The following is a 54,538-nucleotide window of genomic DNA, read 5'->3' as shown; positions in this document are numbered from 1 at the left end:
GTCGGACAGCGACGAGTGCTGGTGCAGGAAGTTGAGATTGAGCTGGTTCGGCCACCAATCCTTGTTGGTGGTACCACCGCCGGCGGCGTGATTGAACGGGCACTTGGATTCGGTCGACATCTTCTTGGCTACCTCAGGGTCTTGTTCATCCGGTGGTCGGCCGCGACGACATCACGGCCTGCAGAAGTCATGGTGACGGCGCCGTCGGCCTAGCGGCTCGACGCACGCAGCGGCCGGGTTCGAGCCGGCGCCAGGGAAAGCCCCACCACGGGCGAAGCGGACGTTTCGTTCATTGTTATCCCCTCATCAGATGGGTACGCCGACGAAGCGGCGCAAGAACCATACTAGACGGCTTCTCGGGCGGGCGTGATAGAAGGTTTTATGCCCGTCGATAGACTGACTCTGGGACATGACCTCTGGGTGACAGCATTGCTGGCAACCTTTTCAGCGCACGCAACGTCTGCCAGCGAATGCTTCATAGGGGCCTCGGTGGCGTCCCCTGAGCGCTAGCCTCGGAAAGATCGATCCGGATACCAGCGACCGGCGCCTTTGGCCGCAGACAGGAACAACCACGCCGCAGATGGAAAGCTTCCTTTACAAGCCTATCCAGGTGTCCATAATGGAAAGCATCCTTTACCTGGAGCGTCCTCGGATGAAGCGCTATACCCTGGAATTCACCGCGACCATGCTGCTCTATCTGCTGATCCTGGCCACGTCCCTGCTCTTGCTGCACCGGTTCGACGAGAGTCCGATGGTGATTCGCGCCCTGATCAGCCTGGCTCCCGTGCTGCCCTGCGGCCTGCTCTGCTGGGTGGTGCTGCGCGAACTGCGGCGACTGGACGAGCTGCAGCTGCGTATCCAGTTCGAAGCCCTGGCCTTCGCCTTTGCGGCCACGGCGCTGACCACCTTCAGCTACGGCTTCCTGCAGAATGTAGGTGCCCCGCCGCTGTCGTGGCTGATGGTGTGGCCACTGATGGGCCTGACCTGGATTATCGGGCTGGGTATGGCCCGCCGGCGCTACCGGTGAAGAACCGGCTCAAGGCGCTGCGTGGCGAGCGCCAATGGTCCCAGCAGGACCTCGCCGAACGCCTGGGTGTATCGCGCCAGACGGTGAATGCCATCGAAAATGGCCGCTACGACCCAAGCCTGCCGCTGGCTTTCCAGATCGCGCGACTGTTCGCCCAGCCCATCGAGGCGATCTTCGACGACGAGGCCGCCCTGCCCTAGTCAACGCTCCGGCGGCCCCTCGTCAAGCTTCAACCCGGCGCGAACAGCAGGTTGGGCGCGTGGCGCTGGTAGCCCTCTTCCGCCAGGCGCACATCCAGCGCCAGGCTGGCGAGATCGGCGGACAGGGGTTCGCTGCGGGCATCGTAGTCGCGGTAGAGGTGCTTGAGGTAGGTCTTGCAATGGGCACAGGTCTCGGCGCGCAGGGGCGCCTTCTGCGCATTGGCGTCGTCGGTGCCCAGGGAGTAGTAGCCCAGGCCCTTGCCGGTCTCGCAGTGACTGCACTTGACCCGCACGAAGTGCCACTCGCAGGCGCACAGCGAACAGGTGAGGTACCTCAGGCCATTGGCCTTGCCCAGGTGATGGATGACCCCGGCCATGGGCGGCGCACCACAGCAGGGACAGGACGTCTGGCTACCCTGCTCGCGCAGGGCGCTGAAGTCGCTGCGTTGCAGCCAGTGGGTCCAGGCCAGTTGCAGGGCGGCGCCAAGGAAGGGCACCACGGCGGCCGGTACCAGTTCGTAGCTGCCGGCCAGGAGGGCGATGGCCCAGGCCTTGCGCTGACCGGCATCGGCGTGGCGCAACTCGTCGAGGGCGGCCTGCACGGGCGACTGCTCGATCTCGATGGCCTCCAGCAGGGCGTCCAGCGCCGGTAGCCAGTCGCCTTCGCGGACCAGGGTGTCATAGCTCAGCGGCGGCAGGCCATGCTGCAGGCTCTGGGCGCTGCGCGCCTCGTCCAGCGGCAGGGGGCCGAGGCTATCGAAGACCCGCTGCTGGGCCTCGCACAGCTCGGCCATCAGCAGCAGGTAGTCGCCGAGGGCATTGCCGGCGGCCAGCAGGCGCAAGCGGTCGGCACGGTAGCCGAACAGCTCGCCACCGGGCAGCAAGAGGAAATCGGGATTGACGGCCGCGGCTTCGATTTCGCCGGGCTCGAGGATCTGGCCCGCCATGGCAGGGCTCCTTAGCAAAACGGTGGAAAGAGAGAGGATTCAGGATAGCGGGGGCTGGGGTGTCGGGCTCCGCTGCCCTCACCCCAACCCTCTCCCGGAGGGAAAGGGGGCAAAATGCCGCGTACCTCATCCGGTAGGTTGGGTTGAGCGCAGCGAAGCCCAACAAAAAGACTCACTTCTTCTCGCGGGTGACCTTGTCGTACCACAGCGAGTGGTGCTTCTTGGCCCAGGCGCGGCTCACCCAGCCGGTCAGCATGGCGCTCACCGAACCCTTGATCCAGATCCCGGCATAGATGTGCACGATGATCGACAGTACCAGCACGAAGGCCGCGAAGGCATGGGCCAGGGCGCCCAGGCGGATCACCGGGATGGGGAACAGGTGGGCGAAGTACTGCCGCCATATGATCACGCCGCTGACCAGCAGGATCAGCATGCAGGCCAAGAGCACCCAGAACAGGATCTTCTGCCCGGGGTTGTACTTGTCGATCGGCGGCAGCTTCTCCTCGCGGTTGTTCAGCACGTCGTTGATCTGCTTGAGCCACTGGGCGTCTTCGCGACCGATCTTGTTGTGCCGCCAGAAGCGGATCACCAAGAAGGCGAAGAACACGAACATCGCCACACCCATGAAGGGATGCAGGATGCGCGTCCAGGTGCCGCCGCCGAACAGATTGGACAGCCAGAACAGCGCGGGGTGGAACAGCGCCAGCCCCGACAGCCCGGCCATGAAGAACAGGATCGCCACGATCCAGTGGTTGGTCCGCTCGTTGGCGTTGTAACGCTGGATTTCAGGTTTCATCTGAAGTCTCCCAAGACGCCCCCGGCCGTACCGGGGGCCTCCGGCTCTAGGGCTGCTTGTCGTGCGGATCGAAGATCTGCACGGACGGACTCAGCTGCTTGACCTCACCCTTGGGCGCATCGCCCGGGGTGGAGGGCGGCGCCTCGACCACCTCGTCGTCGTCATCGGTCCGGTTGGGGCCGACACGCACGTAGTGGAAGAAGCCGGCCAGCACCGCCGCACCCATGGCGAACAACGCCAGGGGCTTGGTGAAGCCCTTCCACAGGCCCACGCTGGGGCTGATGGTCGGATCCTTCGGCAGGTGGTTGTACAGCTGCGGCTGGTCGGCATGGTGCAGCACGTACATGACGTGGGTACCCCCTACCCCGGCCGGGTCGTACAGACCGGCGTTCTCGTAGCCGCGACTCTTCAAGTCGACGATGCGCTCGGCGGCGTGCTCCTTCATGGCGTCCTTGGTGCCGAAGGTGATGGCGCCGGTCGGGCAGGTCTTCACGCAGGCCGGTTCCAGCCCCACGCCAACCCGATCCGAACACAGCGAGCACTTGTAGGCCTTGTTGTCCTTCTTCGAGATCCGCGGGATATCGAAGGGGCAACCGGCGATGCAGTAGCCGCAGCCGATGCAGTGGTCCTGGTTGAAGTCGACGATGCCGTTGGCGTACTTGACGATGGCCCCCGGACTCGGACAGGCCTTCAGGCACCCCGGCTCGGCGCAGTGCATGCAGCCGTCCTTGCGGATCAGCCACTCCAGCTTGCCGGCCTCGTCCTCGTACTCGGTGAAGCGCATGAGCGTCCAGGAGTCCGCGGTGAGGTCCGCCGGGTTGTCGTAGGTGCCGTGGTTGTGGCCCACCTCGTCGCGCAGCTCGTTCCATTCCGAGCAGGCAACCTGGCAGGCCTTGCAGCCGATGCACTTGGACACGTCGATCAGCTTGGCCACTTCCGCCTGGGTGCGCACGGACGTATAGGCCGTGGTGGTCGCGGAGCGGGCATAGATATCTTGGCTTGCCATCACGCTTTCTCCACGTTGACGAGGAACGACTTGAACTCGGGCGTCTGGGTGTTCCCGTCACCCACGAAGGGGGTCAGGGTGTTGGCCAGATAGCCCATGCGCGCCACGCCGGAGAAGCCCCAGTGGATGGGGATGCCGACGTGGTGCACTGTCTCGCCGTTGACCTGCAGCGGTCGAATGCGCTTGGTCACCACTGCCTTGCAGACGATGTGGCCGCGCTTGGAGGTGACCCGTACCAGATCGCCGGCGGCGATGCCCTTCTGCTTGGCCAGCACCTCGCCGATCTCGACGAACTGCTCGGGCTGGACGATGGCGTTGAGCCGGCAGTGCTTGCTCCAGTAGTGGAAGTGCTCGGTCAGGCGGTAGGTGGTGGCCGCATAGGGGAAATCCTTGCGATCACCGAAGTCCGCCCAGTCATCCTTGAGCACCCGCGCCGCCGGGCTGTTCAGGGCCTTGCGGTTGTTGGGGTGCAGCGGGTTGACGCCGATGGGGGTCTCGAATGGCTCGTAGTGCTCCGGGAAGGGGCCCTCGGCCATTTTGTCCAGGGCGAAAAAGCGCGCCACCCCTTCGGGGTTCATGATGAAGGGACTCATGCCGTCGGCAGGCTTGGCGTCGATCTTGTAGTCCGGCACGTCGGTGCCGCCCCACTTCTGCGCCTTGTCGTTCCACCACACCAGCTTCTTGCTCGGGTCCCATGGCTTGCCGCTGAGATCCGAGGAGGCACGGTTGTAGAGGATGCGTCTGTTGTTCGGCCACGACCAGGCCCAGCCCAGGGTCTGCCCCATGTGGAACGGGTCGCTGTTGTCGCGCCGCGCCATCTGGTTGCCCTGTTCGGTCCAGGCACCGCAGAAGATCCAGCACCCCGAGGCGGTACTGCCGTCGTCCATCAGCTGGCCGAAGCCGGCGAGTTGCTGGCCGGCCTTGGCCGAGACCGCGCCCTTGGCATCCAGCACATCGGTGACGGCGTAGCCGTTGAACTCCTTGGCGAGTTCTTCCGGTGACGGCTCCTCGGGCTTGGCATAGGGCCAGGACAGCCCCAGGATCGGGTCGGGGAAGGCCCCGCCGTCCTTGGCATAGGCCTCGCGCAGCTTGAGGAACAGCTCGGACATGATGGCGATGTCGCTGCGCCCTTCCCCGGGTGCCTCGGCGCCCTTGAAGTGCCACTGCAGCCAGCGGCTGGAGTTGACCAGGGAACCGTCTTCCTCGGCGAAGCAGGTGGTGGGCAGGCGGAACACCTCGGTCTGGATGTCCGCGGTCTTCACGTCGTGGTGATCGCCGTGGTTACGCCAGAATTCCGAGGTCTCGGTGGCCAGCGGGTCCATGATCACCAGCCACTTGAGCTTGGACAGGCCGCGCAGGGTCTTGCCCTTGTTGGGGAAGGCGGCGATGGGGTTGAAGCCCTGGCAGACGTAGCCGTTGACCTGGCCCTTGCCCATCATGTCGAAGTAACGCAGCACGTCGTAGCCGGCGCCGGTGACATCGACCTTGGGCAACCAGTGGTAGCACCAGTCGTTGTCCTTGGTGGCCTTGTCGCCGTACCAGGCCTTCATCAGGCTGACGTGGAACTTGCCGTAGTTCTGCCAGTAGCTCAGCTGACCCGGGCGCAGCGGCTTGCTGGCGCGCTTGGTGATGAAGGCGTTGTAGTCCTGCTCGCCGTCGCCGCCGATGGTCAGGTAGCCGGGCAGCTGGATCGACAGCAGGCCCAGGTCGGTCAGGCCCTGGATGTTGGAGTGACCGCGCAGGGCGTTCATGCCGCCACCGGGCATGCCGATGTTGCCCAGCAGTAGCTGCACCATGGCGCCGCAGCGGATGATCTGCGCACCGATGGAGTGCTGGGTCCAGCCCAGGGCATAGAGGATGGTCATGACGCGACCGGGCGCCGAGGTCTCGGCGATCTCCGCCCAGACCTTCTGGATCGCCTCGGGCGGCGTGCCACAGGTCTGGCTTGCCACTTCCAGGGTGTAGCGGCTGTAGTGCTGCTTCATCATCTGGAAGACGCAGCGCGGATCCTGCAGGGTCGGGTCGACCTTGACGAAGCCGTCGTCGCCGATCTGGTAGCCCCAGTTCACCTTGTCGGTGTAGGTGCGCTTCTCCGCGTCGTAGCCGTTGTACAGGCCGTCCTCGAAGGTGAAGCCTTCCTTCACCAGGAAGCTGGCGTCGGTGTAGTTGCGGACGTACTCCTGCTGGATCTTGTCATGGGTGATCAGGTAGTTGATCAGCCCGCCCAGGAAGGCGATGTCGCTGCCGGTCCGGATCGGCGCGTAGTAGTCGGCGACCGAGGCGGAACGGGTATAGCGCGGATCGACCACGATCAGCCGGGCGTTGTTGTGCGCCTTGGCCTCGGTGACCCACTTGAAGCCGCACGGATGCGCTTCGGCGGCATTGCCGCCCATGATGAGGACGAGATTGGCGTTCTTGATGTCACTCCAATGGTTCGTCATGGCACCACGGCCAAACGTCGGGGCAAGACCTGCCACCGTCGGGCCGTGTCAGACGCGCGCCTGGTTGTCGAAGGCCAGCAGGCCCAGACTCCGTGCGATCTTGTGCGTCAGATAACCGGTTTCATTGGAGGACGCCGAGGCGGCCAGAAAGCCCGTGGTCAACCAGCGATTGACCGTCTGGCCCTTGTCGTTGGTGGCGATGAAGTTGGCGTCGCGGTCTTCCTTCATCAGGGTGGCGATGCGCCCAAGCGCCTCGTCCCAGCTGATGCGGGTCCACTCGTTGCTGCCGGGCTTGCGGACTTCGGGGTACTTGAGGCGATTGGGGCTGTGGATGAAATCCAGCAGGCCGGCGCCTTTCGGGCAGAGGGTGCCGCGGTTGACCGGATGGTCGGCGTCGCCCTCGATGTGAATGATGTTCTGGGCCACGTTCTTGGCCCGGTCGCCCATGCTGTACATGATCAGGCCGCAGCCGACCGAGCAGTAGGGACAGGTGTTACGGGTTTCCACGGTGTGCGCCAGTTTGAAATGGCGCACCTGGTCGGCAAAGGCGGCTGTGGGAGCCATGCCTAACGCCGCCAGGCTGGATCCCGCAAGGCCGACTCCAGCGACCTTGAAGAATTGCCGACGGTTCATATCCACGGTTCTTATCCTCGTTTCAGGCTGGGCCCGATACATAGCCGGGCCCTGGGGCAAGAGTACCTCAATCGTTTCGCTTATCGAGCGCTTCGCCTTTGTCGCCGATCAATGGAAGTCGCCCTTTGGTCCGCTCGATCAGGACCAAAGCGGCTTTCCCGCGAAAAGCGCGGCGCCTCCCTGGCTCCGGCGGACCTTGCCAGGCGCGCTGCACCTGCCCCTCGTCCCGGCGATTCGGCAGGGCGGGAAAGTCATGCTAAGCTCGCTAACCTTCCTAGCGATGATCCGGACCCTTTCGCCATGTCCAGTCGCCTGCTGACGCCGCCATAGCCGATCGCCCTCCTCCAGCGCCGGGTAATCACCCTCGCCAGGGCTGATCGGCGCTCGCCCCCATCGCCCAACCCCGTATCGCGACCGCGCCCTGATGCGCCATCGCCCGTTTCGGATACGCCATGAAAAGTGCTTCTCCCCGCGCCGACATCCTGGCCGGCCTCACCACGTCCTTCGCCCTGGTGCCCGAGTGCATCGCCTTCGCCCTGGTCGCCCACCTCAATCCGTTGATGGGGCTCTATGGCGCCTTCTTCATCTGTACCCTCACCGCCCTCTTCGGTGGCCGCCCGGGCATGATCTCCGGCGCCGCCGGCTCCATGGCGGTGGTCATCGTCGCCCTGGTGGTGCAGCACGGCGTGCAGTACCTGCTGGCCACCGTGGTGCTCGGCGGGCTGCTGATGATCGCCTTCGGCCTGCTGCGCCTGGGCAAGCTGATCCGCATGGTGCCGCACCCGGTGATGCTGGGTTTCGTCAACGGTCTGGCCATCGTCATCGCCCTGGCGCAGCTGGAACATTTCAAGCAGGGGGGCGCCTGGCTCAGCGGCGCGCCCCTGTACCTGATGCTCGGCCTCACCGCGGCGACCATGGCCATCATCTGGCTGCTGCCACGGCTGACCCGCGCCGTGCCGCCGGCCCTGGCCGCCATCCTCGGCGTGGGCCTGGCGGTCTACTGCCTCCACCTGCCGACCCGCACCCTGGGCGACATGGCGCATATCGCCGGCGGCCTGCCGCAGCTGGCGTTGCCGGACATCCCCTGGAACCTGGAAACGCTGCGGATCATCCTGCCCTATGCGGTGCTGATGGCCCTGGTTGGCCTGCTGGAAACCCTGCTGACGCTGAATCTCACCGACGAGATCACCGAGAGCCGCGGCTATCCCAACCGCGAGTGCGTGGCCCTCGGCGCGGCCAACCTGGCCTCGGGGCTGTTCGGCGGCATGGGCGGTTGCGCCATGATCGGCCAGACCATGATCAACCTGAGTTCCGGTGGCCGTGGCCGGTTGTCCGGGCTGGCCGCCGGGGTGCTGATGCTGCTCTTCGTGCTGTTCCTCTCGCCCTTGATCGAGCGCATCCCATTGGCTGCGCTGGTCGGCACCATGTTCGTGGTCGCCCAGCAGACCTTCGCCTGGGCCTCGCTGCGGGTGCTGCACCGGGTACCGCGCAGCGACATGCTGATGATCGTGGCGGTCACCGTCATCACCGTGTTCGCCGACCTCGCCACCGCGGTGCTCTGCGGTATCGTTCTGGCCGCGCTCAACTTCGCCTGGCAGCACGCCCGCCGGCTGTATGCCGACAGCCACCTGGACGCCGATGGCAGCAAGAGGTACCAGGTGCACGGCACCCTGTTCTTCGCCTCCACCGCCACCTTCCTCAACCAGTTCGACCCGGCCGGCGATCCGCCGAAGGTAGTGGTGGACTGCAGCCACCTGAGCTTCGTCGACTACTCCGCCGTGGCCGCGCTGCGCACCCTGCACGAGCGCTACGCCAAGGCCGGCAAGCGGGTACGGGTGCTGCACCTGTCGGCGCGCTGCAAGCAGCTGCTGCGCCGCGGCGGCGTGAGCGACGACCTCGCCCTCGGCGATTGAACCCCAGGCGCCGCTGCCGGGTCTTTCCCAGCAATGTCCTACGCCTGGAGACCCGCGGCCATGTCCAAGATCCTCGCCTGCCTCGACGGCTCGGCCGTCAGCGCCGCCGTCTGCGACTTCGCCGCCTGGGCCGGTACCACCCTGGACGCCCCGCTGACCCTCCTGCACGTCCTGGATCAGCGGCGCTTTCCCAAGCCCGGCAACGGCACCCCACCGCCGCTGCTGGTCAACCGCGAACACCTGCTGACCGAGCTGGCCGCCCTGGACGCCCGACGGGGCAGCCTGGCAGAAGACCAGGGCCGCCTGCTGTTGGATGCGGCCCAGCTACGGGTGGAAGAACAGCAGGCTCGCTGCGCCGGAGCAGTACTGCAACACGGTGACCTGATGGGGTCCCTGGAAAGCCTGCAGGAAGACTTCGATCTCATCGTGCTGGGCCGCCAGGGCGAGGACAGTCCGCCCAAGCGGCTGATCGGTCGCCACCTGGAAAGTGCCATCCGCCTGTTGCATCGCCCCTTGCTGGTGGCGGGTCATCTGTTCGTCAGGCCCTCGGGCGTGCTGCTTGCCTATGACGACAGCAGCAGCGCGCGCAAGGCCGTGACCTGGGTAGCCAACTGCCGCCTATTCGACGACCTGGCCTGCCACGTGGTGACGGTCGGTCGCGAACGCGAGGAACGCCGCGCCGCCCTCGCCCGCGCTGCCGACGAACTGAGAGCCGGAGGCCGCCAGGTCACCACCGCCATCACCGATGGCGACGTCGAACTGGGCCTGGAACGCTATCGCAAGCAGCACGGCCTGGAGCTGGTGGTCATGGGCGCCTACGGGCATTCGCGGCTGCGTCACTTCTTCATGGGCAGCAATACCCGCAACATGCTGGAAACCGCCGGCAGCGCCCTGATCGTGGTGCGCTAGCGGTAGTGGACGTGTTGCCTTAGAAATCCACCCGCCCACGGCTGGCCTTGAGGCCGCTGCGACGGGACTTGCCCTCCAGGCGGCGCTGCTTGGAGCCGTAGGTCGGCTTGGTGGGCCGCCGGGGCTTTTCCGGGACGTTGGCGGCGGCGATCAGCGTGGCCAGGCGTTCCAGGGCGTCGGCGCGATTCTGTTCCTGGGTGCGGTACTGCTGCGCCTTGATCACCACCACGCCCTCGCGACTGATGCGCTGGTCGCGCAGGGCCAGCAGGCGCTCCTTCAGGGCCTCCGGTAGCGAGGAAGCCTGGATATCGAATCTCAGGTGGACGGCACTGGAGACCTTGTTGACGTTCTGGCCACCGGCGCCCTGGGCGCGTACCGCGGTGAGCTGGATCTCCTGCTCGGGCAGCGTCAGGCGCTCGTCGATGAACAGACTCACGCCGGCTGCGCGCCGCGGGTCAGCCAGGCGTCGAGCAGCGGCTCCAGCTCGCCCAGCGGCTGGTAGCCGTTGGTGATCAGGGCCAACTGGCCGTCGCGTTCGGCCAGCAGGGTCGGGAAGCCGGCGATGCCCAGGTTCAGCGCCCAGTCGAAGTCGGCCTGGGTGGCCTGGTGCGCGGATTCGCCATCGAACAGTGGGGCGAATTCGATGCGCGGCAGGCCGCTGGCCTCGGCCAGTTCCACCAGCAGCGCCGGCTGGGTGACGTCGCGGGCCTCGACATAGAAGGCCTGCTGGATCCGCTTGGCCAGGCCCCAGACGGCCTCTTCGTCGAGCTGACGCGCAGCGACCAGGGCGCGACAGGCCGGCTCGGTGTCGTACACCAGGCCTTCCGGCGGCCCCTGGTCGAGGGCGAAGGGTTGGCCAGTGGTTTCCTGCACCGCCTGCCAGTAGGCCAGGGTGCGCACGCGGCTGGCGGTGTCCTGGGCCACCCGCTCGCGGCGCAGGCCGCCGACCACCAGGCGCAGGGGAATGCCCCGGGCGGCCGCCCGCTCGGCCAGGCGATCCACCACCGGGGCGAAGCCCCAGCACCAGGAGCACATGGGGTCCATCACATAGAGCAGGCGACCGGGCATCCTAGACCTCCTCGGGGTGGGGTGTAGCGTTCAGCCGCGGATCGCGGCCGATGGGATGGGGCTCATTGCGCAGCCGCGCGAGCTCGATCTGCTTCTGTCGCTCGCGCGCCCCGGCGCGGGTCTTTTCCGACAGCAAATCCCAGCAGTGCGGGCAGCTGATGCCGGGGCTGTAGTGCGGCGATTGCATGTCCTGCGGCGACACCGGATTGCGGCAGGCATGGCACTGATCGTAGACACCCTCGGCCAGCTCATGGGTGACGGTCACCCGGTTGTCGAAGACGAAGCACTCGCCTTCCCAACGCGACTCGGCCGCCGGCACCTCTTCGAGGTACTTGAGGATGCCACCCTTGAGGTGGAACACCTCGGGGAAGCCCTCCTGCAGCATGAAGCTGGAGGCCTTCTCGCAGCGGATGCCGCCGGTGCAGAACATGGCGACCTTCTTGTGCCGGGCCGGATCGAAGTGCTCGCGGATGTAGGCCGGGAAATCCCGGAAGCTCTTGGTCTTGGGGTCGATGGCGCCCTTGAAGCTGCCGATCCCCACCTCATAGTCGTTGCGGGTATCGATCACCAGCACCTCGGGGTCGTCCACCAGGGCATTCCAGTCCTGCGGCTCGACGTAGGTGCCCACGCGCTGGTTGGGATCGACGCCGGGCACACCCAGGGTGACGATCTCCTTCTTCAGCTTGACCTTGGTGCGGTAGAACGGCTGCTCGGCGCAGTAGGACTCCTTGTGGTCGATATCGACCAGGCGCGGATCGGCGCGCAGCCAGGCGAGCACGGCATCGATGCCTGCACGGCTGCCGGAGACGGTGCCGTTGATACCTTCCTCGGCCAGCAGCAGGGTGCCCTTGACGTCGTTCGCCAGCAGGGTCTGCAACAGGGGTTCACGTAATTGGACGTAGTCGTCCAGGGTGACGAACTTGTACAAGGCCGCCACGACGATATTGTCGGTCATCTTCGATTTTCCAGGGGTCACCCGCGCAAAGGGCGGACCGGTTAGACGAAAACGCCGGCAAGAGTCTGTTCAAAGGCTCGCGAGCTAGAGACAAACAAGGCCTTGGCGGCCCCGCGAAAAGGGCGGAGGAAGCGCAGTTTACCCAGCGTAAATGAGCATCCCGACGCCTTTTTCAACGCCGTTTGGCCGACGCACAGCAGACTTTGGACGGCCTCTTGGAGCCGACGCCGGTCAAATTTTAACCAATTAGCGAGGCGCCGAACAATGGCGTCTTGAGATCAGCCCGCCAGGTCGTGCTTGCTGCCACCCCGGCAGGTCGGCGAATCCGGCGCCTGGCCCTGGCTCGCCCACTCCTCCGGGGTATAGGTGTGCAGCGCCAGCGCATGGAACTGGCCCATGAGTTCACCCAGGGTGCCGTAGACCTTCTGGTGGCGCTTCACCGCATTGAGCCCGGCGAAGTGTTCGCTGACCACCACCGCCTTGTAGTGGGTCTCCTGGCCACGGCTGTGCATGTGGCTTTCGTCCAGCACCTCCAGGTGCTCGGGTTGCAACAGGCCCAGGCTGGACTGGATACGTTCGCGCATGCTCATGGGGATACCTCGACTGTGAGAGCCGTCATTCTAGCGAGGGCGGCCACCGGCCGGAATCGCCTCTGTCGGCCCGGAAACGACGAAGCCCGGAACGAGTCCGGGCTTCGGCTGCGGCGTGGGCTCAGCGCTTGGCGGGCGGCGTGGCGTTGCCGGCGCCGGCCGGCGGCTTGACGCCCAGCTCCTTGTCCATCTCGGCGAGGATGCCGTTGACCTTGGGTACCGCCAGCTCGAGCTTGGCCTGGGTCAGCTCGGCGGACTGCGCCGACAGCCGCGGCAGGGTCGCCAGCATCTTCTTGCCGAGGTCCGACTGGTAGAACTTGATCAGGCCTTCCAGCTCGTCTTCGGTGAAGGTATCGGTATAGAGCTTGACCAGGTCCGGCTTGACCTTTTCCCAGCCGATGGTGCTGTCCAGCGCCTGGTTGGCACGGGCGGTGTAGCTCTCCAGCACGGCTTTCTTAGCCGGCGCCTTGGCCTGCTCGAAGTGCTGGGCGAAGAGTTGCTGCACCTGGGCATAGACCGGGGTGGTCAGCTTGTCGGCGTTGGCCAGCTTGAGAAAGCGCTCTGCGTCGGCTGCGTGGCTTTTGGCGTCGGCCAGGGCCAGGCCACTCGCACTGGACAGCAGGACGAGGGCACCGAGCGTACGAAGAGTCTTTTTCATGGGCGTCCTTGGGGATGCGAAAAATGGACGGGAAGTCTGGCAGAGACGGGCTGAATGCCAGCTGAACTGCCTTCGACCGCCACCAGGCAAGTGAGAACACTTCCCATTTGGGAACCCTGGCGCTAACCTGCTGCCCAACCTAGCTGGACCCTTACCCTACGAGCGGAGACCGCCATGAGCCGTACCGAAACCGATAGCATCGGCCCCATCGAAGTGGCCGACGATGTCTACTGGGGCGCCCAGACCCAGAGGTCGCTGGAAAACTTCGCCATCGGCAACCAGCAGATGCCGCTGGCGGTGGTGCATGCCCTGGCCACGGTGAAGAAGGCGGCCGCCCGGGTCAATCTGCGCCTCGGCGAATTGCCGGAAGACGTCGCCACCCTGATCGAGAAGGCCAGCAGCGAGATCCTCGACGGCTTCCACGACGACCAGTTTCCCCTGGTGGTCTGGCAGACCGGCAGCGGTACCCAGAGCAACATGAACGTCAACGAGGTCATCGCCGGACGCAGCAACGAGCTGGCCGGCAACGGCATGGGCGGCAAGAAGCCGGTCCACCCCAACGACCACGTCAACCGCGGCCAGAGCTCCAACGACTGCTTCCCCACCGCCATGCACATCGCCACCGCCCTGGCGGTGCAGAACGACCTGCTGCCGGCCATCGCCGAGCTGTCCGGCGGCTTGGCGCTGCAATCGGCGCGCTATCAGCACCTGGTCAAGACCGGTCGCACCCACATGATGGATGCCACCCCGGTGACCTTCGGCCAGGAGCTGTCGGCCTTCGTCGCCCAGCTCGACCTCGCCGAACGCGCCATCCGCAATGCCCTGCCGGCCGTCCTGGAACTGGCCCAGGGCGGTACCGCGGTGGGCACCGGCCTCAATGCGCCCAAGGGCTTCGACGAAGCCATCGCCAAGGAGATCGCCGAACTCACCGGCCTGCCCTTCGTCACCGCGCCGAACAAGTTCGCCGCCCTCGCCGGCCATGAGCCGCTGGTAGCCCTGCACGGCGGTCTCAAGACCCTGGCCGTGGCGCTGATGAAGATCGCCAATGACCTGCGCCTGCTGGGCTCCGGTCCGCGCGCGGGCTTCGCCGAGGTCAAGCTGCCGGCCAACGAACCGGGCAGCTCCATCATGCCGGGCAAGGTCAACCCGACCCAGTGCGAGGCCCTGTCCATGCTAGCCTGCCAGGTGATCGGCAACGACGTCACCGTGGGTTTCGCCGCGAGCCAGGGCCATCTGCAGCTCAACGTCTACAAGCCGGTGATCGCCCACAACGTGCTGGAATCCATTCGCCTGCTGGCCGATGGCTGCCGCAACTTCAACACCCATTGCGTCACCGGCATGGAACCGGACGAGCACAAGATGGCCGAGCACCTGGAACAGGGGCTGATGCTGGTGACGGCGCTCAATCCGCACATCGGCTACGACAAGGCCGCCGAGATCGCCAAGAAGGCCTATGCCGAGAACAAGACCCTGCGCGCCGCCGCGCTGGAGCTCGGCTACCTGACCGATGCGCAGTTCGACGAATGGGTACGTCCGGAAACCATGCTGGAAGCCGGTGGCCGTGGCTGAGGCACGCGGCGCCACGCCGCTGGAAGGGGATGGCCGGCGCCTGCTGGTCATCCAGGGCAATCCCAAGCGGACCAGCTTCTGCCAGTCGCTGGCCGACGCCTATGTCCAGGGCGCCCAGGCCAGTGGCCAGGTGGTGCGCCAGCTCAAGCTGGCCGACGCCCAGTTCGATCCGGTGCTGCGCGAGGGCTATGACCTCTCGCAGACGCTGGAGCCGGATCTGCTGGAAGCCCAGCGGCAGATCCACTGGGCCGAGCATCTGGTGTTCATCTACCCGGTGTGGTGGAACGGCCTGCCGGCGGTGCTGGCGGGCTTTCTCGAGCGCGTGCTGCAACCGGGCTTCGCCTTCGCCCAGCGCGACCAGACCTGGGGCGGCGAGCCGCTGCTGACCGGCCGCAGCGCCGAGCTGCTGGTCACCTCCGACACCCCGCCCTCCCCCTGGCAGCGCCTGCGTAACCAGGCGCCCCATCGCCAGGGCATCCAGGAAGGCCTCGAGGCCTGTGGCATCCAGGTGCTGCAGGTGCACGAGTATTCGCCGGTGCGGGCGGCGGACGAGGAGCAGCGGCTGCGCTGGCTGCAGGAAGTGGAGCGGTTGGGGCGGAACGAGTAGTTGGGTTTTTTGATCGCGGCCATGGCGGTCCGCCGACGCGGCCGCTCCTACACAAGACAGATATTTCCGTAGGAGCGGTCGCATCGGCGAACCGCCACGATCGCGATTCCGCCACTGCATACCAAGGCGTAAGGCATAACCAAAGCGCCTTTTATTCTTTCTCCTGCGGATCGACCGTCGGCACTATCGATACTCCCCTTCCCCGCGGAGCACCGCCATGACCCGCTATCTCATCCTTCCCGGTTGGCAAGGCTCCGGCCCCGAGCATTGGCAGACCCACTGGCAACGCCGCCTGCCGGATGCCCGTCGGGTCGAACAGGACGACTGGCAGCGTCCCGATCCGCAGCGCTGGGTCGCCGCCCTCGACGCGGCCATCGCCCAGGCCAATGCGCCGGTGGTGCTGATCGCCCATAGCCTGGGGTGCGTGACCGTCGCCCGCTGGGCGGCCAGCGCCCCGGTGGCCCGCCGGCAGCGGGTGCTGGCGGCCTTGCTGGTGGCGCCGGCCGATGTCGAACGTCCGGGTTGCCCCGTGGAGCTGGTGGGTTTCGCCCCCTTGCCACGCCAGCCGTTACCCTTCCCCTCGCGGGTGGTGACCTCGGACAACGACCATGCCATCAGCCTGCCGCGGGCCGAAGCCCTGGCGCAGGCCTGGGGCAGCGAACTGGATGTCCTGCCCGGTGCCGGCCATATCAACACCCGCTCCGGGCATCGGCAGTGGGAGGAAGGCTTGCTCCACCTGGCGAAGCTGGGGTCGAGCCAGGGCCTGCGCGTCGCCTGATCCCTGCCCTTCCAGATTCAGAAGCGCCCCATCACCTGGCTCTGCCCGGGCCTGAGCCAGCCGATGTTCTGCAGCACCGACGCCATGTCGCTGCCGGGCTGCGCCGTGCCCTGCACCTGCCCGCGCCAGTTCGCCAGGCTCAGGCGCAGTTCCAGGCGATGCTGGCCGGTGCGCTCGAAGACGCCCTGCAGCCAGGGCGCCGTCTGGCAATCCACCTGCAACCGGGACTCGCCCAGGGCGAGACGCCGGGGCGCCAGGAGCTGCAGGCCATCGCCCTGCCATCCGCCACCCGCCGCCTGGCAACGTCGCCAGCTGCCTGCCAGGCGTACCTCGCCCACCAGCCGACCGGCGAGCAGCGCGCTGCCCGGCGCCTGCAGCCAGCGCAGGTCACCTCCGGCGAGATCGGCCTGCCACCGCCAGGGCCAGCCGCTGAGGACCATGCCCCAGGGCGCAGCCTCGGGCTCGCCGATCCTGACCTGCAACCGGCCCGGCCAGCGCAGCTGCCATTGCCAGGGGCCGGCACCGCCGCCCGGCCAGTCGAGGCGCTGCATGCCGCCGCCCAGCAGGGAACCCTGCAGCCCCACCGGGGTGACCTGGGGCGGTAGCAGCCTCGGCAGCCAGTCCGCCGCGGGCCAATAGAGCAGGCAGCCCAGGGCGAAGATCAGCAGGACGAACAGGGTAACGACCAGGCGCGCGAGCCAGCGCATCATGGCGTCCGCCCCACCAGCACCGCCAGGACATCCAGTTCGAAGGCCACGCCCCCTGACTGGCTGCGAATCCTGAGGGTCTGCGGCAACCAGCCGCGTGCCCGCGCCCAGGCCTGCAGCCGTTCCACCGCAAGGATATCGGCCGCCTCGCCACGCAGGTGCCAGACCGGCTCGGCCAGGGTCAGGGCGCTGAAGGTCACCCCGCCTACCGCAGCGCGCCAGTCCGTCTCCTGCAGCGGCTGGGCGACCGGCAGTGCCCGGGCCTCTGCGGCGAGGCGGACCCAGTCCACCGAGACCGGTCGGCCCCCTGGAGTGGGGCGCAGCCAGAGGATGGCGGCCAGCAACAGAATGACCAGGCCGCCAAGGGCCAGTCGCTGGCGTTCAGTGGGCAGCCGCTGCCAGCGCTGCAAAAGGGTGCTCATGGTCGCTTCTCCGTCGGGACCGCCAGGCGCAGGGTCAGGCGTCCGGCCTGCCGTTGCCACTGCAGGGTAGCGAATTCCTCGCCGAGTCGGCTGCGCAAGGTCTTGTCCAGACTGGCGGGGCCTTCCAGCACCAGCTGGATGCCCTGCTCATCGAGCGACCATTCCACCAGACGCAGCCCTGGTGCGCTGGTCAGGGCGGCGCCAAGGGGCTCCCTGAGGCGCTGCCAGAGGCGCCACTGGCCCTCCAGCTGCCGCCGGGTGCGACTGGCCAGCTGGAGTTCGCGTTCGGCGCGGCCGGTCTCGAGGCGGTCGCTGGCCAGACCCAGCCGTTGGGCGACATAGGCCCGGTCGAGCTGGGCCAGTCGCCACTGCTGGACCTGTTGCAGGCCCAGGTGCAGGATCGCCAGCACCGCGGCTGCGGCCATGCCCAGCACCAGCGGACGCGGCAGGCCCAGCGCGGGCCGACTGCGACGCTGGCCCTGGCGCGGCCAGAGATCCAGGGGCGCGAGTCCGGCGGCGGGCTGGGGCCAGAGCGGATCGCGGGTGGCCTCGGGCCCGGCTTCGAGCAGCGCGGCCAGGGCAGGCGGCAGACTGGCTTCGAGGGTAGGCGGCCAGGTCAGCCAGACCTCGTGGCCTTCGATCCGGGTCTTGAATCTCAGGCCTTCGCCCAGGCGCATTCCGATCCCGCTCTCGGCGGTGGGCTCGGGCAGCAGCTGGAAGTCGACCCAGCAGGCCGCCACCGTCCAGCCGCAGGCGGCGCAGTGCTCACGCCAGGCCTCCAGCAGCGCCCGATCCAGCGCCAGCAGGCGCAGCCGACCCGGGGTGCGCCCCAGACAGACCAAGTGCTGGTCACTGGCGTCCGCCAGCAGCTGGTCCTCCAGCAGCAGGCCCCATTCGTGCGGACGCAGCCCCTTGGGCGCGGCGACATCGAACAGGCTGCAGTCTTCGCCATGCAGCAGCAGGGTCACCGGCTGGGCGGACGCGGGCAGCGCTGCCGCGGCTTGCAGCTGGCCGTCCTGAAGGCGCGCGGCCACCAGCGGATTGTCCGGACCCGGCGGACCGGGTCGCCGCGTACGCAGGAGCAGCCGCGTGGAGCTGTGGGCGGGGCTGAGGTCGCGGCGCAGCAGGGGCAGCAGGCGCCCGAGCGGGAGGGAGGCGAACATGGGGTCAACCTGTCTGAGGCAGGGCGAAGGTACAGACATAGCCGGCACCCTGCAGGGTAAAGGTCAGCCGTACCCCGTTGGCGGGTTCGGCCGGGGGCGGATAGGCGAGCCAACGACCGCCGCCGTGGAATTCCAGTTGCAGGCGCTCGATGCCGGGCTGATCGAACACCGGTTGCCAGACCGGGGCCTCCACCGCATCCAGCTCGGCACTGCGCCAGAGTCGCAGCCGTTCCTGGGCGGCATCCCATTCCAGGCGCTGGCGGCGCAGGCGACCGGCGCCCTGCCCCGCACTCAGCGGCAAGCCGTCCAGGGCGACCCAGTCCAGGCGGTTCTCGGCGGGACGCCAGTCCAGCAGGGCGTTGTGCAGCGGCAACCGGCGCTCCTGCAGCGGGCGCAGGACCAGACCACCCAGGCGCCGCTCCAGCAGGCCGCAGAGGTCCAGCACCCGGGCGTTGGTCGATTCCCGCGCGGCCAGGCGACCGCGGGCGTCGAGCCAGAGATTGACCAGACTGCCGAGCAAGACGGCGAGCAGCGCCGTGAGGGCGATGGCCAGCAGCACCTCGATCAGGGTCATGCCCGCCTGGTTTCTCATGGCTGGACTCCGGCCTGGATCGGCCAGTCGCCCAGGCTTCGACTGAGCGCGGCATCGGCATAGAGCGTCAGCCGCCCGCCGAGGGGGCCGCTTGCGCCCTCCAGGCGCCAGTAGCAGCGTTCGCCACCCTGGTTCAACTCGCCCTGGCCGGTGGCCAGGCCCTCCACCTGCGCCCGGGCAGTGAGTTCACGTGCGCACAGCTGGGCCAGCTCGCGGGACTGGGCGACCCCGGCGATGTCCAGTCGCTGGCCGATCACCTGGCTGACGCCCACCGCCATGAAGGCGACGATGGCCAGGGCCACCAGCACCTCCAGCAGGGTGAAACCGGTCTGCTTCATGGCCGTTCCACCGAGGCGCGGCCGCGCCCGTCGACCACCAGCAGCCACTGCCGCTCGTCTTCGGCGAAGGCCAGGCGCTGGCCCTGGGTATCGCCATTCGGCCACCAGATCAGCCGCGGCTGGGCACTCACCGGCTCGGCCAGTTGCAGACCACTCGGCCAGCGCCCGTCCGGCAGATCGGCACTGGCCAGGGGTTGCCAGCGTGGCCCGCGGGTGTCGGCCACCAGTTGCAGATAGCGAAAGCCGGTGGCGTCGGCCTGCCAGCCGAGGATGCGGCCGCTGCGGCGGGCGGTGTCCCGCGCCAGCTGGAAGTCGCCCGCCAGACTTTCCAGGCGCCACTGCCCGGCCGGACTGCCGCCGCTCAGGCGCGCCACGCCTACCGCGGTGAGCAGGCCGACGATCAGCAGCACCACCATCAGCTCCAGCAGGGTGAAACCGCCCTGGCGCCTTGGCATGGTGACTCAGAGGGTCCAGTTGCCGATATCGGCGTCGCTGCCCTCGCCGCCTTCGCGGCCGTCGGCGCCGAGGCTGTAGAGATCCACCCGGCCATGTTCGCCAGGGATGCGATAGCGATAGGCGGCGCCCCAGGGGTCTTCCGGCAGGCGGCGGATATAGCCGTCGGCGCGGTAGTTGCGCGGCTCGGGGGCCTGGGTTGGCTTGCTCACCAGGGCGGCCAGGCCCTGCTCGGCGGTGGGATAGCGCAGGTTGTCCAGGCGGTACATGTCCAGCGCCTGCTCCAGGCTGGCGAGATCGGCGCGGGCCTTCTGCTGCATGGCCTTGTCCTGGTTGTCCAGCACATTGGGCGCGACGATGGCCACCAGCAGGCCGATGATGAAGATCACCACCATGATCTCGATGAGGGTGAAGCCGGCCTGGCGGGCGGGTACGGCATGAGAGCGCATCGCGAAAGTCTCCTTGGGGTGCATCAGAGGTTGAGCGCCTGGTTGAGCTGCATGATGGGCAGCAGGATGGCGAGGACGATGGCCAGCACCACGCCGCCGAGGATGAGGATCAGCACCGGTTCGAACAGCGCCAGGGCCAGGTCCACCTGCTGGTTGAAATCCCGCTCCTGAGCATCCGCAACCCGCTCCAGCATGGCGTCGAGGGTGCCGCTGGCCTCGCCGCTGGCGACCATGTTCACCAGCAGCGGCGGAAACACCGCGGTGCGATCCAGCGCCCGGCCGAGGCCGGTACCGGCGGTGACCTGCTCGATGGCGGCGTCCAGGGCGTCACCCAGGACCTGGTTGCTCAGGGTGGCACGACTGACCTGCAGGCCTTCGAGCACCGGGATGCCGCTGCCGACCAGGATCGCCAGGCTGCGGGTCAGGCGGGCGCTGTCGAGGGTGCGCAGCAACTCGCCCAGGCGCGGCAGGCGCAACAGCTGGCGATGCCAGCGTCGCCGCCACAGGACCTGGCGCAGCAGGCGCTGCAGACCGACACCGGCCAGCACCAGCAGACCCAGCAACCAGGGCCCAAAGACCAGCAGGCCATCGCTGACGGCCACCAGGGCGCGGGTGATCCAGGGCAATTGCAGGCCACTGTGGATGAATTGCTCGGTGAGCTTGGGCACCACGAAGGTCATCAGGCCGGCCACCACGGCGATGGAGACCAGGGCCAGCGCCAGGGGATAGATGAGCGCGGTACGCGCCTTGTGGCGCTGGCGCTGCACCCGTTCGAGATAGTCGGCCAGGCGTTCCAGCACCGGGCCCAGGCGCCCGGCCCGCTCCCCGGCGGCCACCAGGGTCAGGTACAGCGGATCGAAGGTGCCGGGATGGCGACCCAGGCTGTCGGCCAGGGTGTAGCCCTCGCGCACCTGGCCCAGCAGATCCAGCAGCAAGGCCTTGAGCGCCGCCTGGCGACTCTGGCGCTCGAGCATCTGCAGGGCCTCGGCCAGGGGAATGGCGGCGCCCACCAGGGTCGCCAGCTGGCGGGTGAAATCGGTGCGACTGTTGGCGTCCAGCCGTCCGCCGCGACCGCGCGCGCCGCGCACCGGACCGCTCGCCTGCACCTCGCGGGGAAAGAGGCCGCGCTCGCGCAGCAGCTGGCGGGCGTGGCGCTCGCTTTCGGCCTGGATGACATCGCGCTGGCGACGCCCGTCGCCGTCCAGCGCCAGGTAGCGGTAGGCCGGCATCAGCGCAGCGCTCCGCCGAGGGCGTTACTGGTGCACCGCACGCAGCACCTCCGCCAGGCTGGTCTCGCCCGCCGCCAGGCGCGCCAGGGCGCCCTCGGCCAGGGTCGCGCGGCGGCCTTCCAGCAGTCGCGCCATCTCGCCTTCACCGGCGCCGCGATAGATGAGCTCGGCCAGTTCGGCGTCCAGGGCGACGAATTCATAGAGCCCCAGGCGACCGCGATAGCCACTGCCGTTGCACGCCGCGCAGCCCTGGGGCTCGCGCAGCCGTTCGAGGCCGGCCAGCCCCGGCAGGAGCGCCTGCTCGGCCGGGCGCAGCGGACGCCAGGCAGCGCAGCCACAGAGCCGCCGTACCAGCCGCTGGGCCAGCACCCCCTTGAGGCTGGAGGCCAGCAGGAAGGGCTCCACGCCCATGTCGCGCAGCCGGGTAATGGCGCCCAGGGCGCTGTTGGTGTGCAGGGTGGAGAGCACCAGGTGACCGGTAAGACTGGCCTGCACGGCGATGCCGGCAGTCTCCACGTCGCGGATCTCGCCGATCATGATGACGTCCGGATCCTGGCGCAGGATGGCCCTCAGGCCGCTGGCGAAGGTCAGGCCGGCACGGGGGTTGACCGGGGTCTGGCCGATGCCGGGCAAGGCGTATTCCACCGGGTCTTCCACGGTGAGGATGCTGCGGCTGCCCTCGTTGAGCAGGCCCAGGCTGGCATAGAGGGTGGTGGTCTTGCCCGAGCCGGTCGGCCCGGTCACCAGCAGGATGCCGTTGGGCTGGGCCAGGGCACCACGCAGGCCAGTATCTATGGCCGGCGGCAGGCCGAGGCGCGCCAGCTCCAGCAGGCTGGCCTGCTTGTCGAGGATGCGCATCACCACCCGCTCGCCGTGGACGCCGGGCAGGGTCGAGACGCGGATGTCGACGTCCCGGCCGCTGGCCCTCAGGGTGATGCGGCCGTCCTGGGGCTGGCGCTTCTCGGCGATGTCCAGCCGCGCCATGACCTTGATCCGCGACACCAGCATGGCCGACAAGGCCCGCGGCGGGCGCAGCAATTCGCGCAACACGCCATCCACCCGCACCCGCACCACCAGCGCCTGCTCGAAGGTCTCCACGTGCAGGTCGGAGGCGTCCAGGCGCAGGGCCTCGGCGAACAGGGCGTTGATCAGGCGGATCACCGGTGCCTCGCCAGCGCTGTCGAGCAGGTCCTCGACCCGCGGCAGTTCCTCCATCAGCCCGGCCAGGTCGACGGTCTCGCCCAGGCCTTCCACCAGGGCTTCGGTCGTGGCCTGGCCGGCTTCGTAGAGCGGTCCCAGGCGCTGCTCGAAGACCTCGCGGGGCAGCCAGTCGCAGCCCAGGGGGGGACCATGGCGACGCTGTACTTCCTGCAGCAGGGCCAGGTCGGCATCCGTGCGGCACAGCAGCCGATAGCCGTCGGGCGCGGCGGCCAGGGCGATACCGGCCTGGCGCGCCAGGCGATAGGGCAGCGTCGCTGTCATCAGAGGCCGTCCAGGCGCGCCCGCGCCGAGGGATAGAGACTCTGCAGGGTGGGCGCGCCGCGACTGCCCGGCGGGGTGGCCGGCAGGGCCGCGGCCGGAGCGGCGGCGCGCATGCCGCGATACTTGTCTTCGCTGATCTGCTGCACCAGCGCCGGATCACGCAGGATGCGCGGACGGATGAACACCACCAGATTCTGCTTGGTGCTGGAGCGGGTACGCGACTTGAACAGATTGCCCAGCACCGGCACGTCGCCCAGCAGCGGCACCCGCTGGTCGCTGTCGTTGCCCTCGTTGCTGATCAGGCCGCCGAGGACGATGAGGCCGTTGTCCTCGACCATCACCGTGGTCTTGATCTCGCGCTTGTTGGTGACCACGTCGCTGGCGCGCACGTTGTCGGCCAGCGACGAGACCTCCTGGACGATCTCCATGCGCACGGTGTCGCCTTCGTTGATCTGCGGCTTGAGGCGCAGCTTGACCCCCACCTCGCGGCGCTCGATGGTCTGGTAGGGATTGGCGTTGTTGCTGGTGACCGAACCGGTGACGAAGGGCACCTCCTGGCCGACCATGATCGAGGCCTCGGCGTTGTCCAGGGTCAGCAGCGTCGGCGTCGACAGCAGGTTGAAACCACTCTCGCTGCGCATGGCCTGCAGCAGGGTAACGAAATTCAAGCCGCTGCCGCCGATGCGCCCGACCCCGGCGGAGATGCCCTGCATGCCCGACAGCAGACTGCCCAGGGCGGTAGTGTCCTGGTTGGCCGCGGCGGCGGCGATGCCGTTGATGGGCGTGCCGTTGGTGAAGTTGACGCTGCCCGCCGGCAGGTTGCCGTTGCGGTCGAGAAACAGCCATTGGACACCCAGCTGGTTGGCCTTGGTGTCGGTGATCTCGGCGATGATGGCCTCCACCACGACCTGGGCGCGGCGGATATCCAGCTGGCTGATGATGCGCTTGTAGCCGGCGAGCTCCCGTGGCGGACCGATCAGCACGATGGAGTTGGTCCCCAGGTCCGCTTCCAGACGAATACCGGGCGCCCCCGGCGCCAGCGTCCCGCCGCTCTTGGGCAGCGGGGCTTCCCCTTCCGCCCCACCCTCCACAGGGGTGGTATTACCAGCAGCAGGCGCCACGGGAATCTCCACCCGTGCCTCCTGGGTGACCTCGCCGCTCAGGCCGCGCAGCACCTTGACCACCTCGCCGGCCTTGGCGTGGTGCAGATAGACCACCTCGGTGTCGCTGGCGGCATCGCGGGAGACGTCCAGTTCGGCCACCAGCCGGCGCACCTGGCGGCGCACGGCCTCGTCGCCGCGCACCATGAGGGCATTGCTGCGGGCGTCCGCCAGCACCTGGACATTGCCACCGGCCTGGCCGCGACTGGCCAGCAGCCGCTCCACCAGCGGCGCGGTGTCGCGCGCCTGGGCATGGCGCAGGGTGATCATCTCCACCGGCTCGTCGCGGCCGCGGTCCAGCCGCGTCAGCAGCTGACCGATGCGACTGAGGTTGCTGCGCCAGTCGGTCACCACCAGCAGGTTGCTGGCCGGATAGGGCGTGGCCACCCCGACCCGAGCGTCCATCAGCGGACGGACGATGCCCAGCAGCTGTTCGAGATTGCCACCGCGCACGGCGAACACCCGGGTCGCCACGGTATCGCCGGCCCCGGCCTTGGCCGGGGCGCCGTCATCCAGCTCCACCGGCAGCGGTTCGGTGCGCGCCGCCTGATCGGGCAGGATCTTCACGCTGCCGTCGTCCAGCTCCACCGCGGCGTAGCCGTTGGCGCGCAACTGGGCCAGGGCCAGGGCATAGACATCGTCGGCGGCCAGGGGCTGGGCGCTGCGCACCGTCAGGGTGCCGCGCACCCGAGGGTCGATGACGAAGTTGGTGCCAGTGATGCGCCCGACGCTTTCGATGAACAGATCGATCTCGGTGTTCTCGAAGTTGACCTCGAAGCGTTGTTCGGCCTGGGCGCCGAGCAGCCAGAAGGCGAGGAGCAGGCCGCAATAGCTGCGTTTCTTCACAGGGACAGTCTCACGGGTAGGGCCAGGGCACGCCCCTGACGTTCCAGTTCCAGGGTCAGGGCGCCGGTGGCGCGCCAGTGCGGCAGGCGTTGCAGGAGCGCCCGGGTATCGGCCACGGGGACGGCGTCCACCCGGCGCAGGACGTCGCCGGGCTCCAGGCCCAGGCCACTGAAGAAGGCCGGTTCGGCGCCGGGTTGCAGGCGGTAGCCGGTCAGCTCGCCATGCTCGCGCACCGGGGTGGCGCGAATGCGCCTGAGCAGGCTGGCCAGGTCACCCTCCTCCGCGCTCGGCAGGGGCGCGGCCTTGACCGGCGCCGGCTTGGCCGTACCGCTGGCGGCGAGCCCGACGAGTTCGCGCGGCGCCGGCCAGGGCAACCGCTCTTCGCGATCGCCGCGGGTAAAGACCAGGCCCTGGGCGTCGATGGCGGTCAGCACCAGACCGGGCGCCAGGCTGTCGCCCAGCACCAGGGACAGCTGGCGATCGCCGTGGCGCAGCACCACCACCGAGCCGTCGATGGGCACCGCCTTGATCGCCCCGACCCACTGGATCGGCAGGCTGCTGGGTGCGGCCTGGCTGGCGGCGCGCCAATGGCCGGCAAGCAGATCGGCCGCCGGTGCCGCCTCGACCTGGGCGCTGGGCGCGGGCGTCGGCAGCCACAGCAGGCGCAGGTCGCAGACCACCCGGGCCGCCAGCCAGGCGGCGATGCCCAGCCACAGCAGGGTCAGCAGCCGCAGCGCCAGGGGATGGATGAGCAGGCGCGCCATCAGGCCAGCGACTCCAGACGGCGGCGCAAAGCAGCCAGCGGATGCCAGCCCGGATGACCCTCGACGAACTCCAGGCGTGGCGGCGCCAGGGGTACCAGGCCCCAGTCGGCGGGCCGGGCGCGCAGATAGGCTTCGAGGCGCTGCCACAGCGCCTCGCCGGTGCCGAGTTCACGCCCCAGGGCAAAGGTGCGACAGGTAAAGGAGGCGCCCAGGGGTGCCTGCAGCGGTCCGATGCGCTGGCCGCGCGGCGCGCCGTAGCGGCAGGTCCACTGAACGCCGAGTAGCCGCGGCAGATCCTGGCTGTTGTCCAGCAGCAGGGGTTCGCCGAAGCGGTTGTCGGCGGCCTCTTCCAGAAGCGTGCGCAGGCCGTCCGCCGAGGTGGGCAGATCCAGCACCGTGGCCTCGTGGCCGCCACAGAGGGCGATCAGGTGCTCGCGGGTGATCCAGTCGCCCCGCCGCAGGGGCAGGTCATATCTCAGCCCGGGCAGCAGCACCGGCTGCGCATCGCCACCGCCCAGGGCCGCGGCGATCAGGGCGTCCCAGCTGCCGCCGAGCAGGTCGCGGCGCCAGAGGTCCACCGGCGCCCGTGCCAGGCGCTGGTCGAGCCAGCCGGCATGGGGCGCCCGGGCCTGCGCCAGTTGCCGCTGATAATGTTCCAGCAGGGCTCGATCGGGGACGCGCTCGGCCTGCACCGGATGGAAGACGGCGTCCAGGCGCCAGCCGTCGCGACCGCCCCGGCAGCGGATCTCGAAGATACCGACGCCGCGGCAACCCGGCAGGCACACCGGCAGCGGACGCCCGCTGCCGCGCATCACCGGGATCAGTTCCGGCCAGAGATCCTGGCCGCGGGCGCAGAGCAGCAGGTCCGCTTCCTCCAGCCGCTCGGCCAGCCACAGGCCCGGCCCGCTGCCGACATCGGCCAGCACCACCAGCAGATCGGCCTTGCCCCGGGCTTCGGCCAGCACCGGACGCAGCCGGGCATACCAGTCGGCCAGCGGCGCCTGCTGGTCGCTGGCATAGGGATCGGTCACGCCGACCAGGGCGATGCGCACCCCGTCGCGCTCGATCAGGGTGAAGGGGGCGACGCCCAGGGTGGTGCGCTGTTCTTCGGTAAGGGTGGCGCCCAGCACCGGGCGACCATAACGGCGATAGAGGGCGGCGCTGCGCTCGGGCCAGAGCAGGCGTTCGTCGCTGCTGACGCGGACCTCGCTGCCCAGCAACTGGCTGCCCTCGACCCCGGCCTCGCCGCGGGTCAGCTGGGTCAGGCCGCTGCCGTTCCAGCACTGGCCGTTTTCCAGGGTCAGGCTACGGATCGCGCCCTGGCGGGTGCGCAACTGGGTCAGCTGGCAGGCCAGGGCGGCATAGCCACCATAGCGCTGGCCGTCGCCACGCCCGGCATCCAGCAGCGGTGCCAGCGCGGGAGCGAGACGAGCCGCGTCGGCGCCGGTACGCCAGGGCGCGGCGCCGATCCGCCCGGCCGGCCCGAGCCGCACCCGCGGCACCACCGGCCAGCCGGGTTCGCGGGCATCCAGGGTGTCGGCGACATAGAGCAGCTGCAGATCGGTGTCCGCCGGACCGGCGGAAAAACCCCGGGCACAGCCACCCAGCAGGGGTGCCGTGGCGCCCGCCGCGAGCCAACCCAAGACCTGGCGTCGTGCCCAGTTGCCCATCCGATGTCTGCCTTGCGCGCTTAAATGAGGGCGGCATCCTAGGCGGCGAAAAGCTACAAATTCATGACAAAACAGCAGGTTACAAACTGTTACAGCGCGACTGGCGGGAAATGACCGGCTGTAACCTTTCAGTCACCAGACCATCACAGAGGCTTCCTAAAGTCGCCGGCTCCCGTGATCAACCAAGGAAGCTTTGCGCATGAGCACTTTCACGAGCGACGACCGTAACCGCAACGAAAGCGGCAACGAACCGCTGGATGCCGTCGTCGACCGTTACCTGTCGCGCCGCAGCGTCATGAAGGGCGGTCTGGGTGCCGCCATCGCCATGATCGCCGGCGGTGGCCTGACCGCCTGCTTCGACGGCGGTGGCGGCTCGCACGACGATCCGGCCCCCAGCCAGCCGGCCCCGGCGCCGCAGCTCAAGCTTGGCTTCGAATCCATCCGCGGCGCCCGACTCGACGCCATCGTCCTGGCCTCTGGCTACAGCGCCCGCACCCTGGCGCCCTGGGGCACCCCGCTGAACAACCTGGCCAACGCCTGGCGCAGCGACGGCAGCAACACCTCCACCGACCAGGCCAATGCGGCCGGCATGCACCACGACGGCATGCACTTCTTCCCGCTGAACAATTCCAGCAGCGACGGCCTGCTGGCCATCAACTACGAATACATCGACCAGAAGGTGCTGCACCCCAACGGCCCGACCACCACCAACGGCAAGCGTCCGGCCGAGGAAGTGCGCAAGGAGATCAATGCCCACGGCGCGGCGGTGATCCGCATCCGCAAGGTCAACGGCATCTGGCAGGTGGTCACCAACGACGCGTTGAATCGCCGCTTCACCAGCGCCACGCCCATGGAAATCGCCGGTCCGCTGCGCGGCAACGCCAATCTGGTCACCCCCTACTCCCCCGACGGCACCCGCACCCGCGGCACCAACAACAACTGCGGCAACGGCTTCACCCCCTGGGGCACCTACCTCACCTGCGAGGAGAACTGGCCGGGCATCTTCGTCAACAAGGGCACCCTGCCGGTCGACCAGAAGCGCATCGGCATCACCAACAAGAGCAATTACGGCTGGGAGACGCCGGCGGGTGACGCCAGCGAGGTGGACAACGAGTTCCGCCGCTTCGACCTGACCCCCACCGGCGCCAGCGCGACCCAGGACTTCCGCAACGAAGCCAGCGGCTACGGCTACATCGTCGAGATCGACCCCTACAACAGCGCCGCGCCGGCCACCAAGCGCACCGCCATGGGTCGCTTCCGCCACGAGGGCTCGGCCTACGGCATCCCGGTCGCCGGCCAGCCGCTGGCGTTCTACATGGGCGACGACTCGCGCAACGAATACATCTACAAGTTCGTCTCCGCCGCCGCCTGGGATCCGGCCGACGCCAACTCGGCCAATCGCCTGGCCATCGGCGCCAAGTACCTGGACAACGGCACCCTCTACGTCGCCCGTTTCGACGACGGTGGCAACGGCAGGTGGCTACCGCTGACGGTCAATGCACCGACCAAGGACGGTCGCACCCTCGGCGCCCTCTACGGCGACCTGGCCGGCATCATCCTCAACACCCGCGGCGCCGCCGACGCCGTGGGCGCGACCCCGATGGACCGCCCGGAGTGGACCACGGTCAATCCCTTCACCGGCGAGGTCTACGTCACCCTCACCAACAACTCCGCACGCACCTCGGCCAATGCCGCCAACCCGCGGGTACCCAACGTCAACGGCCACATCGTGCGCTGGAAGGACAACAGCAACCAGACCGACTTCAGCTGGGACATCTTCGTCTTCGGCGCGGACGCCGGTGCGGCCCCCGACATCAACCGCTCGGGCCTGACCGAACTCAACCAGTTCGCCAGCCCCGACGGCCTGGCCTTCGACAGCCGCGGCATCCTCTGGATCGAGACCGACAACAGCGACAACGCCGTGGCCGAGTACACCAACGACCAGTTGCTGGTGGTCATCCCGGCCCAGGTGGTGGATGGCAGCGGCAAGCAGGTCGCCATTTCCGCCACCAACCAGACCGCGCTGCGCCGCTTCCTGGTCGGTCCCAATGGCTGCGAGATCACCGGCATCACCTGGACCCCGGACCTGACGACCATGTTCATCAACGTCCAGCACCCGGACAACTGGCCGTTCAGCGAAGTCGCCACCGACGCCACCCCGGCCGGCACCAAGGTGCGCCCCCGCGCCTCCACCGTGGTGATCCAGAAGCTCGACGGCGGCCCCATCGGCGTCTGATCGCGTCGGCGAGAGCCAGGCTCCCCCGGTTGGCGACGACCGGGGGAGCCTTTTGCCTTCCGGCGGATTCGAAATCCGTCCCGTCACGCGGAAACGCGCGCAGCGTTTTCTACCTCTGCCCGAATCGATCATCCGCCGACGCGGCCGGTCCTAAGGACGAGGTTGTAACCGCCGATCGCGATCTAACTGGCGTTGATGGAACGGATCACCTGCTCCGACAGCCCCCTCTCCCCCTGGGAGAGGGTTGGGGTGAGAGCATGCCTGAGCAACGGAGTCACCTGTGGAAAAGGCTGCGCCGTTTTCCACGCTACGGCTTTGGCGTTGATGGAGTGGATCACCTGCTCCGACAACCCCCTCTCCCCCTGGGAGAAGGGTTGGGGTGAAAGCATGCCTAAGCAACGGAGTCACCTGTGGAAAAGGCTGCGCCGTTTTCCACGCTACGGTTCTGGCATTGACGAAGCGGATCGTCTGCTCCGACAACCCCCTCTCCCCCTGGGAGAGGGCTGGGGTGAGGGCATGCCCCGCGCAACGGAGTCACCTGTGGAAAAGGCTGTGCCGTTTTCCACGCTACGGCTCTGACCACGGCCATGGCCGTCCGCCGATGCGGCCTTTCCTATCGAACTCTGACGTTTTGCTGATCGCGGCCATAGGCCGCTCCTACGGTTACGCTAGAGCCCGTAGGAGCGGCCCATGGCCGCGATAAACCACAACGCTACTGCAACACCTCCGCCCCACCCGGCCCCGGTACCCAGAGCGTGGTGTCCCGTGTCGCCAGCCAGCGCACCCGTTGCGCTGGCACCGCCGCATGCCAGCGACTCACGCCCTGGGCCGCCAGCTGCCGCACCTGGCGAAAGACCTGGCCGTCGCGACTCACCTCGACCCCGAGCAGGAAGTCGCCGCTGTTGAGGATCAGCCGCTGGGTCAGCAGGCTGAAGGTCTCCTCCCCCACCCCCGGTAGCGCCTGGCGCAGGTTCTCGACGGTGGCATAGCCCTGGGCGGGCCGCGCGGTGATCAGCAGCTGCAGCGTCTCCCGCGGCACCTCATCGAGAAACAGCGCCTCCAGCAGCGGCAACTGCCCCATCCCCAGGGCATTGGCATTGAGGCGCCAGCCCGAGGTTTCCGGCAGGGCACAGAGTTCGCGCAAGTACAGATGCCGACCAGGGCGCGCCGGCTCCAGCCGATCCAACTCGCCGATCTCGACCAGCGGCAGATTGGGCACCAGCAGCGGCGGCGCCAGCCGCAGGGCCTCGGGGGTCTCCAGACCAAATTCATGGGTCTCGCCGTCGGCATCGACCCAGTCGGCGAGGCGCTCGGCAAAGCCCGCGGCGGTCAGCCCGGGCTCGCCCAGGCCGCCCGGACGCTGCGCCAGCAGCTGCTTCAGCTGCCGCAACGCCAGGTCCCGCTCCGGGCCGGCCAGGGCGTTGACGTTGAAGCAGCCGTGGAGATCGCGCAGCTGGGCACGGACTTGGGCTCCCTCCACCTCGTAGGCCAGCACCTCGCCCCTCAGGCTCTGCCAGAACTCGGGACGCTGGCGGGCCCCGGCCTCTATCAGGCCCTGGGTGACCACCTGCTCGGCGCGCGCCGCCAGCGCTCGCGCCAGAGTCTCGTGCTCCAGCAATCGCGCCCGCTGCAGTTCGACCCGCCCTTCGGCCAGCAGCACCGGCAACAAGGCCGCCACCAAGGCCAGCGCCCAGAGCGCCATCAGCAGGGCCACGCCCCTTTGTCGTCGCACCCCTGTTTCTCCGCACAAAAGCGGCATTGGAACCGATGCAGGTTGCAGAATCGTGGCAGTGCTCGAGGCTCACCGGCTACGTTCAAGCATCAACAACAGACCGAACCCCACCAGCAGCGCACCACAGGCCCGCTCAAGTCTAGGCCTTATCGACAGCAGCCCAGTCCGCACCCTATTGGCGGAGAAGCCGAGAGCCACCAGCGCGAACCAGACCATGTGGGTCAACGAGATGAAGAGTCCATAGCCCAGTTGCACGCTCCACGAGGTGGTTGGCCCGATTAGCTGTAGAAACAGACTGACGAAAAAAACCGTGGTCTTGGGATTAAGGGCATTGCTCAGAAAGCCCATACGTAGCGCAGCCCTAGCTGACATCGACATCAGCTCCGCGCCGCCGGTTGGATCAGCGCTGGCGCCGCGCAACATGCCTATTCCAAGCCAAAGCAGATAGCCGGCGCCCAGTAACTTCAAGGTCGCGAACAACCAAGGCGTCTGGTGTAGCAACACGCCCAGGCCGAGCAGCACATAGCCCAGATGAACCCAGGCTCCCAGGCCGATACCCACGGCAGTCCACAACCCCGCACGGCGCGACAGCAACAGGCTATTGCGCGATACCAGTGCGAAGTCAGCACCAGGGCTGATTACCGCAAGCAGAGTGATGGTGATCACAGCTAGCATTTCCGTCATTCTGGCGCTCCAACACTCCAAGAGAGACCCCCATGCTAGAGCGCAGAAAACGGGAAAAATAACGATGATTACTGACCGAGATCGTGAGTCTAACTCACCGAAATCTGACAATCGCCTGCCCTCGTTACTGGCCCTGCGCTGCTTCGAGGCCGCTGCGCGTCAGGAAAATTTCACCCGGGCCGCAGGGGAGCTGCACTTGACCCACGGCGCCGTCAGTCGAGCGGTTCGCGGCCTGGAAGACGACCTTGGCCTGCCCTTGTTCGAGCGGCGTAGTCGGCGGGTTTTCCTGACCGACGCCGGTCGCCAACTGGCCCAAGCGGTTCAGCAAGGCCTCGAGGTGATCCGTGATGCGGTCAGTGAACTCAGGGCCCAGGCACGTCAGCAGCGGCAGTGGGTGCTCTCTTGCGAACCCACGTTGCTGATGCGTTGGTTGATCCCGCGCTGGCCGGATTTCCAGGCGAGGCACCCCGAACTCGAGGTGCTGCTGGTCGCAGGTGGTGGCCCCTGCACCTTCAGTGAGGGAATCGACTTGGCTATCCGTCGCAACGACTTCACCTGGCCTGCCGCCATCCAGGCACAGCCGCTGTTCGCCGAATGGGTCGGGCCGGTCTGCCGCCCTGATCGGGCGCCGCTCTGGTTCGCCGAGGCTGCCGCAACTCTTGAGGTAGCGCCACGTCTGCATACCCGCACCCGCCCCACCGCCTGGGAGTGCTGGGCAACGGCAAGCGGACTGAAGCTACCCGAGGCGCCGGAACTCACCTTCGAGCACTTCTATTTCAGTCTGCAGGCCGCCATCGCTGGCTTAGGGGTGGCCATAGGTCCCAGGGCACTGGTGGGCGACGATATCGCCAGTGGCCTGTTGGTCGCTCCCCAAGGCTTCCTCCAGGACGGCTCGCATTACCACCTGCTCAGCGCCAAGCCGATTGCTCCGGGCACGCCGCCACAGCTGTTACTGGACTGGCTGCGCTCTCACGCTCCGCAGCCGTCCGCCTGAATCGGCAATGCCAACCTGCCCCGCCTTCTCCCCCAAGTTGAAACGCTAGCCGGCTCGAAGCTCCAGCACCCCGAACCCGTTGGGCTTCGCTACGCTCAGCGCCAAACTACCCGCCAAGAGCCCAACACCCCGAATCCCAACAAAAAACCCGCCACCAGGGCGGGTTTCCTCAGCACCAGGGCCGCCTCACAGCTTGGCGATGGACACCTCGGTGGATTTGACGAAGGCGATCACTTCGCTGCCCACCACCAGCTCCAGCTCCTTGACCGAGCGGGTGGTGATGACGGAGGTGACGATGCCGGCGGCGGTCTGGACGTCGATCTCGGAGAGCACCGAGCCTTCGATGATTTCCTTGATGGTGCCCTTGAACTGGTTGCGAACGTTGATGGCCTTGATGGTCATGGCAGAACTCCTCGGATGAACGATCAATAGGCCCAGCGCAGTTGCGTGGGCAGGGGTTGCACGATTTCCGGTAGATCGGGGTTGAGCGGCTGCTGCAGCACCCGGGCGAGTACCTCGGCCTCCAGGCGGGCCAGGTTGGCGTCGCCCGCGGCGCGGGGACGCGGCAGGTTGACGTCGAGATCCAGGCCGACGTGGCCGTCTTCGATGAGCACCACGCGGTCGGCCAGGGCCACCGCCTCGCCCACGTCGTGGGTCACCAGCAGCACGGTGAAGCCGTGACGCTGCCAGAGGCCCTCGATGAGTTGCTGCATCTCGATGCGGGTCAGGGCATCCAGGGCGCCCAGCGGCTCGTCGAGCAGGAGCAGGCGCGGCTGGTGGATCAGGGCACGGGCCAGGGCTACACGCTGCTTCTGGCCACCGGAGAGCGCCGAGGGCCATTCCTGGGCGCGATCGGCCAGGCCGACCGCCTCCAGGGCCTCCAGCGCCTTGGGCTTCCAGTCACCCTTGAGGCCCAGGCCGACGTTGTCGATGATGCGTTTCCAGGGCAGCAGGCGCGCATCCTGGAACATCAGCCGGGTGTCCTCGCGGTGCTGGACCAGGGGTTCGTCCTGGCCCAGCAGCTGGCCACCGCTGGCCTTGTCGAGCCCGGCCACCAGGCGCAGCAGGGTGCTCTTGCCGCAGCCACTGCGGCCCACCACGGCGACGAACTGGCCGGCCGGGATTTCCAGGTCGATCCCGTGCAATACGGTGCGTTCGCCGAATGTCTTCACTACCTGTTGCAGCTTGAGGGCGATGCCCCGCGCCAAGGGCGGAATGGCTTGGAGATTGGTCATGCGTGGGCCCCCTTCTGATAGGCCGGATGCCAGCGCAGCCAGGCGCGTTCCAGGCCGCGGGCGGCGAGGTCCGCCAATTTGCCGAGTACGGCGTAGAGCAGGATGGCCAGCACCACGACGTCGGTCTGCAGGAATTCCCGGGCATTCATCGCCAGGTAGCCGATGCCGGAGCTGGCGGAAATGGTCTCGGCGACGATCAGCGTCAGCCACATCAGGCCAAGGGCGAAGCGCACCCCTACCAGGATGGACGGCAGCGCGCCCGGCAACACCACGTGCCAGAACAACCGCGCCCCGGAGAGGCCGTAGCTGCGAGCCATCTCCACCAGCGCCGGATCGACGTTGCGGATGCCGTGGTAGGTGTTCAGGTAGATGGGGAAGAACACCCCCAGGGCCACCAGGAACAGCTTGGCCGACTCGTCGATGCCGAACCAGAGGATCACCAGCGGGATCAACGCCAGGTGCGGCACGTTACGGACCATCTGCAGGGTGCTGTCGAGCAGGCGCTCGCCCCATTTCGACAGCCCGGTGATGAAGCCCAGCGCCAGGCCGATGCTGCCGCCGATGGCGAAGCCGATGCCGGCGCGCCAGCCGCTGATGGCCAGGTGTTGCCAGAGCTCGCCGCTCTTGACCAGGCTCCAGCCCGCCTCCAGCACCGCGGCCGGCGACGGCAGGATGCGGCTGGACAGCAGGCCGCTGCTCACCGACAGCTGCCAGGCGAGAATCAGGGCCACCGGGACCACCCAGGGCGCCAGGCGCTGCAATTGGCGTTCGGTCGTACTGCTCATCCCGGCCTCCCTCAGCTCTGCGCCGCTTTCTGCGGCAGGATGTCGTTGGCCACCATCTCGCCGAAGGGACTCACGTAGTTGGCGCCTTCCACCTGGGTCGGCCGCTTGACTGGCAGGTGCGGGAACAGCAACTCGGCCACCCGGTAGGACTCTTCCAGGTGCGGATAGCCGGAGAAGATGAAGGTATCGATGCCCAGGGCGGCGTATTCCTTGACCCGCTCGGCCACGGTGGGGCCGTCGCCAACCAGGGCGGTCCCGGCGCCGCCGCGTACCAGGCCGACCCCGGCCCAGAGGTTGGGGGCGATTTCCAGGTTGTCGCGGCGGCCCTTGTGCAGGGCGGCCATGCGTTGCTGGCCCACCGAGTCGAAGCGGGCGAAGGCAGCCTGGGCCTTCTCGATGGTGGCGTCGTCCAGGTTGGCGATCAGGCGGTCGGCGGCCTTCCAGGCCTCCTCGTTGGTCTCGCGGACGATCACGTGCAGACGGATGCCGAAGCGCACGGTGCGCCCCAGGGTGGCCGCCTTGGCCTTGACCGCCTCGATCTTCTCGCGCACCGCGTCGAGCGGCTCGCCCCAGGTCAGGTACAGCTCCACCTGCTCGGCGGCGAGGTCCTGGGCGGCATCGGAGGAACCGCCGAAATACAGCGGCGGACGCGGCTGCTGCAGCGGCGGATAGAGCAGCTTGGCGCCCTTGACCTGGATGTGCTTGCCGTCGTAGTCCACCTGCTCGCCTTCCAGCACGCGGCGCCAGATGCGGGTGAATTCCACCGAGGCTTCGTATCTTTCGCTGTGGGACAGGTGCAGGCCGTCGCCGGCCAGTTCGTCCGGATCACCACCGGTGACCAGGTTGAACAGCGCCCGGCCACCGGAGAGGCGATCCAGGGTCGCCGCCTGGCGCGCCGCCACGGTGGGCGAGATGATCCCGGGGCGCAGGGCCACCAGGAACTTGAGTTTCTGGGTAACGGGGATCAGCGAGGCGGCCACCAGCCAGGAATCCTCGCAGCTGCGACCGGTGGGGATCAGCACCCCACCGAAGCCCAGGCGGTCGGCGGCCTGGGCGATCTGGGTCAGGTAGCCGTGATCGACCGCGCGGGCGCCGTCGGCGGTGCCCAGGTAATGGCCATCGCCGTGGGTCGGCAGGAACCAGAAGATGTCGAGACTCATGGGGCGTTCTCCAGCTAAGCGAAATCAGGGTTTGGCGGCGGTCTGCAGACTGGCGGGCGGGGTCCACACCACGTCGCGGATGACCAGCGGCTTGGGAATCAACTTGAGGGCGGTGAAGGCGTCGGCGATCTTCTGCTGCTGCGCGGTCACCTCGGGGGTGATGAAGCGCGCGCCGTAGCCCTGGCGCTTGACCACGGTCAGGGCGGTAGCCAGCGGCAGGTTGAGCAGCGGCGCCACCTGGGCAGCCACCTCGTCCGGGTGGGCCTTGGCCCAGTCACCCACCGAGCGCACCTCGTCGACGATGGCGCCGACCTGCTCGGGATGGGCCTTGGCGAAGCTGCGGGTGGCCAGGTAGAACTGGTGGTTGTCGGCCAGGCCCGTGGCATCGGTCAGGGTGCGCGCCTGCAGCTGCGTCTCGGCGGCGGCCTGGTAGGGATCCCAGATCACCCAGGCGTCCACCGCCCCGCGCTCGAAGGCGGCGCGGGCGTCAGCCGGTGGCAGGTAGACCGGCTGGATGTCCTTGTAGTCGATGCCGGCCTTGGCCAGTGCCTGCACCAGCAGGTAGTGGACGTTGGAGCCCTTGTTCAGCGCGATCTTCTTGCCCTTGAGGTCTGCCAGGGACTGGATCGACGAATCCTTGGGCACCAGGATAGCCTCGCTGGTGGGCGCCGGCGGTTCGTTGGCCACATAGACCAGATCAGCGCCGGCAGCCTGGGCGAATACCGGCGGCGTCTCGCCGGTCACGCCGAAGTCGATGCTGCCGACGTTGAGGCCTTCGAGCAGCTGCGGACCGCCGGGAAACTCGGTCCACTGGACCTTGACGCCATCCTTGGCCAGGCGCTGCTCCAGGGTGCCGCGGGCCTTGAGGGTGATGAGGGTGCCGTACTTCTGGTAGCCGATGCGCACCACCTCCTCCGCCTGGGCGAGGCCTGCGGCCAGGGTCAGCAGGGTGACGGCGAGGACTGAACGCTTGAACGAAAACTGCATGGATAACGCTCCGATCAGATACCCCAGCGTGCCTGGCCGATACGATCGGCCAGCAGCTCGGGGGTCAGGGGCTGGGGACGCCGCGCCAGGGCGGCGTGGAATTGTTCGAGGGACTCGTAGAGGCGCTGCTCCAACGCCGGGACCAGGGCCACGCCGGTCTCGGTGTAGCTGACCTGGCTGTCGTCGGCGAAGACGCCATTGAGGATTTCCTGGGCCTTGAGCGCCGAGAGCACGGGCTTGAGCGCATAGTCGATGGCCAGGAGGTGGCCGCTGGAGCCGGCGGTGGCCAGGGGCAGCACCACCTTGAGTGCCAGGGCGCGCTCGGGCAGCAGGTCCAGCAGGGTCTTGAGGGCGCCGGCCAGGGAGGCCTTGTACACCGGGGTGGCGATCACCAGGCCATCGGCGGCCTGCAACTGGGCGATCAGCTCCACCACCGGCGGACTGTCGAAGCGGGCACCGATGAGATCGGCCGCGGGAAAATCCTGAATCCGCCAACGCGACAGCTCCACGCCACGCGCCTGCAGCCAGTTCGCCGCCAGATCCAGCACCCCGCTGGAGCGCGACCGCGCTGCCGGACTGCCCGCCAAAGTCACCACCTGCATCGCCGCCTCCGGAATAAAAAGGAGCGGTGTCGCGCCGCTCGAAAAGGAATGAGCGGACCTTAGCAGCGGGTGTTTATTCCCTAAAAATATCCTTTCGGCACTTGGTTATAACCAGAAAAACAAAACCCCGGCCTGGGCTGGGGTCGTTCGTAATCGCAGTTTTCAGCGATTGGGTTGTGGCGTCAGGCGCAGATAGGGTTTGACCGCAGTGTAGCCCTTGGGAAAGCGCCGTTTGATCTCTTCCTCGTCCTTGAGCGAGGGCACGATGACCACGTCGTCGCCATCCTTCCAGTTACCCGGAGTCGCCACCTTGTGGTTGTCGGTGAGCTGCAGGGAATCGATCACCCGCAGGATCTCGTCGAAGTTGCGCCCGGTGCTGGCCGGATAGGTGATGGACAGGCGCACCTTCTTCTGCGGATCGATGACGAACAGCGAACGCACGGTCAGGGTGTCGTTGGCATTGGGATGGATCATGTCGTAGAGGCCGGCCACGGTGCGGTCGGCGTCCGCCAGGATGGGGAAGCCCACGGCGGTGGCCTGGGTTTCCTCGATGTCCTTGATCCAGCCCTGGTGGGATTCCAGGCCGTCCACCGACAGGGCGATGACCTTGACGTCGCGCTTGGCGAATTCGTCCTTGAGCTTGGCGGTGAGCCCCAGCTCGGTGGTGCAGACCGGGGTGAAGTCGGCCGGGTGGGAGAACAGCACACCCCAGCTATCGCCCAGCCACTCGTGGAAGCGGATGCGGCCCAGGCTGGAATCCTGTTCGAAATCGGGGGCGATGTCGCCCAGACGGATGGTCATTGGCAGTTCTCCTGAGACAGGTAGGGATGAAAGCACTATGCCGCCCACCGCGCACGGCGGGAAAGATCGGATCGCGCTGTGGTTATAACGCGAAAGCCGCCCGGTCCAGGGCCATTTCCCTGGGCCGACCCCGCCCGCAACGTGATCGACCGCACAGTTGCGCAGGGCTTTTTCCCGCCAGGCGCAGCGGCGGTTAGGGTGCTACACCTAAGGGAAGACCAACGGACGGAAATCTGCCCACCGCGGCAACCCGCGGCACTCGGCATGGTCTGTTGGCAAGACGAGGAGGAGAAGCTCATGTTCGGCAAGCGCAACGACGATCCTGGTTCCAGCACCCATTTCCGTAGCGAACGCGTCAGCGTGGTCAACGGCCAGTTCTTCTTCACCACCCGCGAGGGCACCCTGGAAGGTCCCTTCTTCAGCCGCGAAGAAGCCTTGAACCAGATCGACCGCTACGTGGAGCGCCTGCAGACCTCCGCCGGCCTGCTGCGCCAATCCGTCAGCAACGTCTGACCGACCGCCCTCGATCCTTTAGACTGCGCGCCCTGATCTCCAGGCCGCGCCTCCCATGACCGATTTCCAGCACGCCCAGCTCGACTGGGATGCCTCCGGGCAACCCCTGTCCCGCGCCTATGGCGACGTCTATTTCTCCCGCGCCAGCGGCCTGGAGGAGACGCGCTACGTCTTCCTGCAGCAGAATCGCCTGCCCGAGCGTTTCGCCGCGCTGGCAGCAGGCGAGGTCTTCACCATCGGCGAGACCGGCTTCGGCACCGGCCTGAATTTTCTCTGCGCCTGGCAGCTGTTCGACGCGGTGGCGCCCGCGGGGGCGCGGCTGCATTTCGTCAGTGTCGAGCGTTTCCCGCTGACGGCCGCGGACCTCGCCCAGGCGCTGGCCCTCTGGCCGGAATTGGCGCCCTACGGCGCGGCGCTGCAGCGGCAATACCAGGCCATCCATCCCGGTTTCCAGCGACTGGTCCTCAGGGACGGCCGCGTCACCCTGACCCTTTTGGTCGGCGATGTGCTGGAGCGCCTGCCGGAGCTGGATGCCTGTTGCGATGCCTGGTTCCTGGATGGCTTCGCCCCGGCCAAGAACCCGGAGATGTGGACGCCCGCGCTATTCGCCGAACTGGCGCGCCTGGGTCATCCCGGTACCACCCTGGCCACCTTCACCTGTGCCGGCTTCGTCCGCCGCGGCCTCATCGAGGCTGGCTTCGCCATGGCCAAGGTGCCGGGTTTCGGCCACAAGCGGGAGATGCTGGCCGGTGTCCTGGAGCGCCCGGGCAGCCACCCTAGCGTGCCCTGGTACGCCCGGCCGCCGCGGCCGCAGGGCCCGCGCACCGCGGTGGTGATAGGCGCAGGACTCGCCGGCTGCGCCACTGCCGCCAGCCTCGCCCGCCGCGGCTGGCGGGTGCAGGTCGTAGAGCGGCATGACGCGCCCGCCCAGGAGGCCTCCGGCAATCCCCAGGGCGTGCTCTACCTGAAGCTGTCGGCCCACGACACCCCGCTCAGCCGACTGATCCTGGACGGCTTCGGCCTCACCCTGCGCGAATTGCAGGCCCTGCCACCGGGAGCGGCCTGGTCGCCCTGCGGGGTGCTGCAACTCGCCCTGAGCGCCAAGGACGCCCAACGCCAGGCGCAACTGGCGGCGCACTTCCCCGCCGATCTGCTGCAGCCGCTGGCGCACGACGCCGCCAGCGCCCGTGCCGGTATCGGCCTGACGGCCGGTGGCCTGTTCTTTCCGAAAGGTGGCTGGGTCCATCCGCCCGCGCTGTGTGCGCTATGGCTGGCCCATCCGAATATCGAGCTGGTCACCCGTACCGAGGTGAGCGCCTTGCAGGAAACCACGACGGGCTGGGAGGTCATTACCCAGGAGGCGACATTGCAGGCCACCGTGGTGGTCGTGGCCAGCGCCGCCCAGGCCAGGGCGCTGGTGCCCGGGCTACCGCTGAAGGCGATCCGAGGGCAGCTCTCGCAGCTGCCGCAAACCCCGGACAGCCAGGCGCTGAGCACCGTGGTCTGCGGCGAGGGCTACATCGCCCCAGCGCGCGAAGGGCAGCACTGTCTGGGTGCCAGCTTCGTCTTCGACCGCGACGACCTCGAACCCAGCCAGGCGGAACACCTGAGCAACCTGCAACTGCTCGCCGAGCTGGCACCCGAGCTGGCGGCAGGCTACCAGAGCGAATCCCTGGACGGGCGCGTAGCCTTTCGCTGCACCTCGCCGGATTACCTGCCGCTGGTGGGCCCGGTGGTGGATGAGGAGTTGCTCGCCGAGCGCTATCGGGTACTCAGCCAGGATGCGCGCCAGGTACCGGACCTCCCCGCGCCCTGGCGTCCCGGCCTCTACCTCAACCTCGCCCATGGCTCCCGTGGCCTGGTCACTACGCCGTTGGCCGCCGAATTGCTGGCGTCCTGGCTGGAAGACGAACCCCTGCCGGTGGCGCGGCGGGTAGCCGAGGCCTGCCATCCCAACCGCTTTCCCCTGCGCCGCCTGATCCGCGGCAACTAGATGATCGCCAGCGGCGTCTTGCCTTGCGGCGGAGGGAAGGCACCGTCGAGCAGGGCGAAGTCCTCGTCGCCCAGGCGCAGGTCCAGCGCCCGGGCGTTCTCTTCCAGGTGTCCGGCATCGCCGGCCTTGGGAATGGCGATCACTCCGGGTTGCCGCAGCACCCAGGCCAGGGCGATCTGCGCCGGCGTGGCCTGGTGCCGCTCGGCCAGCGTCGCCAGGGTGGGATGCCGCAGCAGCGCGCCGCCCTGGCCCAGCGGGCAGTAGGCCATCACCGGCAGCTGCTGGCGCTGGCACCAGGGCAGCAGGTCGTGCTCGATGCCCCGTTGCTCCAGGTTGTAGAGCACCTGGTTGGCACTGCAGCGGTCGTCCGCCAGTTCGAGCATGTCGCTGGTGTCGAGGTTGGATACGCCCCAGTGGCGGATCTTGCCCTCGTCACGCAGTTTCTCCAGGGCCATCACCGTCTCGATCAGCGGTACCTGGCCACGCCAGTGCAGCAGGTAGAGATCGATGACGTCGGTACCCAGCCGCTTGAGGCTGCGCTCGCAGGCCAGCGGCACGCCCGCTTCGGTGGCGTTCTGCGGATAGAACTTGCTGACCAGGAAGACCTCGTCGCGCCGCCCGGCGATGGCCTCGCCGACCAGCTCCTCGGCCTGCCCATCGGCGTACATCTCGGCGGTATCGATCAGCGTCAGACCCAGGTCCAGCCCCTGGCGCAGGGCGCTGACCTCCTGGCGATGCAGGTCGGGATTCTCGCCCATGTGCCAGGTTCCCTGTCCCAGCGCCGGAACGGTAGTGCCATCGGGCAAACGAACGGTTTGAGCGGTATTCATGGACGCATCCTTCTCGTGGGTGTCCGGGATTGGAGCGCCAGCGCGACGTCGATTCTCCCGGCCATCCGCCCAACGGCAGCCAGGGGCCTACCGCAGGCCCTGCGGCCAGACGTCGCACTGGTAAAGTACGACTACAAGGAAACCAATAAAAACGTCTCCAAGGAGCTTTCATGAAGTCGCCGATCCTGGCCCTCTGCGCCCTGCTGTCCGCCGCCCTGCCGCTGACGGCCACCTGCGCCGACGTCATTACCCTGAGGTTTTCCCATGTGGTGGCGCCGGACACGCCCAAGGGCCGAGGCGCCCATCTGCTGCAGCAGCTGGTGGAGCAGCGGCTGGCCGGCCAGGTACGGGTGGAGGTGCTGCCCAACGCGACGGCCTTCGACGACGCCAATGAGCTGCAGGCCCTGCAGGAGGGCAAGGTGGACATCCTGGCGCCAGCCATCAGCAAGCTCACCGTCCTCAGCCCCCGACTGAAGCTGTTCGACCTGCCCTTCCTGTTCGAGAGTCGCGCCGCCCTGGATCATTTCCAGGCGCGTCCCAGCGGCCGCCAGCTGCTCACGAGTCTGGAGCCGGCCGGCATCATCGGCCTGGCCTACTGGCCCAACGGCCTCAAGCAGTTGTCGGCGCGCAAGCCGATCCGCGAGCCCGGCGATGCCAAGGGCCTGGTCTTCCGCATCCAGAATTCCGACGTCCTGCAGACCCAGTTCGAAACGCTCGGCGCCACGGCGGTCAAGCTGCCCTTCAACCAGACCCTGCAGGCGCTCGCCAGTGGCACCGTCAATGCCACCGAGAACACCTGGTCCAACTACTGGAGCCAGCGTCTCGACCAGCAGCAGCGCTACTTCACCGAGACCAACCACGGCGCCCTGGACTACCTGCTGATCGTGCGGGCCGAGCGTTGGCGTACCCTGCCCTTCGCCGTGCGCAGCACCCTGGAAGAGATCATCGACCAGGTGACCTTCGAGGTTAAGAAGCAATCGGAGGCGGAAAACCAGCGCGACCGCGCACGCATCGCCGCCACCGGCGGCAGCGAGATCCTGACGCTCACATCCGAGCAGCGCGCCCGCTGGCGCGAGGCCATGCGCCCGGTGTGGCAGCGCTACGAAGGCGAGATCGGCGCCGGCCTGCTCAAGGCGGCGGAGACGTCGAACTAAAACCGCTGCGGCGGCGGCGCGGCCCAGCGCCGCAGGGGCACGCTGCCCGGCTCCCGGCACTGCAAGTCACGGAAGGGGCCGGCGACCTGGGTCCAGCCACGGCCCGGCGAGGTCTGGGCACAGAACTCCTTGCCGTCGAGCTGGCTGCGCCACCGCCAGTAGGCGGCTGGCTCGGCGAGTACCTCCGGCGCCAGCAGCCCGAGCAGGGCGAGCGCCAGCGTCCTCCCGGCCGCCCGCCGGAACCTCTCGCGCGCTAAGCGTGTCGGTTTGCAGGTAAGCCTCCCGAATTCGCACAGGATCTTTCCCATGCCGCTGTCCGTCTTGCGTAGCAAACCCACCCTCCTCGCTCTGGCTCTGGTTGGCGCTGGCATCGCCCTGGCCGGCTGTGCCCGCGACCCGGAAAAACGCTCCCTGGGCGCCGAGGCGGTCAGCAATGCCAAGAGCATGGCGCGCACCGATGCCGACATGCAAAGGGTACTGAACAAGTACGCCAGCTTCGATCCCAAGGCGGTCGAGAAACTCAGCGCCCAGCAGGCCCGGCAACAGCCTACTATCGCTGATGCGGTCAAGGGTGTGCTACAGGACGAGGGTCGTCCCACCCAGCCCGAAGCCCTTGTTCCCGGCGTGACCACTGTCGACCGCGCCGTGGACGGCGCCGCGGGCGTGCTCCCCGCCCGGATCTATACCCCCGCCGGCCAGGGTCCCTTCCCGGTCATCCTCTATTTCCATGGTGGCGGCTGGGTGTTCGCCGACCGCAACGTCTACGATGGCGGCGCCCGCGGCCTGGCCAAGCAGGCCAATGCCATCGTCGTCTCGGTGGACTATCGCCAAGCCCCGGAATACAAGTTTCCCGCCGCCCATGACGACGCCCTGGCGGCCTACCGTTGGGTGACCACCCACGCCGGCTCCCTCAATGGGGACCCCCAACGTCTGGCCCTGGCCGGCGAGAGCGCTGGCGGCAACCTGGCGGTAGCGACCGCCGTGGCGGCGCGCAAGGCCGGGCTCACCGCGCCCAAGCACGTGCTGTCGGTCTATCCGGTCGCCCAGACCAACACCCACACGCCGTCCTATGACCAGTACGACGACGCCAAGCCGCTCAATCGACCGATGATGCTGTGGTTCGTCGAGCAGGTGACCCGTTCCCCCGCCGACCTCAAGGATCCGCGCCTGGACCTGACCAAGGCCGACCTCTCCGGCCTGCCGCCGGTGACCATCGTCAACGCCGAGATCGACCCGCTGCGTGACGATGGCGCCTTCCTAGAGACCGCCCTGCGCCAGGCCGGCGTATCGGTGGAGCGCAAGGTCTATCCCGGCGTCACCCACGAGTTCTTCGGCACCGCCGCCGTGGTGCAGAAGGCCAAGGACGCCCAGGCCTATGCCGGCAGCCGCCTGAAGACCGACTTGGCCAAGTAGGAATAGAGTACAGACCCGAAGACACCGCCGGCCTCGTGCCGGCGGTGTGCTGTCAGCCGGGAAACAGCAGGGGGCCGACCTCGCGCATGAAGATCTCGCAGGTCTTGGGTCCCACGCCTTTCAGCGTCTGCAAACGCCGCTCGAAGTCCGCCCGGTCGGCACTGGCGTCGCGCAGGCGGGCGAAGCTGCCCTGGTAGTCCTCCTGCAACTGGCGACAGGCATCCAGCAACCGCGTCGCCGTGCTTTCGTCGTAGCGTCGGTAGTGACCTTCGCCGAGATAGTCGACCAGTTGCCGCCAGCTCAGATTGAGCATCTTGCGCGGGGTGTCGCGACCGTACCGGCGATAGAGCACCGTCCAGGCCTGGGCGGCGATGCCCTGGGAAATGCGCTTGCCGAACAGATAGCTCGCCAGGAACCAGCCGAACAGCGCCTGTTCGTCCTCGGCGGTGAGGGTCAGGCCGAGATCGGTAGCCGAAGTGGTCTTACTCAAGGGTCATTCCTTCAGGGCACTTTGCCTAGGGATGACCTCGAGCGGCCGCGGGGACTCGGACGACGGCCGGTGGCCTACTGGCGGATCACCTCGCCACGTTGCGGTGCGAGACGTGCCAGCAGCCCGTTCTGCACCCGCTCCGGTATTCCTTCGCGCTGCATGGCCAGCTGCAAATCCTCCACCAGCGCATTGAAGTCGGCCGGCTGCAAGTTCAGGCCACGATGACTCTCCGCCATGCTCGCGCCCTGGTAGCGGCAGGGTCCGCCGGCATCGACGCAGAACTTCTGGATGAGCAGGCCACGCAGGCGGCGAATGTCGACATTGGCGAAGTAGTGCCGAATGCGCTCATCGCGGGCGATGTTGAGCAGCATGCCCTCGACGATCCGCGTGATACCTGCCTGGCCACCCAGCTCCTGATAGAGGCGGTCGTTCGCCGGTGGCGGGGACGCGCAGCCGAGTAGGCTCGCCAGCAGGGCTGCCACCAGCAGAGGCTTCAGCTTCATCAGTAGCTTCCTTGCAGCGATAGGTAGAGGCCCCGCTGATCGTCCAGGGTGGCGATCTCACCGAGCCAGGCATAGGCCAGCACCACCGACAGGTGCTTGTTGGGGAAGTAGCCGACGAAGGTATCCACCCAGTCGCTCTCATGGGTGAAGGACAGGTTCTGCGGCTTCTGCCGGTATTCCATCCCCACGGCCCAGCGCGGGGTGAAGAGCACCGCGGCGGAGCCCTCCTTGAGCCACTGGCGGCTGTCGTTGCGATCGCCACCGAAGCCGAGCAGTCCCAGTTCGTTGGCGCGGCTGTAGCGCAGCCCGGCATTGATCAGCAGGTTGTAGCCGAAGGCGCCGCCGAGGAACAGCCGGCTGGCACCGAGGTAGCCCTCGACATCGCTGTCGCGCCGGGCCCCCACGGCCGCCGGAATGGCGAAATCGCGCTGGTGCTTGTACTGGATACCCAGGGAGACCTGGGGCAGGCGATCGTAGATCAGGTCACCGGCGAGCCGCACCTTGGCGCCGAAGATGTCCTGGCTGAGACTGTCCTCGGCGAGGTTCAGCTGGCGCCTAAGGGTCGGCATGTCCAACCGTTGCCGCGCGTAGGACAGCTCCACCCGGTTGTCGTAGGCCACCGCGGCGCCGGCCACGTCGAGCCGGTAATCGCCGGTCCATACCCGGGTAGCGAACGCCGTCGCCCCGGGCTGCCCGCTCTCGCCATAGCCACCGATCACTGCCCAGGGCGTGATACCGCCTCCCGCGGCGCCCTCCACACTGCTGGCGCCGCCGGTAGCCAGCAACTTGCCACCCTCGGCCTGCGCCCCCGTCGCCAGCAGCGCCAGGCCCAACCACCACCACCGCGTCATGAAAGCTCCTCTACCGCCGGCTCGGCCTGGCGTTCCATCCAGGCTTCGAACTCTCCGGCCGGAACCGGGCGGCTGATGTAGTAGCCCTGGATCACGTCGCAGCCCCAACTGCGCAGCAGCGCCAGGGTGCGACCTTCCTCGACGCCCTCGGCGACGACTTCCAGCCCCAGGTTATGCCCCATCTCGATGGTCGAGCGGACGATGACGGCATCGTCGTTGCCCGGTTCCAGCTCCCTGATGAAGGATTGATCGATCTTCAGCTCGTCCACCGGCAGCCGCTTGAGGTGCGCCAACGAGGCCTGGCCGGTGCCGTAGTCGTCCACCGAGAGCCGGATGCCCAGGATGGAAAGGCGCTTGAGCAGGGCGATGGCCGCCTCGGGATCGGCCATGATGGCGCTCTCGGTGATCTCGAAGGTCAGCTGCCGGGCCGAGACACCGGCATCGTCGAGCCAGCGGATCACCCGCTCCGGCAGCTGGGTATCGGTGAGGTCGACCGCGGAGACGTTCAGGGACACCTTCACTTCGCGCCCCTGGGTCTGCCACAGCGCCAGTTGGCGAATCGCCGCCTGGATCACCCAGCGGGTAAGCCCGGCCATGCTGCCGCTGCGCTCGGCTAGGGGGATGAACTCGCCCGGGGAGATCATGCCCAGCTCGGCGTGGCGCCAGCGCAGCAACACCTCCGCCTGGGGCGACCCAGCGCCACGCAGGGCCACCTTGGGCTGGAACACCAGCATCAACTCGCCCCGCTCGCCCGCCAGCGGCAGGTCGTGGACCAGTTGCAGACGACGCTGCTGGGCCGCGTCGCGGCCTTCGTCATAGACCCGCAGGCGATCCGGCACCTGGGCGGCGTCGAGCATGGCACTGCGCGCCCGCTCGATCAGCAGCGCCGGATCGCCGCTGTGACGCGGGTACTCGGTGACGCCGATCCGGCAACTGAGGCGGAACAGCTGGCCTTCCCACTCGATCGGCTCGGCCAGCGCCAGGCGCAACTGGTCGGCCAGCCCCACGGCCCCTTCCAGACCCATGCGGCACACCTGGACGAGGAATTCGTCACCCACCGGTCGCGAGACGCAACCCCGACCGGCCAGCAGCACCTGGGCACGCTCGGCCACCAGCTTGAGGATCCGATCGCCGCCCGCGACACCGGCGGCCTCGTTGATCGCCTGGAAGTCGTCCAGGCCCAGGTACAGCAGCGATACCTGGGATTGGGTGGCGATGAACACCCGCAGCCGCTCTTCGGCCAGGATGCGGTTGGGCAAGCCGGTCAGGGGATCGTGCAAGGCATGGTGATTCAGCCGCTGCTCCCGCTCGGCGATGCCTTCGCGCATCGTCTCGAGCATCCGCGCCAGCCGCCCGAACTCGTCCCGACGCTGCACGTCCACCTTGACCGCGTAATCGCCCTGGCCAATCCGCCAGGACACCACCGCCAGCTCCCGCAGCGGCTGGGCCAGGTTACGCGCCAGCAAGAGCGCCCCCAACAGGGCCGTCAGCAGGGCGCCACCGGCGATCAACGCCAGTTGCCGCAGCAGGGGCGCGAATTCGCCCAGGGCCACATCCAGCGAGCGCAACAGGTAGACGTCCACCGGACTCTCGCGCGTGCCCAGTGTCAGTCGCTTGACCTGATAGAGCCGGTCACCCAGCGTCATCTGCCAGGTATCACCCGTCTTGGGCGAAGCCTGGAGTTGCTGCGCCAACAGCTGTCCCTGGGCCACCGGCAGGGTACTGGCCATGCTGGTGGCACCGCCCAGGAACACCACGTCGAGGTTGATCAGCGAGCGAAATTCCTGCGCCATGGCTTGATCCATGGCGAAGGTCATCACCACCTGGGCAATCGGTACCGGCGCCCGTACCGGCACCGTCACCCGCAGCGACGGCAGGCCGGTGCCCGCCGCCACGCAACTGCCATCGCCACCGGCCGCCGTCGAAGCGGGCAACCGCTCGCCCTCACTATGGGCCGGCACGGTGCTGGCGATCAAGCGACCGTCCATATCCAGCAGATAGGTGTCACCGGCGCCCACCCGCGCCCCATGGTTGGCCAGTACCGATCTCAGGGTCGGCACGTCGCCGCTGGCCACCGCATCGCGAAAGCCGAAATCGGCGGCCAGGACGCGCACGGCGTCGTTCAGCCGGCGGCACTGGCCATCCAGTACCTGACGGAAGACGCGGGCACCGGTGTCGAGCTGGTCGTAGGATTGCCGGACCGCGCTGGCTTCCGTCGCGGCCTTGACCGTGAGGTAGACCAGCGCGATCACCACCAGCATCAGCAGGAAGAGACTGCCGGCGATGCGGGTCTGGAAACTATGGATGAGTTTCATCGTGCGCTGCCTTGTGGAAGGCATCCTCGAACGCCGAGCTCGCCGGTTCCGCCGGCTGAGGCTTCGGCTGGACCGCCAGTTGGAGCTTCACGGTCAATGGCTTCCCTGCCACGTCCAGATCGGGTTGGGCCACCTCATGCTTGTCGCTGAGGTCGGGATGCCAGAGTGTCAGCTGATAATGACCGTTCGGCGCCTCGAGCCGGGCGTGGCCCTGACTGTCGGTCACCGCGGAGCGCCCAGCGGTGGTCACGTAGATGTAGCCCACCATCCAGTCGTGGATGTTGCAGCCCACCACCACCACCCCGGGCTGGTCGAACACCACCGGCGTGCTGGGAATGCCGTGGTAGAGCGGCAGCTCGAAATGCTTGGGGCTGGAAAAGGAATACACCTGGTGCCGGATGTCATCGGTATTGGGAAAGCTCACGGCCGTGCCCGTGGACACCGCCAGGACATGGGGGACGAAGCGACGATTCTGCTGGTCGATGGCCGCGGGACGCCGCTCCGGGACCAGCCCCTGGCCGGACAGCATCACCACGGCATCCGCCAGGGCCGCGCCCTGGCTATCGACGACCGTCACCGCGATCTCCGCCGCCTGCGCGGTCCCCAGGCCCAGGGCCAACAGTCCCGCCACCACCCATTGCTTGTTCACCGGTTGTTCTCCACCAGGCGTCGTTCGGATCCATCGCCGGCTTCGCGGCGTGACCTCAGCATTAGCGGCCGTCGCGGCGGAATCTTTATCGGGACCCGCATCCCTCGTCAGCCCGGCCGTCGCACTTCAAGCGGCGCCCGGCGGTCAAGAAGGACAGATGTTTCCCCGCGTTGAAAAAGCAGCGCGCTCGCCCCATGTTGGCCTCACATCCAAGCCCAAGGTACGCCAATGAGCGATCAGGATAATCAAGCGGACATTCTCAGCGAGGAAGCCGGCCAGACCGGTCTGGTGCTGCCCGGCCAGAATCTCCCCGACAAGCTCTACATCATCCCCATCCACAACCGGCCGTTCTTCCCGGCGCAGGTACTGCCCGTCATCGTCAACGAAGAGCCCTGGGCGGAAACCCTGGAACTGGTGGCCAAGACCGACCACCACTGCCTCGCGCTGTTCTACATGGACCAGCAACCCGAGGATGCCGAAGGCTTCGATCCCGACCAGTTGCCCCAGCATGGCACCCTGGTACGCATCCACCACGCCAGTCGCCAGGACGGCAAACTGCAGTTCGTCGCCCAGGGCCTGTCGCGGGTACGCATCCGCGGCTGGCTGCGCCGGCAACGGCCGCCCTACCTGGTGGAAGTCGAACACCTGCGCCCCAGCCCCGATCCCAGCGACGAGGTGAAGGCCTACGGCATGGCGCTGATCAACGCCATCAAGGAGCTCCTGCCGCTCAACCCGCTCTACAGCGAAGAGCTGAAGAACTACCTCAACCGCTTCAGCCCCAACGATCCCTCGCCGCTGACCGACTTCGCCGCCGCCCTCACCACTGCTCCGGGCGACGAACTGCAGCAGGTGCTCGACACCGTCCCCATGCTGCAGCGCATGGAAAAGGTCTTGCCTCTACTGCGCAAGGAAGTGGAAGTTGCGCGCCTGCAGAAGGAGCTCTCCGCCGAGGTCAATCGCAAGATCAACGAGCGCCAGCGCGAATTCTTCCTCAAGGAACAGCTCAAGCTGATCCAGCAGGAGCTGGGTATCACCAAGGACGATCGCAGCAGCGATATCGAGAGCTTCCGCCAGCGCCTGGATGGCAAGGTCCTGCCCGAGGCCGCGCAGAAGCGCATCGACGACGAGCTGAACAAGCTCTCCATTCTCGAGACCGGTTCGCCCGAGTATGGCGTCACTCGTAACTACCTGGACTGGGCGACCGACCTGCCCTGGGGCGTCCATGGCCAGGACAAGCTCGACCTCAAGCACGCGCGCAAGGTGCTCGACCGTCACCATGCCGGGCTCGACGACATCAAGAACCGCATCCTCGAATTCCTCGCCGTGGGCGCCTTCAAGGGCGAGGTGGCCGGTTCCATCGTGCTGCTGGTAGGCCCGCCCGGGGTGGGCAAGACCAGCATCGGCAAGTCCATCGCCGAATCCCTCGGCCGCCCCTTCTATCGCTTCAGCGTCGGCGGCATGAGGGACGAGGCCGAGATCAAGGGCCACCGCCGTACCTACATCGGCGCCATGCCCGGCAAGCTCGTCCAAGCCCTGCGCGACGTCAAGGTGATGAATCCGGTGATCATGCTCGACGAGATCGACAAGATGGGCCAGAGCTACCAGGGCGACCCGGCCTCGGCACTGCTGGAGACCCTCGACCCCGAGCAGAACGTCGACTTCCTCGACCATTACCTGGACCTACGCCTGGACCTGTCCAAGGTGCTGTTCGTCTGTACCGCCAACACCCTGGACTCCATCCCCGGCCCGCTACTGGACCGCATGGAGGTCATCCGCCTCTCCGGCTACATCGCCGAGGAGAAGCAGGCCATCGCCAAGCGCCACCTCTGGCCCAAGCAGCTGGACAAGGCCGGTGTCCCCAAGGAGCGCCTGACCCTGACCGACAGCGCCCTCAAGGCCCTGGTGGAAGGCTATGCCCGCGAGGCCGGGGTGCGGCAGCTGGAGAAGCAGCTGGGCAAGCTGGTGCGCAAGGCGGTGGTCAAGCTCATCGAGGAGCCCAAGCTCAAGCTGAAGATCGGTGCCGCGGATCTCGAGGACTACCTGGGCAAGCCCACCTTCCGCAAGGAACAGCTGCTCTCCGGCGTCGGCATCATCACCGGGCTGGCCTGGACCAGCATGGGCGGTGCCACGCTGCCGGTCGAGGCCACCCGCATCCATACCCTCAATCGGGGCTTCAAGCTCACCGGCAAGCTGGGCGAGGTCATGAAGGAATCGGCCGAGATCGCCTACAGCTACGTCACGGCCCACCTGAAGGAATTCAAGGGCGATCCGAATTTCTTCGACCAGGCCTTCGTGCACCTGCACGTCCCCGAGGGCGCCACGCCCAAGGACGGCCCCAGCGCCGGTGTCACCATGGCCTCGGCGCTGCTGTCGCTGGCGCGCAACCAGGCACCAAAGAAGAACGTCGCCATGACCGGTGAGCTGACCCTCACCGGCCAGGTGCTGCCCATCGGCGGGGTCCGCGAAAAGGTCATCGCCGCCCGCCGGCAGAAGATCAACGAACTGATCCTGCCGGAGCCGAATCGCGGTGATTTCGAGGAGTTGCCCGCCTATCTCAAGGAGGGGCTGACCGTTCATTTCGCCAAGCGCTTCGCCGACGTGGCCAAGGTGCTCTTCTAGTCTGACCGTCCGACCTCTTGGGGTATGCTCTGCGTTTTGCCGTCATACCCCGGAGGTTTCCATGTCCAACCGTCTTCTGTTCTGCGGCTGTCTGCTCCTGGCCGGCTGCAGCAGCACCCAGCCGAGCGGCAACCTTATCCTGGGTGACGACAGCGACTGCACCCCGCTGGCCATGCACGCCGGCCAGGAACTGACCCTGACTCTGCCCAGCGATCCCACCAGCGGCTATCGCTGGACCATCCTCCAGCGCAGCGACAACCTCAGGCAACTCGGCCCGGAAGTCTTTCGCGAACAGCGCCAGGACCAGGGCGGCATCGGCAGCGCCGGTCAGTCGCTCTGGCGCTTCCGCGCCCAGGCTGCCGGCAGCGCCCATCTCGAACTCCAGGCCCGGCAACCCTGGGATGCCACGGCCGAGCCCCAGGCCCGCTTCGACTGCCGCATCGAAATCCGCTGAGGCCACGTCCCGCCGCAGCTGCCAGGGGTACAATGCCCCCTTTCGATTTTCCAGGTACCGCCCATGAGCGAAGCCGACCGCCTGTTCGCGTCGCCGCAGCCTCCCGCCGACTTCACCTTCAACGAAGACGTGGTGCGCGTCTTTCCCGACATGATCAAGAGATCCGTGCCGGGCTATCCCACCATCGTCGAGAATCTCGGCGTCATCGCCGCGCGCTTCGCCAAGCCTCATAGCCGCCTCTACGACCTCGGCTGCTCCCTGGGCGCCGTGACCCAGGCGCTGCGCCGTCATGTCCGCGCCGAGGGTGCTCGGGTGGTGGCCATCGACAACTCCACCGCCATGGTCACCCGCTGCCGCGAATACCTCAGCGCCCAGGACTCCATGCATGAGGAGTTGCTCCCGGTAGAGGTGGTGGAAGCCGATATCCTCGAAGTCCCGCTCGAAGCGGCTTCGGTGATCGCCCTCAACTTCACCCTGCAATTCATCGCCCCGGAACAGCGCCTGGGCCTGCTCAGCCGACTGCGCGCCAGCCTGCTGCCCGGCGGCGCCCTGCTGCTGTCGGAAAAGATCCGTTTTCCGGAGACCGAGACCCAGGCCCTGCTCAACGGCCTGCACCTGGACTTCAAGAGAGCCAATGGCTACAGCGAGCTGGAAATCGCCCAGAAACGCACCGCCCTGGAAAACGTCATGCTCACCGACACCCTGGACGAACACCGTGCGCGCCTGCAGGCCGCCGGTTTCACCACCGTCGTGCCCTGGTTCCAATGCCTTAACTTCACCTCCCTGATCGCCCTGCCATGACCCAACCGGCCTATCTCGCTGAACTGCAACGAGCCCTTGTGGATACGCCGCTGGCGGCCTGGTCCCAGTCCCTCGAATCCGTCCTGGCCGCCAAGTACACCCGCGGCCACGGCGATCTGCAGCGCTGGCAGGCCGGCCTCAATGCCCTACCCGATCTCGTCGTCGAGCACTTGGAATTGCGCGACGGATTGCGCCTCGACGGCAGTCTTTCCAGCGAGCAACACCAGGCACTGCGCGACGCCCTGTTGCATCTGCGTCCCTGGCGCAAAGGCCCCTTCCAACTGTTCGACCTGCACCTGGACACCGAATGGCGTTCCGACTGGAAGTGGGATCGGGTAGCCCCGCACCTGGACCTGCAAGGCAAGCGTGTCCTCGACGTGGGCAGTGGCAATGGCTACTACCAGTGGCGCATGCTCGGCGCCGGTGCCAGCACCGTGATCGGCGTGGACCCCAACTGGCTGTTCCACTGCCAGTTCCAGGCCCTGCGGCATTACCTGCCAGACCTGCCCACCTGGCACCTGCCGCTCACCCTCGAAGAACTCCCCGCCCTGGACGGCGGCTTCGATACGGTCTTCTCCATGGGCGTGCTCTACCATCGCCGCTCCCCCATCGATCATCTGCTGGACCTCAGGAACTGCTTAGATAGCGGCGGTGAGCTGGTCCTGGAAACCCTGGTTGTGGCCGGCGACGCCACCACCGTCCTGGTGCCCGAAGACCGCTATGCCCAGATGCGCAACGTCTGGTTCCTGCCCTCCACTGACGCCCTGCAACTCTGGCTACGCCGCGCCGGCTATCGCGACATCCAGCTGGTGGATCTCACACCCACCACGGTCGATGAACAGCGCTCCACGGAATGGATGGGCTTCCAGTCGCTACCGGACTTCCTCCATCCGGACGATCCCCGTCTCACCATCGAAGGCCTCCCCGCCCCCCTCCGCGCCACCCTGATCGCCCGCAAACCCTGAACGCAAAAAGCCCGGCAATGCCGGGCTTTGTCATGTCTTTGCTTGGGTAGGTTGGGCTGAGCGCAGCGAAGCCCAACATCGGGGCTCCACTCTTAAGCCCATATTCTACATAGCGCTCGAGCGTTGGGCTTCGCAGGCTCAGCCCAACCTACATATCTGATGCGGCCATGGCGGTCCGCGATGGCCACAACAGCCCGGCGCAGCCGGGCTGTTGTGGCTCTTGCTCTTGCGGGCTTCAAAGCGGCACCTGGTCCAGCGGCAGCACCCAAGCCTCCGCAGCACCACTCTTAGCGCCCTCTCCCCCCGGAGAGGGCTGGGGTGAAGGCAACCCCGGCCACCTGAGCTGCCGGCTTCGCCCCCAAGCGCTCATAGCGCTCCTAGCGCCCCAGCCAAACTTTTC

General features: G+C 67.5%; 55 protein-coding genes (1 of these 55 cut by a window edge). 17 read left to right on the top strand and 38 right to left on the bottom strand.

Translation table 11 applies throughout. The features are described 5' to 3' along the window. A protein-coding gene (katG, locus tag ACYJP6_RS21240) for a catalase/peroxidase HPI (RefSeq protein ID WP_459477599.1) crosses the window boundary here: on the bottom strand, positions 1-120 show its beginning. 2,142 nt of this gene lie to the left of the window's left edge; only the first 120 of its 2,262 coding nucleotides appear in the window; its start codon is at positions 118-120; the stop codon falls past the left edge of the window. Between the two features lie 532 nt (positions 121-652). Here katG and ACYJP6_RS21235 point away from each other — a divergent pair. Then, entirely contained in the window at positions 653-1,027 is a 375-nt protein-coding gene (locus tag ACYJP6_RS21235; RefSeq protein WP_459478056.1) for a hypothetical protein, read from the top strand. After that, positions 1,024-1,227, top strand: coding sequence for a helix-turn-helix transcriptional regulator (locus ACYJP6_RS21230; RefSeq protein WP_459477597.1), 204 nt, complete (start codon positions 1,024-1,026; stop codon positions 1,225-1,227). The genes ACYJP6_RS21235 and ACYJP6_RS21230 overlap by 4 nt, the downstream gene beginning before the upstream one ends. 29 nt (positions 1,228-1,256) lie before the next feature. Here ACYJP6_RS21230 and fdhE read toward each other — a convergent pair whose 3' ends face one another. The 4 genes from fdhE to fdnG form a co-directional block, all read right to left on the bottom strand. Beyond that, positions 1,257-2,174: a formate dehydrogenase accessory protein FdhE gene (gene fdhE / locus ACYJP6_RS21225; protein ID WP_459477595.1), complete on the bottom strand. Its 918-nt coding sequence runs from the start codon at positions 2,172-2,174 to the stop codon at positions 1,257-1,259. 172 nt (positions 2,175-2,346) lie between these two features. After that, positions 2,347-2,970, bottom strand: a complete 624-nt coding sequence (locus ACYJP6_RS21220; protein ID WP_459477593.1) for a formate dehydrogenase subunit gamma — start codon at positions 2,968-2,970, stop codon at positions 2,347-2,349. A 46-nt stretch (positions 2,971-3,016) separates the two neighbouring features. Beyond that, positions 3,017-3,976 carry a formate dehydrogenase subunit beta gene (gene fdxH, locus ACYJP6_RS21215; RefSeq protein ID WP_459477591.1) on the bottom strand — a complete coding sequence of 320 codons (960 nt, stop codon included), beginning with the start codon at positions 3,974-3,976 and terminating at the stop codon, positions 3,017-3,019. Then, a complete protein-coding gene (gene fdnG, locus ACYJP6_RS21210) occupies positions 3,976-7,056 on the bottom strand; it encodes a formate dehydrogenase-N subunit alpha (protein ID WP_459477589.1) in 3,081 nt (1,026 codons plus the stop codon). Before fdnG ends, fdxH begins: the two co-directional genes overlap by 1 nt. A 446-nt stretch (positions 7,057-7,502) precedes the next feature. On the opposite strand from fdnG, the gene ACYJP6_RS21205 reads away from it, so the two are divergent. Both ACYJP6_RS21205 and ACYJP6_RS21200 read left to right on the top strand, forming a co-directional pair. After that, positions 7,503-8,963: a SulP family inorganic anion transporter gene (locus ACYJP6_RS21205; RefSeq protein ID WP_459477587.1), complete on the top strand. Its 1,461-nt coding sequence runs from the start codon at positions 7,503-7,505 to the stop codon at positions 8,961-8,963. Between the two features lie 60 nt (positions 8,964-9,023). Then, complete coding sequence (locus ACYJP6_RS21200) at positions 9,024-9,872, top strand: universal stress protein (protein WP_459477585.1); 849 nt, start codon at positions 9,024-9,026, stop codon at positions 9,870-9,872. A 19-nt stretch (positions 9,873-9,891) separates the two neighbouring features. Here ACYJP6_RS21200 and arfB read toward each other — a convergent pair whose 3' ends face one another. The 5 genes from arfB to ACYJP6_RS21175 form a co-directional block, all read right to left on the bottom strand. After that, positions 9,892-10,302, bottom strand: a complete 411-nt coding sequence (arfB, locus tag ACYJP6_RS21195) for an alternative ribosome rescue aminoacyl-tRNA hydrolase ArfB (RefSeq protein WP_459478054.1) — start codon at positions 10,300-10,302, stop codon at positions 9,892-9,894. 2 nt (positions 10,303-10,304) lie between these two features. Then, positions 10,305-10,940, bottom strand: coding sequence for a DsbA family protein (locus ACYJP6_RS21190; protein WP_459477583.1), 636 nt, complete (start codon positions 10,938-10,940; stop codon positions 10,305-10,307). A gap of 1 nt (position 10,941) precedes the next feature. Beyond that, positions 10,942-11,895 carry an oxygen-dependent tRNA uridine(34) hydroxylase TrhO gene (gene trhO, locus ACYJP6_RS21185; protein WP_459477581.1) on the bottom strand — a complete coding sequence of 318 codons (954 nt, stop codon included), beginning with the start codon at positions 11,893-11,895 and terminating at the stop codon, positions 10,942-10,944. A 278-nt stretch (positions 11,896-12,173) separates the two neighbouring features. Beyond that, a complete protein-coding gene (locus tag ACYJP6_RS21180) occupies positions 12,174-12,485 on the bottom strand; it encodes a BolA family protein (protein ID WP_058759932.1) in 312 nt (103 codons plus the stop codon). Positions 12,486-12,606: 121 nt separating this feature from the next. Continuing rightward, entirely contained in the window at positions 12,607-13,143 is a 537-nt protein-coding gene (locus ACYJP6_RS21175) for a DUF2059 domain-containing protein (RefSeq protein ID WP_145009644.1), read from the bottom strand. A gap of 174 nt (positions 13,144-13,317) precedes the next feature. Here ACYJP6_RS21175 and ACYJP6_RS21170 point away from each other — a divergent pair, with 174 nt between their 5' ends. The 3 genes from ACYJP6_RS21170 (at position 13,318) to ACYJP6_RS21160 (ending at position 16,097) form a co-directional block, all read left to right on the top strand. Continuing rightward, positions 13,318-14,712 (top strand): class II fumarate hydratase, encoded by a 1,395-nt coding sequence (locus ACYJP6_RS21170; RefSeq protein ID WP_459477578.1) that lies wholly within the window; start codon positions 13,318-13,320, stop codon positions 14,710-14,712. Continuing rightward, positions 14,699-15,319 carry an NAD(P)H-dependent oxidoreductase gene (locus tag ACYJP6_RS21165; RefSeq protein WP_007162355.1) on the top strand — a complete coding sequence of 207 codons (621 nt, stop codon included), beginning with the start codon at positions 14,699-14,701 and terminating at the stop codon, positions 15,317-15,319. The genes ACYJP6_RS21170 and ACYJP6_RS21165 overlap by 14 nt, the downstream gene beginning before the upstream one ends. Before the next feature lie 217 nt (positions 15,320-15,536). After that, positions 15,537-16,097 carry an RBBP9/YdeN family alpha/beta hydrolase gene (locus ACYJP6_RS21160; protein WP_027598393.1) on the top strand — a complete coding sequence of 187 codons (561 nt, stop codon included), beginning with the start codon at positions 15,537-15,539 and terminating at the stop codon, positions 16,095-16,097. 17 nt (positions 16,098-16,114) lie between these two features. Here ACYJP6_RS21160 and ACYJP6_RS21155 read toward each other — a convergent pair whose 3' ends face one another. The 12 genes from ACYJP6_RS21155 to ACYJP6_RS21100 are packed head-to-tail and all read right to left on the bottom strand — an operon-like array spanning position 16,115 to position 27,372. Further along, on the bottom strand, positions 16,115-16,807 hold the full coding sequence (locus tag ACYJP6_RS21155) for a hypothetical protein (protein ID WP_027598394.1): 693 nt from the start codon (positions 16,805-16,807) through the stop codon (positions 16,115-16,117). Then, positions 16,804-17,226, bottom strand: coding sequence for a hypothetical protein (locus tag ACYJP6_RS21150; protein WP_459477575.1), 423 nt, complete (start codon positions 17,224-17,226; stop codon positions 16,804-16,806). Before ACYJP6_RS21150 ends, ACYJP6_RS21155 begins: the two co-directional genes overlap by 4 nt. After that, positions 17,223-18,389: a type II secretion system protein GspL gene (gspL, locus tag ACYJP6_RS21145; protein WP_074584733.1), complete on the bottom strand. Its 1,167-nt coding sequence runs from the start codon at positions 18,387-18,389 to the stop codon at positions 17,223-17,225. Before gspL ends, ACYJP6_RS21150 begins: the two co-directional genes overlap by 4 nt. Before the next feature lie 4 nt (positions 18,390-18,393). Next, positions 18,394-18,981, bottom strand: a complete 588-nt coding sequence (locus ACYJP6_RS21140; RefSeq protein WP_197852340.1) for a prepilin-type N-terminal cleavage/methylation domain-containing protein — start codon at positions 18,979-18,981, stop codon at positions 18,394-18,396. Continuing rightward, positions 18,978-19,319: a prepilin-type N-terminal cleavage/methylation domain-containing protein gene (locus ACYJP6_RS21135; RefSeq protein WP_007162349.1), complete on the bottom strand. Its 342-nt coding sequence runs from the start codon at positions 19,317-19,319 to the stop codon at positions 18,978-18,980. The genes ACYJP6_RS21140 and ACYJP6_RS21135 overlap by 4 nt, the downstream gene beginning before the upstream one ends. Next, positions 19,316-19,774 (bottom strand): GspH/FimT family pseudopilin, encoded by a 459-nt coding sequence (locus ACYJP6_RS21130; protein WP_314587248.1) that lies wholly within the window; start codon positions 19,772-19,774, stop codon positions 19,316-19,318. Before ACYJP6_RS21130 ends, ACYJP6_RS21135 begins: the two co-directional genes overlap by 4 nt. A 6-nt stretch (positions 19,775-19,780) precedes the next feature. Next, a complete protein-coding gene (gene gspG, locus ACYJP6_RS21125; protein ID WP_007162347.1) occupies positions 19,781-20,221 on the bottom strand; it encodes a type II secretion system major pseudopilin GspG in 441 nt (146 codons plus the stop codon). 23 nt (positions 20,222-20,244) lie between these two features. Next, the gene (gspF, locus tag ACYJP6_RS21120; RefSeq protein WP_144962263.1) at positions 20,245-21,450 is read right to left on the bottom strand and encodes a type II secretion system inner membrane protein GspF; all 1,206 of its coding nucleotides are present in this window, start codon (positions 21,448-21,450) and stop codon (positions 20,245-20,247) included. A gap of 24 nt (positions 21,451-21,474) precedes the next feature. Next, a complete protein-coding gene (locus tag ACYJP6_RS21115) occupies positions 21,475-22,932 on the bottom strand; it encodes a GspE/PulE family protein (protein ID WP_027601434.1) in 1,458 nt (485 codons plus the stop codon). Beyond that, a complete protein-coding gene (gene gspD, locus ACYJP6_RS21110) occupies positions 22,932-24,938 on the bottom strand; it encodes a type II secretion system secretin GspD (RefSeq protein ID WP_459477571.1) in 2,007 nt (668 codons plus the stop codon). Before gspD ends, ACYJP6_RS21115 begins: the two co-directional genes overlap by 1 nt. After that, a complete protein-coding gene (locus ACYJP6_RS21105) occupies positions 24,935-25,702 on the bottom strand; it encodes a hypothetical protein (protein ID WP_177411493.1) in 768 nt (255 codons plus the stop codon). The genes gspD and ACYJP6_RS21105 overlap by 4 nt, the downstream gene beginning before the upstream one ends. Continuing rightward, positions 25,702-27,372 carry a bifunctional UDP-sugar hydrolase/5'-nucleotidase gene (locus ACYJP6_RS21100; protein WP_459477569.1) on the bottom strand — a complete coding sequence of 557 codons (1,671 nt, stop codon included), beginning with the start codon at positions 27,370-27,372 and terminating at the stop codon, positions 25,702-25,704. Before ACYJP6_RS21100 ends, ACYJP6_RS21105 begins: the two co-directional genes overlap by 1 nt. 199 nt (positions 27,373-27,571) lie before the next feature. Between ACYJP6_RS21100 and ACYJP6_RS21095 the strand changes: the two genes are divergently transcribed. Continuing rightward, positions 27,572-29,608 carry a PhoX family protein gene (locus ACYJP6_RS21095; RefSeq protein WP_459477567.1) on the top strand — a complete coding sequence of 679 codons (2,037 nt, stop codon included), beginning with the start codon at positions 27,572-27,574 and terminating at the stop codon, positions 29,606-29,608. 712 nt (positions 29,609-30,320) lie between these two features. Here ACYJP6_RS21095 and gspK read toward each other — a convergent pair. Beyond that, positions 30,321-31,322 carry a type II secretion system minor pseudopilin GspK gene (gene gspK, locus ACYJP6_RS21090; protein WP_459477565.1) on the bottom strand — a complete coding sequence of 334 codons (1,002 nt, stop codon included), beginning with the start codon at positions 31,320-31,322 and terminating at the stop codon, positions 30,321-30,323. A gap of 87 nt (positions 31,323-31,409) precedes the next feature. Then, positions 31,410-32,024, bottom strand: coding sequence for a LysE family translocator (locus ACYJP6_RS21085; RefSeq protein ID WP_459477563.1), 615 nt, complete (start codon positions 32,022-32,024; stop codon positions 31,410-31,412). Between the two features lie 64 nt (positions 32,025-32,088). Here ACYJP6_RS21085 and ACYJP6_RS21080 point away from each other — a divergent pair, with 64 nt between their 5' ends. Next, positions 32,089-33,018: a LysR family transcriptional regulator gene (locus tag ACYJP6_RS21080; RefSeq protein WP_459478052.1), complete on the top strand. Its 930-nt coding sequence runs from the start codon at positions 32,089-32,091 to the stop codon at positions 33,016-33,018. A 186-nt stretch (positions 33,019-33,204) separates the two neighbouring features. On the opposite strand, the gene ACYJP6_RS21075 is transcribed toward ACYJP6_RS21080, so the two are convergent. From ACYJP6_RS21075 to ACYJP6_RS21045, 7 genes are all read right to left on the bottom strand, one after another. Next, entirely contained in the window at positions 33,205-33,420 is a 216-nt protein-coding gene (locus ACYJP6_RS21075; RefSeq protein WP_010795839.1) for a TOBE domain-containing protein, read from the bottom strand. 23 nt (positions 33,421-33,443) lie between these two features. Beyond that, positions 33,444-34,253: an aliphatic sulfonates ABC transporter ATP-binding protein gene (ssuB, locus tag ACYJP6_RS21070; protein ID WP_459477561.1), complete on the bottom strand. Its 810-nt coding sequence runs from the start codon at positions 34,251-34,253 to the stop codon at positions 33,444-33,446. Beyond that, positions 34,250-35,038: an aliphatic sulfonate ABC transporter permease SsuC gene (ssuC, locus tag ACYJP6_RS21065; protein WP_145009660.1), complete on the bottom strand. Its 789-nt coding sequence runs from the start codon at positions 35,036-35,038 to the stop codon at positions 34,250-34,252. Before ssuC ends, ssuB begins: the two co-directional genes overlap by 4 nt. Positions 35,039-35,049: 11 nt before the next feature. Beyond that, positions 35,050-36,198, bottom strand: a complete 1,149-nt coding sequence (ssuD, locus tag ACYJP6_RS21060) for an FMNH2-dependent alkanesulfonate monooxygenase (protein WP_459477559.1) — start codon at positions 36,196-36,198, stop codon at positions 35,050-35,052. 24 nt (positions 36,199-36,222) lie between these two features. Then, a complete protein-coding gene (locus ACYJP6_RS21055) occupies positions 36,223-37,185 on the bottom strand; it encodes a sulfonate ABC transporter substrate-binding protein (protein WP_459477557.1) in 963 nt (320 codons plus the stop codon). Between the two features lie 14 nt (positions 37,186-37,199). Then, positions 37,200-37,787: an NADPH-dependent FMN reductase gene (ssuE, locus tag ACYJP6_RS21050; protein ID WP_058769263.1), complete on the bottom strand. Its 588-nt coding sequence runs from the start codon at positions 37,785-37,787 to the stop codon at positions 37,200-37,202. A gap of 162 nt (positions 37,788-37,949) precedes the next feature. Then, positions 37,950-38,588, bottom strand: a complete 639-nt coding sequence (locus ACYJP6_RS21045; RefSeq protein ID WP_459477555.1) for a peroxiredoxin — start codon at positions 38,586-38,588, stop codon at positions 37,950-37,952. A 297-nt stretch (positions 38,589-38,885) separates the two neighbouring features. Between ACYJP6_RS21045 and ACYJP6_RS21040 the strand changes: the two genes are divergently transcribed. Together ACYJP6_RS21040 and mnmC are read left to right on the top strand one after the other, a co-directional pair. Further along, positions 38,886-39,101: a DUF6316 family protein gene (locus tag ACYJP6_RS21040; RefSeq protein WP_459477553.1), complete on the top strand. Its 216-nt coding sequence runs from the start codon at positions 38,886-38,888 to the stop codon at positions 39,099-39,101. A gap of 55 nt (positions 39,102-39,156) precedes the next feature. After that, positions 39,157-41,094 (top strand): bifunctional tRNA (5-methylaminomethyl-2-thiouridine)(34)-methyltransferase MnmD/FAD-dependent 5-carboxymethylaminomethyl-2-thiouridine(34) oxidoreductase MnmC, encoded by a 1,938-nt coding sequence (mnmC, locus tag ACYJP6_RS21035; RefSeq protein ID WP_459477551.1) that lies wholly within the window; start codon positions 39,157-39,159, stop codon positions 41,092-41,094. Here the strand turns inward: mnmC and ACYJP6_RS21030 are convergent. Beyond that, positions 41,091-41,924 (bottom strand): aldo/keto reductase, encoded by an 834-nt coding sequence (locus tag ACYJP6_RS21030; RefSeq protein ID WP_459477549.1) that lies wholly within the window; start codon positions 41,922-41,924, stop codon positions 41,091-41,093. The two genes, mnmC and ACYJP6_RS21030, sit on opposite strands and share 4 nt — an antisense overlap. Positions 41,925-42,094: 170 nt before the next feature. Here ACYJP6_RS21030 and ACYJP6_RS21025 point away from each other — a divergent pair, with 170 nt between their 5' ends. Further along, on the top strand, positions 42,095-43,078 hold the full coding sequence (locus ACYJP6_RS21025; protein ID WP_459477547.1) for a DctP family TRAP transporter solute-binding subunit: 984 nt from the start codon (positions 42,095-42,097) through the stop codon (positions 43,076-43,078). Here the strand turns inward: ACYJP6_RS21025 and ACYJP6_RS21020 are convergent. Next, a complete protein-coding gene (locus ACYJP6_RS21020) occupies positions 43,075-43,386 on the bottom strand; it encodes a hypothetical protein (RefSeq protein WP_459477546.1) in 312 nt (103 codons plus the stop codon). The genes ACYJP6_RS21025 and ACYJP6_RS21020 overlap by 4 nt on opposite strands. Between ACYJP6_RS21020 and ACYJP6_RS21015 the strand changes: the two genes are divergently transcribed. Further along, a complete protein-coding gene (locus ACYJP6_RS21015; protein ID WP_459477544.1) occupies positions 43,385-44,491 on the top strand; it encodes an alpha/beta hydrolase in 1,107 nt (368 codons plus the stop codon). The two genes, ACYJP6_RS21020 and ACYJP6_RS21015, sit on opposite strands and share 2 nt — an antisense overlap. 52 nt (positions 44,492-44,543) lie before the next feature. Here the strand turns inward: ACYJP6_RS21015 and ACYJP6_RS21010 are convergent, their stop codons facing one another. From ACYJP6_RS21010 to ACYJP6_RS20990, 5 genes are all read right to left on the bottom strand, one after another. Next, on the bottom strand, positions 44,544-44,981 hold the full coding sequence (locus tag ACYJP6_RS21010; RefSeq protein ID WP_459477542.1) for an HhH-GDP family DNA glycosylase: 438 nt from the start codon (positions 44,979-44,981) through the stop codon (positions 44,544-44,546). 74 nt (positions 44,982-45,055) lie between these two features. Then, positions 45,056-45,478: a group I truncated hemoglobin gene (locus ACYJP6_RS21005; RefSeq protein WP_459478050.1), complete on the bottom strand. Its 423-nt coding sequence runs from the start codon at positions 45,476-45,478 to the stop codon at positions 45,056-45,058. 5 nt (positions 45,479-45,483) lie between these two features. After that, positions 45,484-46,335: a DUF3034 family protein gene (locus tag ACYJP6_RS21000; RefSeq protein WP_459477540.1), complete on the bottom strand. Its 852-nt coding sequence runs from the start codon at positions 46,333-46,335 to the stop codon at positions 45,484-45,486. Next, the gene (locus ACYJP6_RS20995; RefSeq protein ID WP_459477538.1) at positions 46,332-48,650 is read right to left on the bottom strand and encodes a putative bifunctional diguanylate cyclase/phosphodiesterase; all 2,319 of its coding nucleotides are present in this window, start codon (positions 48,648-48,650) and stop codon (positions 46,332-46,334) included. The genes ACYJP6_RS21000 and ACYJP6_RS20995 overlap by 4 nt, the downstream gene beginning before the upstream one ends. Next, positions 48,634-49,299, bottom strand: a complete 666-nt coding sequence (locus tag ACYJP6_RS20990) for a methylamine utilization protein (protein WP_459477536.1) — start codon at positions 49,297-49,299, stop codon at positions 48,634-48,636. Before ACYJP6_RS20990 ends, ACYJP6_RS20995 begins: the two co-directional genes overlap by 17 nt. Positions 49,300-49,527: 228 nt before the next feature. Here ACYJP6_RS20990 and lon point away from each other — a divergent pair, with 228 nt between their 5' ends. The 4 genes from lon to cmoB all read left to right on the top strand — a co-directional run bounded on the left by lon (position 49,528) and on the right by cmoB (position 54,138). Next, positions 49,528-51,918: an endopeptidase La gene (gene lon / locus ACYJP6_RS20985; RefSeq protein WP_459477534.1), complete on the top strand. Its 2,391-nt coding sequence runs from the start codon at positions 49,528-49,530 to the stop codon at positions 51,916-51,918. Positions 51,919-51,979: 61 nt separating this feature from the next. Beyond that, entirely contained in the window at positions 51,980-52,372 is a 393-nt protein-coding gene (locus ACYJP6_RS20980; RefSeq protein WP_459477532.1) for a protease inhibitor I42 family protein, read from the top strand. A gap of 63 nt (positions 52,373-52,435) precedes the next feature. Next, a complete protein-coding gene (gene cmoA / locus ACYJP6_RS20975) occupies positions 52,436-53,173 on the top strand; it encodes a carboxy-S-adenosyl-L-methionine synthase CmoA (RefSeq protein ID WP_459477530.1) in 738 nt (245 codons plus the stop codon). Next, positions 53,170-54,138, top strand: coding sequence for a tRNA 5-methoxyuridine(34)/uridine 5-oxyacetic acid(34) synthase CmoB (cmoB, locus tag ACYJP6_RS20970; RefSeq protein ID WP_459477528.1), 969 nt, complete (start codon positions 53,170-53,172; stop codon positions 54,136-54,138). Before cmoA ends, cmoB begins: the two co-directional genes overlap by 4 nt. The last annotated feature ends 400 nt before the right edge of the window (positions 54,139-54,538 follow it).

The organism is Pseudomonas sp. No.117, from assembly GCF_054558395.1.
This window is presented reverse-complemented; position numbering and strand designations above follow the sequence as displayed.

What these genes read in the sequence shown, in the direction of transcription:
- ACYJP6_RS21235 (WP_459478056.1), top strand. Translation starts at nt 653, where the DNA reads ATGAAGCGCTATACCCTGGAATTCACCGCGACCATGCTGCTCTATCTG.
- fdhE (WP_459477595.1), bottom strand. Translation starts at nt 2,174, where the DNA reads ATGGCGGGCCAGATCCTCGAGCCCGGCGAAATCGAAGCCGCGGCCGTC.
- ACYJP6_RS21220 (WP_459477593.1), bottom strand. Translation starts at nt 2,970, where the DNA reads ATGAAACCTGAAATCCAGCGTTACAACGCCAACGAGCGGACCAACCAC.
- fdxH (WP_459477591.1), bottom strand. Translation starts at nt 3,976, where the DNA reads ATGGCAAGCCAAGATATCTATGCCCGCTCCGCGACCACCACGGCCTAT.
- ACYJP6_RS21205 (WP_459477587.1), top strand. Translation starts at nt 7,503, where the DNA reads ATGAAAAGTGCTTCTCCCCGCGCCGACATCCTGGCCGGCCTCACCACG.
- ACYJP6_RS21200 (WP_459477585.1), top strand. Translation starts at nt 9,024, where the DNA reads ATGTCCAAGATCCTCGCCTGCCTCGACGGCTCGGCCGTCAGCGCCGCC.
- ACYJP6_RS21190 (WP_459477583.1), bottom strand. Translation starts at nt 10,940, where the DNA reads ATGCCCGGTCGCCTGCTCTATGTGATGGACCCCATGTGCTCCTGGTGC.
- trhO (WP_459477581.1), bottom strand. Translation starts at nt 11,895, where the DNA reads ATGACCGACAATATCGTCGTGGCGGCCTTGTACAAGTTCGTCACCCTG.
- ACYJP6_RS21180 (WP_058759932.1), bottom strand. Translation starts at nt 12,485, where the DNA reads ATGAGCATGCGCGAACGTATCCAGTCCAGCCTGGGCCTGTTGCAACCC.
- ACYJP6_RS21175 (WP_145009644.1), bottom strand. Translation starts at nt 13,143, where the DNA reads ATGAAAAAGACTCTTCGTACGCTCGGTGCCCTCGTCCTGCTGTCCAGT.
- ACYJP6_RS21170 (WP_459477578.1), top strand. Translation starts at nt 13,318, where the DNA reads ATGAGCCGTACCGAAACCGATAGCATCGGCCCCATCGAAGTGGCCGAC.
- ACYJP6_RS21160 (WP_027598393.1), top strand. Translation starts at nt 15,537, where the DNA reads ATGACCCGCTATCTCATCCTTCCCGGTTGGCAAGGCTCCGGCCCCGAG.
- ACYJP6_RS21155 (WP_027598394.1), bottom strand. Translation starts at nt 16,807, where the DNA reads ATGATGCGCTGGCTCGCGCGCCTGGTCGTTACCCTGTTCGTCCTGCTG.
- ACYJP6_RS21150 (WP_459477575.1), bottom strand. Translation starts at nt 17,226, where the DNA reads ATGAGCACCCTTTTGCAGCGCTGGCAGCGGCTGCCCACTGAACGCCAG.
- gspL (WP_074584733.1), bottom strand. Translation starts at nt 18,389, where the DNA reads ATGTTCGCCTCCCTCCCGCTCGGGCGCCTGCTGCCCCTGCTGCGCCGC.
- ACYJP6_RS21140 (WP_197852340.1), bottom strand. Translation starts at nt 18,981, where the DNA reads ATGAGAAACCAGGCGGGCATGACCCTGATCGAGGTGCTGCTGGCCATC.
- ACYJP6_RS21135 (WP_007162349.1), bottom strand. Translation starts at nt 19,319, where the DNA reads ATGAAGCAGACCGGTTTCACCCTGCTGGAGGTGCTGGTGGCCCTGGCC.
- ACYJP6_RS21130 (WP_314587248.1), bottom strand. Translation starts at nt 19,774, where the DNA reads ATGCCAAGGCGCCAGGGCGGTTTCACCCTGCTGGAGCTGATGGTGGTG.
- gspG (WP_007162347.1), bottom strand. Translation starts at nt 20,221, where the DNA reads ATGCGCTCTCATGCCGTACCCGCCCGCCAGGCCGGCTTCACCCTCATC.
- gspF (WP_144962263.1), bottom strand. Translation starts at nt 21,450, where the DNA reads ATGCCGGCCTACCGCTACCTGGCGCTGGACGGCGACGGGCGTCGCCAG.
- ACYJP6_RS21115 (WP_027601434.1), bottom strand. Translation starts at nt 22,932, where the DNA reads ATGACAGCGACGCTGCCCTATCGCCTGGCGCGCCAGGCCGGTATCGCC.
- ACYJP6_RS21105 (WP_177411493.1), bottom strand. Translation starts at nt 25,702, where the DNA reads ATGGCGCGCCTGCTCATCCATCCCCTGGCGCTGCGGCTGCTGACCCTG.
- ACYJP6_RS21100 (WP_459477569.1), bottom strand. Translation starts at nt 27,372, where the DNA reads ATGGGCAACTGGGCACGACGCCAGGTCTTGGGTTGGCTCGCGGCGGGC.
- ACYJP6_RS21095 (WP_459477567.1), top strand. Translation starts at nt 27,572, where the DNA reads ATGAGCACTTTCACGAGCGACGACCGTAACCGCAACGAAAGCGGCAAC.
- ACYJP6_RS21085 (WP_459477563.1), bottom strand. Translation starts at nt 32,024, where the DNA reads ATGACGGAAATGCTAGCTGTGATCACCATCACTCTGCTTGCGGTAATC.
- ACYJP6_RS21080 (WP_459478052.1), top strand. Translation starts at nt 32,089, where the DNA reads ATGATTACTGACCGAGATCGTGAGTCTAACTCACCGAAATCTGACAAT.
- ACYJP6_RS21075 (WP_010795839.1), bottom strand. Translation starts at nt 33,420, where the DNA reads ATGACCATCAAGGCCATCAACGTTCGCAACCAGTTCAAGGGCACCATC.
- ssuB (WP_459477561.1), bottom strand. Translation starts at nt 34,253, where the DNA reads ATGACCAATCTCCAAGCCATTCCGCCCTTGGCGCGGGGCATCGCCCTC.
- ssuC (WP_145009660.1), bottom strand. Translation starts at nt 35,038, where the DNA reads ATGAGCAGTACGACCGAACGCCAATTGCAGCGCCTGGCGCCCTGGGTG.
- ssuD (WP_459477559.1), bottom strand. Translation starts at nt 36,198, where the DNA reads ATGAGTCTCGACATCTTCTGGTTCCTGCCGACCCACGGCGATGGCCAT.
- ACYJP6_RS21055 (WP_459477557.1), bottom strand. Translation starts at nt 37,185, where the DNA reads ATGCAGTTTTCGTTCAAGCGTTCAGTCCTCGCCGTCACCCTGCTGACC.
- ssuE (WP_058769263.1), bottom strand. Translation starts at nt 37,787, where the DNA reads ATGCAGGTGGTGACTTTGGCGGGCAGTCCGGCAGCGCGGTCGCGCTCC.
- ACYJP6_RS21045 (WP_459477555.1), bottom strand. Translation starts at nt 38,588, where the DNA reads ATGACCATCCGTCTGGGCGACATCGCCCCCGATTTCGAACAGGATTCC.
- ACYJP6_RS21040 (WP_459477553.1), top strand. Translation starts at nt 38,886, where the DNA reads ATGTTCGGCAAGCGCAACGACGATCCTGGTTCCAGCACCCATTTCCGT.
- mnmC (WP_459477551.1), top strand. Translation starts at nt 39,157, where the DNA reads ATGACCGATTTCCAGCACGCCCAGCTCGACTGGGATGCCTCCGGGCAA.
- ACYJP6_RS21030 (WP_459477549.1), bottom strand. Translation starts at nt 41,924, where the DNA reads ATGAATACCGCTCAAACCGTTCGTTTGCCCGATGGCACTACCGTTCCG.
- ACYJP6_RS21025 (WP_459477547.1), top strand. Translation starts at nt 42,095, where the DNA reads ATGAAGTCGCCGATCCTGGCCCTCTGCGCCCTGCTGTCCGCCGCCCTG.
- ACYJP6_RS21015 (WP_459477544.1), top strand. Translation starts at nt 43,385, where the DNA reads ATGCCGCTGTCCGTCTTGCGTAGCAAACCCACCCTCCTCGCTCTGGCT.
- ACYJP6_RS21020 (WP_459477546.1), bottom strand. Translation starts at nt 43,386, where the DNA reads ATGGGAAAGATCCTGTGCGAATTCGGGAGGCTTACCTGCAAACCGACA.
- ACYJP6_RS21000 (WP_459477540.1), bottom strand. Translation starts at nt 46,335, where the DNA reads ATGACGCGGTGGTGGTGGTTGGGCCTGGCGCTGCTGGCGACGGGGGCG.
- ACYJP6_RS20995 (WP_459477538.1), bottom strand. Translation starts at nt 48,650, where the DNA reads ATGAAACTCATCCATAGTTTCCAGACCCGCATCGCCGGCAGTCTCTTC.
- lon (WP_459477534.1), top strand. Translation starts at nt 49,528, where the DNA reads ATGAGCGATCAGGATAATCAAGCGGACATTCTCAGCGAGGAAGCCGGC.
- ACYJP6_RS20980 (WP_459477532.1), top strand. Translation starts at nt 51,980, where the DNA reads ATGTCCAACCGTCTTCTGTTCTGCGGCTGTCTGCTCCTGGCCGGCTGC.
- cmoA (WP_459477530.1), top strand. Translation starts at nt 52,436, where the DNA reads ATGAGCGAAGCCGACCGCCTGTTCGCGTCGCCGCAGCCTCCCGCCGAC.
- cmoB (WP_459477528.1), top strand. Translation starts at nt 53,170, where the DNA reads ATGACCCAACCGGCCTATCTCGCTGAACTGCAACGAGCCCTTGTGGAT.